Consider the following 46377-nt stretch of genomic DNA (forward strand, 5'->3'; position numbering starts at 1 on the left):
AAAACTTGTACTTGCAATACCTGATTCTTATAATTTCAAATCACTAGATGAAATGATTTTGTCTTATGCAAAGAAGAAAAAAACATTGCGAATTTCTTCAGAGTATCTAAATACAACTGCTAAATTCATCATGCAGTGTAAGAGCTACAAGAAACTTTATGGTTCAAAGCATCCAATTATTGTAACTCCATGGTTGAGTCAAGGTTCAAACAAGAATGTTCAGATCTTCCTTTCATTTGGCGCAACAGAAGCAAAACCCCCTGAGGATGTAGATGCAATTGTAGATGTAACAGAAACTGGTACTACTCTGACACAAAATCAATTGAAGATAATTGACACCGTGATGGAATCAGCGGCAGTCTTGATTGCAAATAAAACATCACTTAAAGACAAATCAAAAAGAGAAAAAATTTATGATATCGTAACTATGTTAAGAGGAGCAGTTGAAGGAAAAAAACACCTTCACCTATTCCTAAATGTGAAAGAAGAACATCTTAGCAAATTATTACACGATTTGCCATCTCTGAAACGCCCTACCATAAGTCCTTTGAGTGAAAAAGGATGGTATGGCATAAATACTGTGATTCCTAAATCTGAATTCCATAAAATGATTCCAAAATTACGAAAGATTGCTCAAGGTTTAGTAGTGCATGAACCAAAACAAATACTGGCACTTGAGGAGATAAAACGTGATGAGGAAAGTTGATGCGAATTATAGATGTTCAAGACATAGGTTCTATCATAGAATCAATTAGACCCAAAACAAATGATGACGTAAAACAAAAAGTACTATCTATCATATCCAATGTACGAAAACGAAAAGATAAAGCCCTTAAAGAATATGAAACAAAATTCAGTGGAGTAAAAATCCATTCTTTAAAAGTTACTAAACAGGAAATAAAATCTGCATACTCCAAGGTTGGAAAAGATCAAATCGAAGGCATTAAACTTGCAAAAATGAGATTAGAAAAATCTGAAAATGCTGTACGCAAAAAATTACAAAATATGACAATAGTGATTGATGGTGTTGTGATGAAAAAAACATTTTTACCGATTGATACGGTAGGTTGCTATATTCCAGGAGGAAAGGCAAGATATCCAAGTAGTGTTGTTATGTCTGTTGTTCCAGCAAAGGTTGCAGGTGTTAAGAAAATAATAGCAGTATCTCCTCCAAACGAAAAAGGGAAAATAGATCCATTAACACTTGTAGCAGCTGATATTTGTGGTGTGGATGAATTCTATAAAACAGGAGGTGCTCAGGCAATCACCGCCTTGGCATATGGCACTGAATCAATTCCACAAGTAGACAAGATAGTTGGTCCAGGAGGAGTATTTGTAACTCTTGCCAAATCTTTACTAAGTGAGGTAGTTTCAATTGATATGATTGCAGGTCCTACTGAACTTGCCATTGTTGCAGATGCTACTGCAGATGCTGAACTTGTCTCACTTGATTTAATCTCTCAGGCAGAGCATAGTCCAGATTCAATGTGCTGCCTGATTACAAACTCTTTGAAATTAAAAAACTTGGTACTACAATCATTACAACAAAAAATTAAAACAATCAAGAGAGCCTCTATTGTAGAAGAAAGCCTACGAAAAAATGGGTTCATAGCTATTTGTAGCACAGAACAACAAATGGTTGATTTTGCAAACAAACTTGCACCTGAACACCTTGAAATAATCACAAAAACTCCACAAAAATTAGCAAAGAAAATAAAATCAGCAGGATTGACATTAATTGGAAAAAACACTCCATCCTCAGCTAGTGATTATCTATTAGGTTCAAATCATATACTTCCAACTAATCGATTTGGAAGAACCAGAGGTTCACTTGGTGTATTGGATTACCTGAAGATGAATACTCAAATAGAATCCTCTAAACTTGCCTTGGGAAAAATTTCAAAATATATGAAAGCCTTGACTGATGCAGAAGGATTGCCAAATCACTATGAAGCAGTAAGGGGAAGATTATCATGAAAAAAGATTGGTTTGAAAAAGAATTAGAAAAATATTCTAAACTTGTAGGTTACAAGAAACCTGAAAAATATTCTAATGTGATAAAACTTGATTCAAACGAAAATTATGTAGTATCTCAGGAATTTCTTCAGAAAATGATAAACGAAGTGAAGGAAAACATAGATGTTAGAGAATATCCATTAGGTGGAACAGAAAGATTATCTCAATCTATTTCAAAATACATGGGAATACCAAGAGAAATGATTGGTGTTGGAAACGGATCTGATCAGATAATTGATCTTATTCTAAGTACCTTTGCTTCTAAAGGAACAAAAATTCTAACATCTGATCCAACCTTTGGATTCTTTGAAGAACGATGTAAACTATATTCTATTCGTACATTAAAAATTCCATTTGATAAAAATATGACCCTTGATCTAGAAAAATTTTTGTTAAACTCCAAGAAAGCTGATATTCTTTATCTTGATATGCCAAATAATCCAACTGGATTTCAATTTCAGAGAAAAGATCTAGAAAAATTGATTCGGGAATTCAAGGGCCTTGTAATCATAGATGAAGCATATGTGGAATTCTCTGATTATTCTATTGTAGAAATGACAAAAAAAATCAATAATCTTATTGTGTTACGAACCTTATCAAAATCGTTTGGATTAGCTGGATTGCGAGTAGGGTATTTAGTGGCTAATTCCAAAATAATTGATACATTTACGAGGGTAATCCAATATCCTTATCCGTTAAACACTCTGGCAATAGAGATTGGTATAGTGGCATTAAGACAATCCAAATATTTCACAGATATTGCAGATCTTGTCAAGAAAGAACGTTTACGAATTATCATTAATCTTAAACAGATGAAAATATTCGAGGTATTTGACTCAAAAGCAAATTTTGTTCTTTTTTCAGCTGGAGGTTCTGGTCAAAGAATTCACAAGGCACTAATCGAACAAGGTATATCAATTAAAAATCTTGGTAAAATTGGTCAACATGAAGGCTGTCTGAGAGTTACCGTAGGTTCACAAGATATGAATTCTAAATTTCTTACAGCTATACGGGATTTATTGAATTGACTTTAAACGAAATACAAAATGGAATCATGATAGATTCCACAAAAATCGAAAAGATAAAGCAACTAGACTCTATAGTGTTTGACTGTGATGGAGTTCTAATAGACGTGTCTAATTCTTATGATTTGGCTATAAAAAAGACTGTAGATTTTATTATAAAAGAAATGGCCCAAGTCAATGAATCTGGATTAGTAACAACAAGTATGATAGAAGGTTTCAAGACTAGCGGTGGTTTTAATGATGAAATTGATGTGGCGTATGCGTTAATACTTTCCGTTGTAGCTGCAAAGAAAAAAAATGAATTATTTTCTAAATTTGTTCTTAAAGTAATAGAAAATACAGATCAGACCGGCATAAAATCAGTTGAGAAATATCTAGACAGTATCAACATTAATGTTTTTGATATCAGAAAAAAACTATCGTATCCAAGTGAAAAATTCCAAAATCCTCTTTCCTCCATATTTGACGAAATGTTCTATGGTTCTGAATTATATGTACAACTTTACAAGAGAAAACCACAGTTTTTTGATGGTTTGGGATTAATTGAAAACGATGTAGTACTTTTGAATAAAGACCTTGTAAAAAGTTTACATGAAAGATTTGGCAAAAAAATTGCCATTGTGACAGGCCGAGGTCTTCTATCAGCAAAACATTCTCTTAAAGACCTATTCGATGAATTTGATTTGAATAATTCTAGATTCCTAGAGGATGAGCCACGTGAAATGGCAAAACCAAATCCTCAATCTCTTATATCTACAATAAATGGTATGAACGGAAATAACTCGCTATACGTGGGTGACTCTATGGAGGACTATATCATGGCACGTAAGGCAAATGAGTCTGGAGTTTCAACAATATTCTGTGGGGTATATGGCACTAGCAAGGACCAGGATGCAAAAAGATCTCTATTTGAGAGCAACAATGCCGACATTATAGTCAAATCTATAGATCTAATTCCGAAGACATTAAATCTAGTTAGGGCATAAATCACTTCTCTACTCAGTGATTTTAATGAAATCTAGAACAGCTCAAATCAATAGGAAGACTAAGGAAACCGAAGTATTAGTTGAGGTAAATCTGGACGGAAAGGGGAAAATTTCTATAAAAACAGGTCTGCCATTTCTCGATCACCTAATCACATCATTATCTAAACATGCAATGCTTGACCTCAAATTGAATGCAAAATCACTAGATGGAATAGATCATCACCTAATCGAAGATATCGCAATAACTCTTGGAAATGCAATGGATCAATCTCTGGGTAATAGAGCAGGAATTGTAAGATTTGGTCACTCTTCAGTACCGATGGATGAATCTCTTGCAGAAGCATCACTAGATCTAATCAAAAGACAATATCAAAGAATAGACTTGTCTATTGAAAGAAATCAGATAGAAGGAATCTCAAAGGAAGATTTGGAACACTTTTTCAGATCATTAGCACAGAATCTGAACATCTGTATACATGTATCTGTAAAATATGGTGAAAATGATCATCACAAAATTGAAGCTGCGATTAAGGCATTTGCAGTAGCATGGAGGACAGCAGCAGGTTATGATGAAAAACAAAAAGGAGTACCAAGTACAAAAGGTGCTATGTAATGGTAAAGGTTGCAATATTTGATTATGGGGCAGGAAACATATTCAGTCTTAAATCATCGTTAGAGAAAAATGAAGCAGACGTAGACATAATAACCAATCTAGAAAAAATAAAAAATTATTCTGGATTATTTTTACCTGGAGTGGGAAACTTTGATCCTGCGATAAAAAGTCTTCATACTTCAAGAATTGCATTTCAAGATTTAGTAAGAAATCAAATTCCGGTGTTAGGCATATGCTTAGGAATGGAAATGTTCTTTGAGAAAAGTGAAGAAGGAAAATTAGGAGGGCTTGGAGTTTTAGAAGGCGAAGTGATAATTCTTCCAAATAAATTCAAGATTCCCCATATGGGATGGAATGATCTTCAAATAAAACAACCAAGTGTATTGTTAGAGGGAGTAAAAGAAGGTTCATGGGTTTACTTTGTTCACTCCTATAGAGTGAAACCAAAAAATGAAGATATCATCAAGGCAGACTCTGATTATGGAATAAATGTTCCAGCTGTGATTGAAGATCAAACATTATTTGGAACTCAATTTCATCCTGAAAAGTCCGGCAAGGTTGGCTCTGTTATGATTAAAAACTTTTTACGAGTGTGTAAAAAGTGAAAATAATTCCTGCTATTGATATAATGGATAATAAAGTAGTACGCCTGGTAAAAGGAGACCCAAACAACAAAACTGTGTATAGTTCTGATCCCATTGGAATGGCAAAAAAATGGGAAAAAGTAGGTGCAGATATGCTTCATGTAGTAGATCTGGATGCTACACTTGGAACAGGTTCAAATCTTCAAACAATTAAAAAAATATCTGAATCTGTTTCTATACCTATTGAATCAGCTGGAGGACTACGCACAAAGGAAATAATAGAAAATGCATTACAATTTTCATCTCAAGTGGTTCTTGGAACTGTTGCTTTTAAAAATAAAGAAATCTTGGAAGAAATTTCAAAGAAATTTGGAAAAGATCGAATTGTCATATCTGCAGATCAAATGGAAGGTAAGATTGTGATAAGTGGATGGACAGAAAGTACAGGCATACCACTTATTGAAGGAATTGAAAGTTTTGTCAGACTTGGATATTTACAATTTCTCATAACTACGGTAGAAAGAGATGGAACTCTTCATGGTCCAGATCTTAATTCTTTACAAAAAGCGTGTAACATACAAAATGTAAATATTATTGCAAGCGGGGGAATCTCAAACTTGCAAGATATAGTAAATGTAAAAAAATGTGGTGCATATGGTGTAATTCTTGGTAAGGCATTATATGATGGAAAAATATCGGTAGAGGAGGTTAAGACGCTAGCATGACTTTAACCAAGAGAGTAATTCCTTGTCTTGACGTAGATAAAGGAAGAGTAGTCAAAGGAATGCATTTTACATCAATAAAAGATGCAGGTGATCCTGTTTTACTTGCAGAAAAATATAGTCAAGAGGGAGCAGATGAGTTAGTTTTTCTAGATATTACAGCTTCTGAACAACAACGAGAAACAATCAAGAGTCTAGTAAAAAAAGTAGCACAGGTAATTGATATTCCATTTACTGTAGGTGGTGGTGTAAAGACCTTGCAGGATGCAAGAGATATTCTTCTTAGTGGTGCAGACAAGGTTGCTATTAATACAGGTGCTGTAAAAAATCCTGAGATAATTACAAAACTAATGGAGATTTTTGGTAAACAATGCATAGTTATTGCAATGGATGTGAGGCGTAATTATGAAGTAAAGGAAGGTAGGCACATCTTTACATCTGACTCCAAAAAGTTTTGGTTTGAAGTCTATATTTATGGTGGTAAAACTCCTACAAATCTTGATGCAATAGAGTGGGCAAAGGAAGTTGAGAGACGTGGCGCAGGTGAGATTCTGCTAACTAGTATAGACATGGATGGCACAAAGGAAGGATATGATATTCAACTTATCAGAGAAATTGTGAATGCGGTAAACATACCTGTTATTGCATCAGGGGGATGTGGCAAACCCAAACATATGCTTGATGTGTTCTTGCAAACTAACGTAGATGCGGCATTGGCAGCATCAATATTCCATTACAAAACTCACTCTGTTGATAGAGTAAAAGAATATCTTAAGGAAAATGGAGTTCCTGTTAGACTATAACAGAAAAATAGGGCACAAAATAAAGGTGTTATTGTGAATAAAAAAATAAATGATATTGATTTTGCAAAAAGTGAAGGTCTTGTACCAGTAATTGTCCAAGATGTACATTCTAGAGAAGTTTTAACACTTGCATATGTAAATAAGGAATCTCTTGAACTTACTCAAAAAACTGGTAACTCGTGGTTCTGGAGCAGATCGAGAAACAAATTGTGGATGAAAGGAGAAGAATCAGGGAATATCCAAAAAGTCAAGGAAATTTTGGTAGATTGTGATTCTGATGCAATTATCTATCTGGTAGAACCAAGTGGACCTGCATGTCATACTGGAGAAAAAGTTTGTTTTCACAACATTTTAGAAAAATAATTCTTTAACACGGATCTAATCCCTTAGGTACGGTGTCCAAACCCTCAGTTTTATTTGAATATTCTGGAATATACTCGTTTATAATTTCAAATGGTATTGATTTGTAAGGAACACCATCAAATATGATGTTCCAATGACCTACAAGCGATGTGGCATTACATAGCGAAAGGTTTCTTTCCGTATTAGGTTCAAAAAACTGTTTAAAGCTAGATTTTATTGTTCCATTAAATGGTATTTTGCTATAAGTGTCTCCTTTTGGATCTACAATATCAATTTCTCCTACATCAGTCGGTTTTAAGTCGCTTACTACAATGAAAATATGTTCTCCAAGTTTGTATTGATTCTTATTAATTGAAAATGGTCCAGAGGTAATCCATACCCACGGTTGTCCTTTACTTGCCTCTTGTTGATAATAAGAGTAAACTATAGCTGCAACTATTCCCGCTAATACAATTAACATAATTATTTTTCCTAAATGTTTCTTCTTTTTTGATCTCTGTTTTATTTTCAATTTTCGAGTTACGTTCTAATGTTATCATTAATATTTCTTCTACTTGTAAAAAATTCATAAAATCTCTTAATTTACAAAATTTTCAAGTTATGGCCTCTTTCATCACTGGATCTTTTTTAAAATTATGCGTAATTTTGTATTAATTTTCACTTAATCTTGGCATTTTATAAATTAAGTGTCACTTAAACTAATATTAGGATTTTTTATGTAGTATTTTATAAAGTTAGAGTTGTCTTGGGAAAAATAAAATTTCTGCAATGCAGAGAATGTAAGAAGGAATATGCACCTACATTCAAGTATATTTGTGAGGAATGCTTTGGTCCTCTAGATGTGTGCTATGATTTTCCATCTGTGAATAAAAATACTTTTTCAAATCGCGAACATACCTACTGGAGATATCATGAACTTTTACCAATTGAATCAAAATTCAATATCATAAGTATTGGTGCTGGAATGACCCCATTAATTAAGGCAGAAAAATTGGGTAAATCACTCGGTCTGAATAATCTTTACATAAAAAATGATTCAGTAAATCCCACATTTTCATTTAAAGATAGACCTGCTGGAGTAGCAGTATCAAAAGCAAAAGAATTTGGTCTTTCTGCAGTGGGATGTGCATCTACCGGAAATCTTGCATCAGCTACAGCAGCGCATGCAGCAAAAGGTGATTTTCCTTGTTACATATTTGCACCTAGTGATATTGAGCATGCAAAGATAACCCAAGCATTAGCTTATGGTGCTAATTTCATATCTGTTGATGGAACATATGATGACGCAAATCGAATTGCTGCTCAAATAGGTGATAGCAAAGGTATAGGAATAGTAAACATAAACATGCGTTCGTATTATGTTGAAGGATCTAAGACACTAGCTTATGAAGTGGCAGAACAACTTGACTGGCAAGTACCTGATCAACTTATTGTACCAGTTGGTAGCGGAGCCATGTTAAATGCTATTTGTAAAGGCTTTGAAGAACTAGAAAATATTTCATTAATCAATCAAGTCTCTAACATGCATATGATTGCAGCTCAGCCACATGGATGTGCACCTATTGTTAATGCTTTCAAGAAAAAACTTTCAGAAGTAACTCCAGTGGAAACTCCGGATACCATCGCAAAAAGTTTAGCAATAGGTGATCCAGGTGACGGACAGTATGTATTAAGACGACTAAAACAATACAATGGTTTTGCTGAGGAATCTAATAACAAGGAGATCTTGGATGCTATACTATTGCTGGCTAGAACTGAGGGAATATTTACAGAACCTGCCGGCGGTGTCTCTGTGGCAGTATTGAAAAAAATGGTTGATGAAGGAAAAATTGACAAGAATGATTGTACCGTATGTTATGTGACTGGTAATGGATTGAAAACAACAGAAGTTATGATGGAAGTACTTCCAAAGCCTCAAGTAATGCAAGCTGATTTTGGTAAAATTTCAGCATTGGTGAGATAGATGGCAAATATCAAATTTACAATTCCTTCCGTATTGAACAAAGGTGGAGGAGAAAAGAAAGTAGACCTTACAGCTTCTACTCTTTTGGAAGCATTTGCTAAAATCTCAGAACAACTAGGAGACGAATTCAAAAGACGCGTTCTTAATCCAGATGGTTCTCCTAGATCGCTTATCAACATATACATCAACGGAAAAAACATGCGATTTTCAGGAGGTATGGAAACATCCCTAAAAGATGGGGATGAGATTTACGTATTGCCTGCAGTAGCTGGAGGATCTGAGCTATCAAGTAGAGATCTAGAAAAATATTCTAGACAAGTAATGCTAGAAGAAATTGGTTATGAGGGTCAACTCAAACTAAAAAAGGCAAAAGCATGTGTTGTTGGAGTGGGTGGACTTGGTAATCCTATAGTAACGCGACTGGTTGCTATGGGAATAGGAACGATAAGAATTGTTGATAGAGATGTGATAGAGTTATCCAATCTGCATAGGCAAACAATGTTTGATGAATCCGATATTGGTCAGGTCAAAGTTGAGGTAGCCGCAAAGAAACTAAAAAAAATGAACCCTGATGTCATAATTGAGGCATTACCTGTTTCTGTAAATGACTATACTGCACTAGATGTAGTAGAAGGATGTGATGTTGTAATTGATGCACTTGACAGTGTTAATGCAAGATATTCTCTTAACAAAGCCTGTATTAAAAAAAATATTCCATTTGTAACAGGAGCTGCAGTAGGAGTTTCAGGTCAGGTATTTACTATCTTGCCACATCAAACTGCATGTTATCATTGCATATTTCCGTCCTTGGATGAAAATTCTATGCCTACATGTAGTACGGAGGGAGTTCACCCATCAATACTTTCTATTGTTGGGGGAATTGAGGTTGCAGAAGCAGTCAAAATTATGATAGGACGAACTCCAACATTGGCAAATAAATTACTCTACATTGATCTTGATAATCTTGATTTCAATACTACTGTTTTCAATAAAGTAGATGAATGTCCCGAATGTGGTTCAGGTAAACATGAAGAATTACCAACACAGGAATTCATTGTTGAAGAACTATGTGGACGTAACAGGGGAAAACGTACTTTCTCTATTACTCCAACAAAGATGATTGAGATTGACGTTCCAAAAATAACTAGTATTGCATCAGAGAAAGGCTTCAAAGTACAAAATCAAGGTGAACTTGGATTATCAATTTCTTCTAATGATATCTATGTGAGTTTCTTGAAACGTGGATCAGCAGTAATTGTAGGTGAAAAAGATGAGGATTCAGCTATTATCCTATACAAAAAATTAGTTAACGCGTAGAAAAATATTTTCTGAAATCTATATTGTCTTTATAACTTCAACTAATTTGAAGTAAGGATCTTCCATTGAAGCCAAAATTATTTTTGCTTTTTCCCTATTTGTTTTATTGTCATTTAGTATTTTTTTAATTAGTATGGAAATCTTCTTTGGATTACTTTCCCTTTTTACTAATCCTATACGAACAAGATATTTCTCAATATAGTTTGGCGCCGCATCATATGATATGGTTGGAACTCCCATCAAGGCAGATTCTGCAGTCATAGTACCACCAGAGCCAATGAAAAGATCTGTAATGTTAAGAAGTGATTTACCATCTACAACTTTATCCATAATAATTACTTTATTGCCAAATTTCTTTTTGAGTCTATTTTTTTGTGAAATATATCTGGCCAAAACTATGATATTGTGAAGCTTGAATTCTTTACTTATTTCATGAATTATGTTATCACTTTCTGTCTTTCCTAAAATGTATGCAGCTTCTGATTCTTCAGGTCTAATTACAATTGTCTTTTTAGTTAGATCAATATTTACATTTTTAATTCTTGATTTTTCTTTTACTATTACAGCGGCATCAATGGCTTTGTAATGAATTATGTCTTTTTTTAAAATTCCGTATTTTACAAATTCATTCTTGGGAATAACCCATGGAATGAGAAGTTTCTGTACTAACGGGACTGAGAGTCTCATTACAGCCTCTGCATGAGGGGAATCTGAAAATGCAATATGCTTAATGCCTATTCCATAGGAAATTCTTGCAGCTTCTGGTGAGCAAAAACTAACGGTCAAATCAGGAGAAAATTTTACTATCAAATCTAAAAGGTGATCCATTCTTTGTATGCTTGAATGAAGTTTGCCTTCTTTGGTAGAACCACCGTGTTTTCCAATTAATCTGAGATTTACCTTCTTTATCTTGGCTAGCTCTACGACTTCGCGATAATTTCTAGAAGTACAGAGTATTTTGTGATTTTTACTCAATTTACTTACCATTGGAGCAAAGAAAAGTAACTGTTTAGGCGTCAGAATATCAAACCAAATTTTCAAACATTTTTGATATAATCTAAGGGTGGAAAAAGTTTTTCTTAGCCCGTACTCCTAGTCAGGATGAAATGGTTGCAACGAAAATTGTTGTATATGGCTTAAGTACTGAAGGATATTCGATTGCATGTCAAATGGCAATCAAAGGAGCTGATGTCTTTATAGTTGATGAATCTGCTCATATGGCAATTTCTCTCAAGTCAGAGATTGCAAAGACCTATCCTAATGTGACATCATTAAAAGAAGATGAACCACTTTTAGGTGTTGAACCAATAGATGTTGCAATATCTCACTCGGAATATCTTTTCTTTGCTCCGCGCATAAGAAAGACAGGTCAAGAAGCAAAGATGGAAATCCATTCAAAATTCAAAGATGCTACATCATCAATAAAAAAAGGCGGTTCAGTAATTTACAATCTTCCAACTGGAATAGGAGGAAATAATGAAACTATTTCTCTTCTTGAACATGTTTCAGGTCTTGAGATGGGAAAGGGAATATCTTATTTTTATTATCCACTTTCAAAAAACAATTTTCCAGAAATAATTGGTTCATTTAATGCAAAAGATGATGACAAGCTAGCCAAATTATTAGAGTCTGACAAAAAAGGGAAAAAATTTGTATCTATATCTTCGGCTGAAATATTACATGCGATTAAAATTCTTACTCAATTTGCAAGTCTATCAAGTGTTCTAGAAGTTTCTAAGTTTGCACAAGATGAACAAACAAGAAAAGATCTAGTTTTAACTGAATATAACAATCTCTTTCTTGACGATATGACTAACGGTCTATATGATTTGAGATCACTTGGAACATCTGTTGAAGGAGCTGGTACTATGATGTACCTGGTAAATGGAAGTATAAAGGGAATAGAGGGTTATGTCAAGAGGTTAATTGATGAAATCCGTTCTACTTTGAAGAAAAATGAACTAAAAGCAAGTAGAACAAAAGTAGTTTTGGTATGGACTCAAGATTCCTATGAAATGCGTGGAGATAAAGTAGATATGCTAAATTCTCTTGTTACAAAACTGCGTGATTATATTGGTGATGTTGAAATACATCAAGGACCCGAATTAGATATTTTCCATAGTGACAAAACAACGATTATTGTAGCATGCTCAAAATTTGATTACGATAAAATAACGAAAAATGGAAAAGATTCTGATGTAATAGTAATTAAAACAAATCCTCTTTGTGAGATATTATAATAAGGGTAATGTATAAAAAATAACATTAGAATTGTCTGACACAAATAATGCATCTCAAAATGAAGTAGAAGAAACTGAAGATCTTCATAATCAAAGAGATGATGAAATGGAATCAAAGCAAGAACTTGCGGATATCATGAAAATCCAATTAGAGAAAGAAAAAGAAAAAGTATCTTCATATGAAAAAAAAATACAATATTTGCTTGCTGATTTTGAAAATCTGAAGAAAAGATCAGAGGTAGATGTTCAGAACCGTGTTAATTCAATTACTGACGGAATTGTTCTTAAATTTCTTGGAATATATGATGATTTTATTCGTGCAAAAGATGCCTTGTCAAAACAGGCTATAAACACTGAAGGTCTAGATGCTATTTTAAAAAATATGGATGTATTTCTAGTAGAATTTGGAGTAAAACCAATTGAGGCAGTTGGCGAGATTTTTGATCCAAAATTACATGAGGCTATATCTGTAAAGGAAGATCTAATATTAGACGATAATACCATTACTGCAGAATTTCGTAAAGGATATGTTTTGAAGGACAGAGTTATTAGACCAAGTTTAGTGGAAATATCTAAGAGAAATATCTAGGAGATGAATGTAAATGGTTAAAATTATTGGTATTGATTTGGGAACAAGTAATTCTGCAGCAGCTGTAATGATGGGTGGAAAACCTACTCTAATTCCAGCATCTGAGGGAACTACAGTTGGAGGAAAGGCATTTCCTTCTGTTGTAGGACTTACAAAAGATGGTCAACTCATTGTTGGAGAGCCTGCCAGAAGACAGGCAGTAACAAATCCAGAGGGAACAGTTGTAGCAGCAAAAAGAAAGATGGGAACAGATCACTTTTTTAAAATTTATGATAAAGAGTACAAACCCCAGCAAATTTCTGCTTTTATTTTACAAAAAATAAAAAGAGATGCTGAGGCATTTATTGGTGAGAAGATCGAAAAAGCAGTAATCACAGTTCCAGCATATTTTAATGATAATCAAAGACAGGCAACCAAAGACGCTGGTCAGATTGCAGGTCTTGATGTTGTAAGAATCATAAATGAACCTACTGCTGCGGCACTTGCATTTGGTCTGGACAAATTAAAACAAGACATGAAAATTATGGTATTTGATTTAGGAGGAGGTACGCTTGATGTAACCATAATGGAGATGGGTGGAGGTGTCTTTGAAGTTATGAGTACTTCGGGAGATACTCAGCTTGGAGGAACTGATATGGATAAAGTTATGATTGATTATATTATTGACAGCTTTAGAAAAACATCTGGAATAGATATTTCTAAAGATGCCGCAGCTATGGTAAGAGTACGAGAAGCTGCAGAAAAAGCAAAGATTGAACTTTCTTCTATATTTGAAACCGATATCAATCTCCCGTTTATTTCATATGATCAATCTTCTGGTCCAAAAAATCTTGAATTGAAAATAACTAGAGCAAAGTTTGAAGAACTCATAAATCCAATAGTAGAAAGATGTAGACCTTCAGTTACAAAGTCCATGGAAGACGCAAAACTTTCTCCAGCTGATATTAGTAAAATTATCTTAGTTGGAGGTCCTACTAGAATTCCTCTAGTCAAAAAATTTGTGGCTACTTTAATGGGAAAAGAAGCTGAGGCAGGAATAGATCCAATGGAGGCAGTTGCATTAGGAGCAGCTGTTCAAGCAGGAATTATTGCAGGTGAAGTTACAAGTGATATTGTACTTCTAGATGTAACTCCTCTTACACTTGGTTTAGAAGTACTTGGAGGATTACGAGAACCTATAATCGACAGAAACACAACTATTCCAACCTCTAAGAGTAAAGTTTTCACAACTGCCGCAGATAATCAATCTGCAGTAACTATTCATGTAGTACAAGGGGAAAGACCAATGGCTGCAGACAATGTATCACTTGGGAGCTTTAATCTCTCAGGAATCCTTCCTGCACCACGAGGAATTCCACAAATTGAAGTCAAATTTGACATAGATGCAAACGGCATACTTAATGTTGCAGCAAAAGATCTAGCAACACAAAAAGAGGCAAAAATAACTATTTCTGCAAGTACAAAACTTGCCAAAGGAGATATAGAAAAGATGACAAAAGACGCTGAACTTTTTGCAGAGCAAGACAAAAAGAAAAAGGAAGAAGTATTAATCAAAAATGAAGCGCAACAAGCTATCTATGCTGCTGAAAGTTTGATCAGTCAGCAGAAGGACAAGATATCACAAGATCAGGGTGTTCAGGTAAGTAATGCAATAAAAGATCTAAAAGATGTTCTTGAAAAAAGTGTTGAAGAGATAAAACCAAAACTTGATGCATTAACAAAAATAATAAATGATATCAGTACAGAACTTTACAAAAATGCTACACCTCCACCTGGAGCAGCGGGACAAAGTGGACCAGAAGCAACTGCACAAAGTGGACCTGGTGAGACCGAACAGGATGCAGGCAAATCGCCAAACTGATCTTTATACAAGGGAATAATTAATTGAATTATCATGAGCGCTAAACGTGATTATTATGAGGTCCTTGGTGTTTCAAAGAATTCCACACCAGATGAGATAAAGTCACAATATAGAAAACTTGCTCTCAAATTCCATCCTGATAAAAACAAGTCTCCTGACGCAACAGAACATTTCAAAGAAATATCGGAAGCATATGCAGTATTGTCTGACTCTGAAAAACGTAAACTCTATGATACATATGGTCATGCTGGCGTTGATGGGAAATATAGTACAGATGACATCTTCCAAGGTTCACGAGCCAACTTTGAAGACGTCTTTGGGGGTACTGGCGGCTTTGACTCTATTTTTGAATCTATTTTTGGTAGAGGTGGAGGATTTAGATTTGGAGGATTTGATTTTGGAGGATCCGGAAGAGCTAGAGGCTCCGATCTAATGTATGAAACAGAATTAACACTGGAAGAAACTCTCAAGGGAAAACATGAAGAAATTGATCTGCCCAGATTGATAAATTGTGACACCTGTAATGGGTCGGGCTGTAGTCCGGGAACCTCTATGAGAACATGTTCTGTGTGTAATGGTCATGGTCAAACTAGAACATCACGTAGTAGTGGATTTTCTACGTTTGTAACTGTACAACCATGCAATACTTGCAGAGGCCAAGGTAAAATTATAGAAAGACCATGTTCAAAATGTAAGGGAGTAGGTAAACAGAAAACAACAAGGAAATTTCCATTTGAAATTCCTCCTGGGGTTGAAGATGGAGAATACCGAATCCAAGGTGAGGGAGAATCAATTCTAAATGGTGTGAGTGGTGATCTAATAGTCAAAATAAGAGTAAGACCTCATGATAAATTCAAAAGAGATGGCGCTGATATTTTTTATGATGCACATATTTCCATGATTGATGCAACATTGGGAAAAGCCATTATGGCAGAAACACTAGAAGGTGTAGAAAAATTTGATGTGGAATCAGGCAGTCAACCAAATACCATAATTAAACTCAAAGGAAAAGGACTTCCTCGTCAAAGTGGAAGAGGTAGAGGTGATGAGTATGTTAGACTTGTTATAGACATACCAACTAAGATAGACAAACACCAACGTAAGCTACTAGAAGAACTAGGAGACAGTTTTGACAGGAGTAAATGACATTGAAAATAGCCCTTGATGTAGATGGAGTTTTGGCAGATGTAATAGAATCCTGGCTGTCTTATAATAATAAAATAAGACCGACAATATGCAAATCACAGATATCTGAATGGGATTTTTGGAAAAATCATGATATTAATAAATTTGATTTTTATAATGAACTTTCAATCTGTTGGAAATCATGGGAGAATATTTCTCCTACAGAAAATAATATTGCATCTGCTACAAAACAACTATCAAACATTGGTAGTGTTGATATCGTTACTGCAAGAGACGAATCTACGCACAATGATGTAAAAAACTGGCTCAAACTTCATAATATTAATTTCAACAATTATGTTGGTGTTGCGGAAGGGGTTGAAAAATCAAAACTAGATTATGACATATTTATTGATGATTCTCCTCTTAATGCAAAAAGTATGCTGGAAAAAGGAAAATCTGTGATACTTTACTCACAACCTTGGAATGTATCTTTTGAGGATAAACGAGCAACAAGAATTCATGAACTAAAAAATGCTATACCTATAATTGATAATATGATTAATGAGAGTAAATGATTTTAAAACAAAATTAGTAATCACAAAAAAGCAAATTTAGATAGATAACATATGAAAGTTAAGAGAATTGTTATTTGTCTATAAAGAAGACACTTATTGTAGGATTTTAAATCTCACGTTATTGCGGGGGTCGCCTAGCCTGGTCAACGGCGTAAGGCTCAGAACCTTATCTCTTAGGAGTTCGTGGGTTCGAATCCCACCTCCCGCACTTCTTTTTGCTTATTTTTTATCTATCTTGATCTTTATCTTATCTTCTAAAAGTTGATTTAATTTCTGACCATCCACTTTTCCACGTAATGTTTTCATGGCAAGACCCATCAGAGGACCCATTGATCTTAACCCTTGTTCTTCAATAATCTTAAGATTAGATTTTACCAATTCATCTAATATCTGATGCAGTTTGGTATCTTCTATTGTATCTAATGAATTGGACTTGATTGCATCTGAAATTGTTTTTGATTTTGCACTCATGAGGCTTTCAAATATCATCTCAAGAGATTCTTTTGCTATTTTTCCCTCTATCACTAGACTGAACGCTTGTAAAATGTCTGTAGTCTTTAGTAATCCTGAATCCATTCCCCGTCGTTCAAGATTTGTTATAGTACCGCAAAGGATAGAGGCAACAAAATTGGGAGAGACTCTCTTATCTTTACATATTGTTTCAAATAGATCTAGATATTCTGAATCAAATACTTGAGCTGAAAGCTGTTGATTTAATTCATATTGTTTTTGTAATGCTAAAAGATTCTCCTCCCATGATTTTGGAATTTTATTTTTTGCTTCTTCTATCTCTATATTATTTACAATAATTGGTGGTATGTCAGTCTCTGGATACATTCTAGAAGATCCTGGCCTTGGTCGTAGGAATACTGTCTCACCTGTAATTGTAGCAGCTCTTGTTTCTGCAGGTATTCCATTTTTTGCATCCTCGATTCTTTTTATGAGAGATTCTATCACTGTATCCAGTTTTCTCTCACTTCCAGCTAATATGATAAAAGCATCATTGGGACTTGCATCGAGTATATTTCTCACCTCTTTGATCTCTGATTCTTCTATGCCATAATTTGGAAGTTCATCTGAATGAAAAAGTCCACCTAATCCAAAGAATCTTACTAGTTCACCTAATTGTTTTCCTAGTCTAATTCCAGGATATGGTTCCCATCCAAACATTCCTGCAAATCCTTTAACTCTCATTGCCTTCATGGTGGAACCTTCTACAAGGGACTTCTGGATGATTTTTGATTTACAGTTTCTAAAAATATCTGATACATCTTTTACATCATGAACTTTTTCTATCTTTTCTGTCTTCATAGTTCTTAATTTCTCTGCTATAATTTTCAGACCATGCTGTCTTTTTGCTTCATATTCAATGACTTTTTCTAACTGGTCAAGTTTTTGCACTCCCTTTACTTCTATCACTGCACCGCCTCCTTCTATTGATACGTTGACATCTTGTCTAATTGATCCAAGACCCCTTCCTACTCTTTTTGTTGCACGTAACATTCTGCCCAAAGTTAGGGCAATATTCTTAATTTCTTCAGGAGTGCCAGCAACTGGATCTAATGCTATTTCTATTAATGGTATGCCAAGTCTATCCAAACTGTATTCTCTTGTATCTCCAGTATCTTTGAGTAGTTTTGCGGCATCTTCCTCAAGACAGATACTTTGAACACCTATCTTCTTACCATTTACTTCTAGAATTCCACCAGAAGATACTAGCATGGTTCTCTGAAAACCTGAAGTGTTAGAACCATCAATTACAAGCTTTCTCATCACGTAAATTTCATTGAAAATATTTGATTTTAATGCAGATGATATAATCAAAACAGTTTCTTTTGCAATAGGATCAAGATCATGTGGAGGCTCATCATCTTGCTCTACCAAGCAACTACTTTCTAGATTGCCAAAATATGAGATCGTCTTTTCCTTACTTTTCTCAAAAAGAGCACTAGGATCAAACTCTCCTAATTCACTACTTGTTATTCTTAATTTGCGTGTAAAATTAATTGAATATTCATCTGATTCTACCGGTTTACACTTGCAAAATAACTTGCCACCAGTTGCAAGCTGTTGGTGTATTTCTAATCCTACGAGAAGTCCTATTTTATCAATTTGAATTTCAGACACTTGTAATTTTATTCCTGTACTTGTTTTAAAGCTTAGTCTGAAAATTCAAGAGCAATATTTTCTTTCATTATCTTTGTCATTTCATCAGAATCTTTGGAATTGGCCAATGCCCACATTGTTTTCACAAGAGCCGTCTCTGGTATCATATTTCCAAGTGGCGTAACTCCTAGATTCAATAGATCTCTTCCACTGTCATAGACAGTCATTCTTACCATTCCATCAATACACTGAGAGGTCATTCCTACAAACAATCCCTTTTTCTTTGCATTTTCTATTGCTCCATACATTGTCTTACCGACATGCCCAAGTCCAGTCCCTTCAATAATCACACCCTTGTATCCAGAATTTGTAGCATAATTCATAATCTCAGGATCAAGGCCTGGATAGTATTTTAGCAATAAAACACGATTATCAAATTTGATCTTTGGAGTGTAATCTCTTTTAGGAAGATTGAACAATTTATTTTTTTCAATATTGTTTCCTTTTACAATATATGCTGGGGATCCTCCTATGGTCTTGAATGCATCTCTTCTGCTGGTATGATTCTTTCTTACTCGTGTTGCCCAGTTGCAGGCAATTTCATCATCACTTGAATTATTGTGCATTACTACAAAAATTCCGGGAGAATGTATTTCTATCAAAAATTTAGTTGCCGCAATTAAATTCAATGCTGCATCTGAAGATGGTCTATCTGATGATCTCTGAGAACCTACTAAAGCAACTGACTTTGGAAATCCTGCCAAGGAGAATGCCAATGCTGATGCAGTATATTGCATAGTGTCCGTACCATGCGCTACTATGATTCCATCATACTCTGATCCAGAATACGAGTCCAATTTCTCTGCAATCTTTATCCAGTGCTCTGGAAGTAAATTTTCAGAATATTCTGAAAAAATCACCTCAGTATCTATATTGGCAATGGTTGCAAGTTCAGGAACACTTGCATTAAGTTCTGCTGCCGAAAGTGCAGGAGTAACAGCTCCTGTTCTATAATCTATCCTGCTTGCAATTGTTCCGCCTGTAGATAATAGGAGAATTTTTGGAAGTTTTGGGTTTGGTTGTGAATTCTGACTATTTTCTTTTTTTATTGCAGGTGCTGATTCTAACTCTATTTTTTTTATTTTATCAAGCTCTAAACCTATGTTGTATCCACTTTTTAGTTTCAAAACAATGTGGTGATCATCACTGTGTTCATATCTTGGCATTACAACTCCTGCGTAGATCGAATCTGCGTGGATTTTTACTTGACTGCCTACCTCTATCTTGTTATTTGTAAGAAATTCAAGTCCTTTTCCTTTGTATCCAAAATGTGACATTCACTAGGGAATGGAAAAGTTATTTTATTAAAATTACCTATAGTAAGGAACTGCGATCTTTTCGCCTATCTTTAGCTCTTTTTGGGTCTTTACCTTTCTTACAGCTTCTTCAAAATGTCTCATGGTAACCTTTGCCTCAGTTGCCTGTTTTTCTGCTTCCTTTTGATCAGGATACTTGTCAAGAAACTCATGTATAACAAGAGAAACTGCAGTGTTTGCTATTGCTGCCACGTCTGCACCACTCATTCCATCCGTAGCCTCTGCAATTTTATCAATATCTACGTAATCTAGATTTTTCATACCATTTGTCATAGCTTCTCTTATGACAGGAATTTCCTTTGTGTTTATCTCTAAAATTTTCTTCCTTCCTTCTTTATCTGGTAATGGAACAAGTATTATTTTATCAAATCTACCGGGTCTTAGTAATGCAGTATCTATCATGTCTGCTCTATTGGTTGCAGCAAGCACAACAACACCGTGTAAGCTTTCTATTCCGTCTAATTCAGTCAAAAGCTGACTTACTACTCTTTCTGTAACTGCTGTTTCTCCTCCTACTCCACGTATTGGGGCAATAGAGTCAATTTCATCAAAAAATATTACACAAGGTGATGCTTGTCTTGCTCGTCTAAATATTTCTCTTACTCCACGTTCTGATTCTCCTACCCATTTTGATAATAATTCTGGTCCTCTTACAGAAATGAAGTTAGCCTCACTTTCAGTGGCAACTGCCTTTGCAAGTAGAGTTTTACCTGTTCCACTAGGACCGTGTAATAATATTCCTCTTGGCATTCTGTGTCCTAACTTGGTGTAAAGAGTGGGATATTTCATTGGCCATTCTACAGCTTCTTGAAGTTCACGTTTTACAGTTTCCAGTCCACCTACTTCATCCCAACTTACATCGGGATTTTCTATGAAAACCTCACGCATTCCAGATGGAGTAACTTCTTTTATTGCATTCTGGAAATCTTCACCACTCACTATTAGTTTGTCAAGTGTCTCTGGTGGAAGTTTCTCGTCTTCCATGTTTAGTTCAGGTAGCAATCTTCTGAGGCATTTCATTGCAGCTTCTTTACATAGGTATTCTAAATCAGCTCCGACATAACCGTGACTTATTGAGGCAGTCTTATCCAAATTGACATCGTCACTGAGAGGCATATTTCTTGTATGTATCAATAAAATGTCTTTTCTGCCCTTCTTGTCAGGTACCTTGATCTCAATTTCTCTATCAAATCTTCCAGGTCTTCTAAGTGCTGGATCAATTGCGTTTGGTCTATTTGTCGCAGCTATCACAATTACTTTTCCTCTAGCTTCAAGACCGTCCATTAAAGAAAGTAACTGGGAAACTACTCTTCTTTCTACTTCTCCTGTAACCTCTTCTCTCTTTGGAGCTATTGAATCAATTTCGTCAATAAATATAATGGATGGAGATTTCTCTTTTGCTTCTTTGAAAATTTCTCTTAGCCTAGCTTCACTTTCACCATAAAATTTACTCATTATCTCTGGTCCTGATATGCTAATGAAATGTGCATTACTTTCATTTGCAACTGCTTTTGCTAACAATGTTTTTCCAGTTCCAGGAGGTCCATACAACAAAACTCCTTTTGGAGCTTCAATTCCAAGCTTTTCGAAAATCTCTGGATGTCTTAGAGGTAGCTCTATCATTTCACGAACTTTCTTTATTTCATCAGTTAGTCCTCCTATGTCCTCATAGGCTACCTGTGGTACACCACGGAGAGTCTCTCCTTTTTCTGCAATGTGAAATACTGTCTTTTGTGTGACAAGTACAGCATCAGCTACCGGTGTAACACCTATAACCTGAAAAGTTAGTCTTCCACCAAAATATGGTACCATTACATTGTCTCCTTTTATCAAAGGAACACTTTCTAATGCATCAGCAAGATATCTTTCATCAATCGGCGGAATAGCTTCTAATGGAGCAACAACAATTTTTTCAGCAGCTACTGCCTTGATCTTTTTGACTGCAACAGTATCACCAATTGCAATACCGGCATTATTTCGTACTAGACCGTCAACCCTGATAATTCCTTTACCTTCATCCGAAGGATAAAGTGGTAAACACTTGGCTACCGTCCTTCTTTTTCCCTTGATTTCAATAACATCACCTGTAGAAGCTCCAAGTGAATCCATAGAATCATAATCGATACGTGCGACTCCTCTCCCTACATCACGAGTATAAGCCTCAAGTACCTTAAGGGAGAGTGTGTTTTGGCTCACAGTTTTAGCACCCTCAAACTAATTTTTATACCTTTGTCGTCTTTGATCCGGAATAATGGATCAGAAGATTAAAATTTACACAATAAAGCAAAATTGCTACAATGGGTAAGCGACCACTAGTAAGAAGACGAGGTAGAGGTGGAATGCAGTTCCGTGCAGCTTCTACTGGTAAGTTACTTCCGGCTAAATATCCTAGATTCCCATTGGCTGAGCAACATGAGGCTAAGGTAATAGATATTGTTCATGAGACGGGAAGAGACGCTCCTCTTTCTAAAATCTTGTTCGAAAGCGGATTACAATCTTTCATTCCATCAGTTCTTGGCACTAAAATCGGTTCAAAATTATTCTTTGGTTTAAAGGCAGGTGTTTCACCCGGTAATGTAATCAGTGTTCAAAACATACCAGACGGTACTATCGTATGTAATGTTGAGAAACATTTCGGTGATGGAGGAGCTATAGTAAAATCTGCTGGAACATATGCGACAGTCTTTTCACATAGTGCTGAAGGTGTAACAATAAAACTACCATCTGGAAAATTCACTACTCTCAATCCGCAGAATCGTGCAATGATTGGAGTTCTTGCTGGAGGTGGTGTTGGTGATAGACCATTTATGAGAGCTGGTCCTGCTTGGAGAAGAAAGCGCTCAAAGGGTCACAAATATCCAATTGTTAGAGGTGTTGCTCAAGCAGTATATGTACACCCACACGGTGGTGGAAGGCATCAACACGTTGGACGAAGTTCTACAGTTTCACGAAATGCTCCTCCTGGACGTAAAGTCGGTAGCATCGCAGCTAGAAAGACTGGCCGATCCCGAATGAAAGAGAGAGCATAATTTCTTAAGACTAAATAATAGTTTTAAAAAAAGAAATACTATGAATTCAAAAAGAGTTCATCTTTTGATAATAGGTCGAGTCCAAGGTGTTTATTTTCGTCAAAGCATGATGGAAACTGCCGAAAAGAATAATGTTTTGGGTTGGGTCCAAAATCTTCCAGATAATAGAGTAGAAGCTATACTGGAAGGAAATGCTTCAAATGTATATGCAGTAATAGAATGGGCTCATTTTGGTCCTGCTGGTGCAGTTGTAGATGAACTAAAAATTACAGAAGAAAATTATATCGGTGAATTCTCAGATTTTGAGATTCATTATTAATGAATATTAGTATACGCGTCCAAAAGAAGTTTCTTAATTTCATCAAGATTGTCATTTAATTTTATTTGTATTTCTTTTTCAGGCTCTTTTCTATCTCTTTTGATTTTTAGAACTATGGAATCTCTTTGCGGTTCAATATCAGCAAAGTTTCTAAATGTCATTGATTTTGAAAATACAATTCTATGCATACGTATATCTTCTACTACATTTTTTCCAAGTGTAAAACAGTAACTACGAAGATCATCAAATAGGCTTGCTACATTGGAAGGTAAAGTTGTTCTAAATTCTTCATATGTCCTTTTCTTTCCTGAGATTAATCCTTCCATGTTTTTTCTAGTCTGATTTAAGAATATTAAGGTAGTAGATCCGCTAGTTCCAGTCTAGACAAACGGTCTCATCTCAAGTCATGCAAGATCCGCCACGTAGACGAAGCAGCGTGGATGTTCTACCTTAGGATTGCTCCCTCCCGGACCTCATCCCTTTCGGCAGTTCAAACTTGAGAGCTATCCCTTCGGACAACCTCTGTCTTATATCCACCCGCTTCGGCGTGATTTCATATCCGCAAGTCAAGCGAGTACCGTCTATCTAGAGATTTATCCAGCGGTTACTGGTCTCTGCATATAGCCGGTTTCAGAGACAGGGCACGGCTAGCGCCCCAACCCTACCTACTACCAAATTTATTGTAATTACAAGTTCTTTATGTGCATTAGGGTTAGTTCAATCGGAGATTGGTCAATGTACTGCATACAGAACATATCTCTCCCGTACACTCGTTTCCACATTTTGAGCAAATTCTCCATTCTGAATTGTTGGAATCTTTGAGGGTAGAAGAAATCTTTAAAATTGATTTATACATGTTATTTTTGATACCACTATGAGTCTTTTCTAAAGAATTAAGAAAATTACGAATTTCTGTTCGAATTCCCTCATTCATGTGTGGGCATTCTTCTGATTGAAATGGAATTTCATTTGTAAATGCATAAAAAACAATTTCATTTTCATAAATATCACAGAATGGCTTTATCTTTCGTATTTTGTTTTTAGAAGTATCTGGATCCATCCAACCAATCTTTTTTGTATCTCCTGAAATAATATTTATAATAAAAGTTTGTAGCATGTCATCCAAGTTGTGACCTGTTGCTATCACATCAACTCCAAGATCAGTGGCACCATAATCTATTGCCCTTCTTCTTAATATCCCGCATATGGAACAGGATGAAACTTTCTCATTGTCTCTAAGTTCTAAGGTTTGTTCTAAAGTTGTACCAAAAAGAGAACTATAGGGGTATACTTTGTGTTCAACATCTAACTTTTTACAAAACTCCTCTACAATTTTTAGTGCCTCATCCCTATATCCTGGAATTCCCTCATCAACTGTAATGGCTTTTAGCTTAAAGTTATGATCTAGAGAAATTTTTTTCATTACTTGCAGTAAAGAAAGAGAGTCTTTACCTCCTGATACGGCAACTCCTACTACATCACCAGACTCTATCATGTTATACTTTGAGATTGTCTTTGTTGTTTTATGTATGATTGACTTTGAAAAGCAATCTGAACAAAGATTCTCACCTGAATATTTTCTAGAGTATACCACTGTATTCTCGCAACGATCACACTTCATGGCGCAATTAACTCCATCTCAAATTTAATCATATGTTGATTACAAAAATTATTTATGTTAAATGGTAATGAAGCCTGATTTTACTGCTGATAGGGCTATATTCAAGCCAAATAAAACGAATGTGACTACATATAGTGACACCATAGCTCCTTTCAATACTTTCTCTGATACTTTCTTTTCAATTATGCTGTGAATGAATTTGCCTCCATCCAAGATTGGTAATGGTAGCATGTTGAATATTCCTATGAAAAATGATAGCATCCAAAGCCATAGTAAGAACATGAATACTTCTGGACTCCAGTGAATGTAATATGGAACTACAGGTTGGTATGATGGTAGAGCTGCTCTTAGAATTCCAAGCATACCCTTTTGTGGATCATCTTTAGAGGCTGTAACTAAAACAGGAATCTGTAATGTTTTTCCATCTCTTATTACTGAAACAGTGGCAGTATCTCCTGGTTTTAATTTAATTTTGGCAAAATCCTGAGGAAGAGAAATAGGATTTCCATTAATCGCATTTATGATGTCATCTTTTAGTAATCCTGCCTTTTCAGCTCCTGAACCTTCTGTAACTGAAACTATTGGTACTCCAAGAGGTTCATGATACATCATACTTCTAATGGGGTCTGGCATGATTAGGGCAAATGATGGATTGAATATCAAAAGTCCTGCAATGATAAACGAAAACAGAACATTTGATGTTGCCCCTGCTCCTATTACTCTGAGGCGTGAGATTTTTTTTGCCTTTGCAAAATCTTCCTCATCTGGTTCAACAAATCCTGCAAATAACGCAATAAAGATTGCAAATCCTCCAGTCTTGATTTTTATCTTTTCTAATGTGGCAACAATTCCATGAGCACCTTCATGGATTATTAGTACAATGGGTACTGAGAGAAGGAAATATGCAATATTTGCACTTGATTGAATTGTAACGCCTGGTATCAATACAGTCATCGCTGCAAATGATTCTGGCTTTACAAAAAAGTTTGATAGATTTGATACCAGATACCAAAATGCCGCTCCCATCAATACAAAACCTAAAACTACACTTGTATTGGCAAAAACTCGAGTTGCGCGCTGGGTTCTATTTAGAATTCTTGTGAGTATTAACTGGACATTTGGGTTCTTGTAAGTCAAACTGTATGGTTTTATTTCAAAGCCATGCTTGTCAAGTTTCAAGCCTTTTGCAATTACAAATACGACAACCCATGCAATCAAAACATAGATGATAGAATTGTGCGTCAAAAATTCAAAAGCCAAATTAATTGATACTCTTTTTAGTCAGGGCAAATTTATCAGTTGCTATGGGAATTGTGATAGTTTCTACATATCCTGACAAAAAATCAATTTCTACAGTAGCACATATTGTAGTAGAAAAAAAATTAGCAGCTTGTGTAAACTATACTAAAATTAACTCTGTTTATACTTGGAAAAATAAGATTCATGATACTAAGGAATTTCTAGCACTTTTTAAAACTACTAGTGGCTCAAAACAAAAACTCAAGGAGACAATAGCAAGATCTCATCCATATAAAGTCCCAGAAATAGTAGAACTCAAAATGGATGATGTTAGTTTACCATATATGAAATGGCTTGAAGACTCAACTTTGGGGGGAAAATCTAAGAAGAGAAATAACCCCTCCAAGAGATGAGACTCTAAGTCCAGCATCTGTGGTCGAGTCTACTGCAAAAACTTCAACACCTTTTGATTCTACTTGGTTGAGAAATTCAATTATTTTATCTTCATCTTGTTTCTCAAATATTCTATCTGAAAATACTAGTGATTCTACAGCACCTAGGTCATTTGCCTTTGAGGTCTCATCAAATCCCATGGTAAACTTGGTACTTTTCTTATTGGCTCGTAGCATTATCTCATCTAGTATTGCAGAAACCTTTGCAATCTTACTGGTGTCTAGAGTTTGCTTCATTATATCAGATTTAATAAAAGTGTAAATTCCATCTTCTCCAGATGAATCAATTCCATCGACTACTTGTATCTTATGTCCTTTAATGGATGGAACTTCTGCTAGAAAATTTGATAATCTTTTCTTAGTCTCTCCTGGTCCAAATATTACTATGCTATCTCCATCTCTTATCAAAGTTGAAATTGCACTCTGAACATCTTTGAAAAAATCTTGTATGTTAAATTTAGATTTGTATCTCTTTCCACTTGCTCCTGAATACATGTTTGGTAAAAGTTTGAGATGTGTACCACTTAATCTTCCTAAACCACAATCTGTAGTATCTATTGCAACAAGAAGAAAAGCTCCATGTTCCTTTTTTTCAAAGATTAATTTTTTCTCAATTTCGCTCCAACTTTTTTTAATTAGAGTAATTGCATCACCAATTTTTAATGTCAAAGAATGATGTGATCCTTTACTTACTGATGGATTATCTGATTCCATTATAGTGCCCTGTACTCTTAATCTATCTACTACCTCATCTATAGAAATTTTCTCAACATCAAGCGCTATACGGATTTTAATCCTTTCTCCTTTGTCAGGTCTTGAAAAATCCTTTTCTTGTTTGACAGCTCTTGAAGTATCTCCTACTACTCTATCTCCCTTACCTATACTACGTCTTAATGTAAAGAGATCATCTGATTCCTCTGGTATTAGAGCAACAGCATTATCATCTATTTTTTTAATAATCAATCTAATACCTCTGTGGAACTATAATAAAAAAGAAAAGTAATCTAGTTTGTTAACTCGTCAGTCTTAACTTCTTTCTTTTCTTCTGCCTTCTTTCTGAGGTAATTCTGAACCCACTCTTGTGTTATGACTCCAGATTCGGTCAAGTTAACAAGCGTATTGGTTGAGGCTTCCCCCACCACTTTGCCAGCGTTTCTCCTTATCTGTCTCCATTTTAGATTCGTATTGCCACTTTTTGACGAATAAATTATGCCTAGTACTTCTTTTGCATTTACAAAAATCATGTCTCGAATCTTTTTTAGAGTAACCTTGTCTGCAGCCTCTACGTAAATTAACCCTGGAGAGGTTTCACGCTCTGGGAACACTTCATAATCTCCCATGTAACTTTCAGGAATAAATGAGTTACAAGTACTTAGGATTACAAACTTCCTAAAGCTTTCAAGGGAACACGTTGCATCGATTGTTACCATTTGTGTAAGCAATGCCTCGCCTTTTATCAAGCTTCTTGAAAGACTCAAGTAGGAACAAACAAAATCGTTGATTGCAGGCGTTGATGACCATATCCATTTGATTTGATGAGAAGGATCTTGAGTTCTGAGCCTGCACTGGATTTTTATCATTATTTGATTCTATTAATAACATGAAATCACATACAGAATATCTCACATATAATATTCCATCAAGGAGAGGATTTGTAAATATAACACCTGAGGTAAGAAAAATAATTCAAAAAAGCGGTATCAAAGAAGGTCTGTGCTTGGTTAATACCATGCACATTACTGCAAGTGTATTTATTAATGATAACGAGAGTGGATTGCACCAAGACTATGAAGAATGGCTAGAAAAAATTGCACCGCATGAACCAATATCAAAATATGAACATAACAAAACAGGAGAAGACAATGCAGATGCTCATCTAAAAAGACAAGTCATGGGAAGAGAAGTGGTAGTAGCTATTACTAAGGGCCAACTTGATTTTGGTCCATGGGAGCAAATATTTTATGGAGAATTTGATGGCAAAAGACCAAAACGTGTTCTTGTTAAAGTAATTGGTGAATAATTAAGATAAAGAGCCACGCTTTTGAGCCCCTTCTTCTAATGGCTTTAACTTGAAACTTTCTTCATGATTTTGAGCGCCATGATTACATTTTGCACAACCTACTTTGAATCCATTACTGTCCTTAACAAAAGTCTCACAGCCACAGAAACAAGTCATTTACTTTAACATTCTGTATCTCTGATATAACTTATTTCAATTTAGTTTTTGCAACAATTTCCACGTGGAATGTCATGATCATGTGGACATTTTCTTGGATGCTTGAGCATTGTACATAGTGCATCTGTAAATTGCGCATTCATGTGATGTTCTATACCGCAAACCATTTCCTCATCGATATCTACTTTGAGTGCGCTATCCATCAAAACTTCAAGTAATCTACTATTTCGCATCATATTAGATCCAATGTCTTCACCGTTCTTAGTAAGTGAGACTCCGCTTTTATTATAATTCACAAGTTTTGATTCATTTAATTTTTTTAACATTTGGACAACACTTGGTTGTCTTACATTTAGCATCTTGGCAATTGTGCTTATTTTTACAGGATCTCCACCTTCCTTGATGTGCCATATTGCTTTAAGATACATTTCAACATGTTCTGCTTCTGCAGTTCCAACAAACAGGACTTCTTGATCTTTCATGAGATTGTATTTTACCTACTTGACTTTACGTCTTTTGATTCTTTAAGTAAATATTCAAAATATCCTCGAGCAAAGCCTGCTAAACCTGAATGATCTGCCCATATTGCAACTGCCTCTTTTGTGCCCGTAGTACCTAATTCTTCACCTAACAGCAATACGACATACCTTTTATCAGATATGATTCCTCCTCCAAAGAGACCTTTCTTTACTTTAACTTTTGCTAGTCTTGATAATGACTTGAGAGTACCATCATCAACATCTTCTGAGACTAGAATAGTAATATCCACACCCCTGTCATGTAACAGTCTAAGTTTTGGTAAAGATTCCTTTGCTAATTCCTCTGCAACTTTTGGTATGGCAATCATGACTTCATTTCTACAAGAATCCACCATCTCGAGGATCTTGGCAGCTATGTTAATAACACCAGAAATTATCCAAATGTCTGGTCTCTCACTAATTCCACTCTGTTCATAAAGCGGAATGAGTTCTTTTAGTACGATATTTTCATTGTTTCTAAATTCTGTTTCAAATTGTTGCTTTGATGTCTGTATTGCAGTAGCAGGTGATTTTGCAAAATATTGAGTAGGTCTTGAATCATCAGAGCCTATCCATCCTTTTTCCTCAAGGGTGCCAAGAACTTCATAAATTTTTGAATATGGCACACCTGATTTCTGACTTAGATCTGAAGCAGTAATAGGACCTGTTTTTAAAAGTGAAGAATATGTCTTTATTTCATAACTTGTAAGACCGATCTTTTCTAATGATTTTCTTGCCTTGTCAGAAAGACTCATTCAATATGATCGAGGGCTCTTTTGGTATATATATCTAGAATCAGAGTTTTCCATGAAGAGGATCTACCTATTCATCTGGTGTCTTGTAGGAAATTGATTAAATACTATCCCCTAAGATATGCGTATAAGGTATGGCACTAATTCAGATATCTAATCAGAAGACTCCTACTTTTGGAAAGAAATCTACTATAAGATTTACTCAGAGTATCTGTCCTGAATGTAACATGATACTTGATGCAGAAGTCTTTGAGAGGGATGGCAAGGTCTTCATGACAAAGACTTGTCCAACACACGGAGAATGTGAAGAACTCTATTTTGGATCTTATGATATGTATAAAAAATTCAGCACCTATTGGATGGATGGCAAGGGTGCACATGCTCCAAATGTAATGATAGACAAATGTTCATGTCCTAACAACTGTGGTCTATGTTCTAATCACTTGTCTCACAGTGGACTTGCAAACATGATAGTTACAAACAGATGTGACTTGACATGTTGGTACTGCTTCTTCTATGTAAAGAAAGGACTTGAAGGTGCATACATGTATGAACCATCACAAGACCAAGTAAGAGCAATGATGAAGACACTACGAGCAGAAAGACCAATTCCAGGAAACTCTATGCAGATTACTGGTGGTGAGCCAATGTTGCGAGAAGATATTGTTGATGTTATAAAAATAATGAAAGAAGAAGGTGTTGATCATATTCAGATGAATACAAACGGAATCAGATTTGCGCTAGACCCAGAAGCAATGAGAGAGGTCAGACTTGCAGGTGTCAATAATCTATATCTAAGCTTTGATGGTGTAACACCCAGAACAAATCCAAAGAATCACTGGGAAATTCCATATGCACTAGAAAGTGCTAGAAAGACAGGAACTACTGTAGTCTTTGTTCCAACTGTTATCAAATCAATTAATGACCATGAATTGGGTCCAATTATACGATATGCTCAAAAAAACATGGATGTTGTTCACGCAGTCAACTTCCAACCAGTATCACTAACAGGAAGAATGGGCAAGAAAGAGCGAGAAAAATATAGAATCACAATCCCTGACTGTATACAAAGAATTGAAGAGCAAACAAAAGGTGAGGTAACAGTAGACGACTGGTTCCCAGTTCCAAGTTGTATGCCTCTAACAAACGTAATTGAAGCATTCTCTAGCAAACCAAAGTATGAACTCTCAATCCACTTTGCATGTGGTGCAGGTACGTACATCTTTGAAGATGCAGAGACCAAGAAATTTGTACCACTAACAAGATTTGCAGACATTCAAGGAATGTTGGAACTCTTTGAAGACAAGGCAGAGGAGATCAAGTCTGGAAAGAACAAGTACTTTACCATGTTAGAAGTAGTAAGAAAACTTTCAAGCTTTATTGATAAAAAGAAACAACCAGCAGGCCTTGACTTGGCAAAGATGTTTGGAAGTATATTGATGAAGAGATCATTTGGTTCTGTAGGTTCATGGCATGTCAAAGGTTTGTTCTTAGGCATGATGCACTTCCAAGACAAATACAATGAAGACCTTGAAAGACTCCAGAGATGTGATATACACTATCTTACACCAGACTTGAGAGTTGTTCCATTCTGTGCCTTTAACGTAATTCCAGAGTGGTATAGAGACAGAATACAAAAGAAATATTCCATATCCGTAGAAGAATGGGAACAAAGAGTTGGTGTAAAACTTGAAGATGGTCTCTATAGAGGAATCATGAGAAGAGGTTCAGGTGATGAGCTTGCAGCAGGATGTGCAAAGAGTCAGATGATGCATGAAGCATCACAAGCTTTGTCGTAAAGAAAAACTAATTCTTTTATAATTTTCTATCTAAGAACTTAATACAAGTAGAGATAGATTTTCTGTATATTGAAAATATTGATTGTTTCTCCAACATATCAAGGGATCGGGGGAGTAGCAAGACATGTTCAAGGACTGGTAAATTTCTTGAAACAAAATGGACACCAAGTTGATATTATTTCATCTGAAAATACATTTACAATTCCAATTAGAAAATTAAAAAATCCTAGTTTTATGATATCTTCTTTTTTGAAGACTCGTTTTATGAAAGACTATGACATTGTACATGCTCAGAATCCACCTGCTGCTCTTGCACTAAAAGGCGCACATGCTAAAAAAATTCTTTCTTTGCATGGGGTACATCACGAACAGGTGGAATTGTTGCACGGAAATACAGTAGGTGAAGTGGCAAAAGGTTTTGAAAAATATGCATTAAGCTGGGCTGATGCAATAACAGTATCATCACATGAATTGTATGACCATTATGCAAAAATGGGATATACGGTACACTATCTTCCAAACGCTATGGATATTTCTTCTCTGCCAACTGGTATTGACAGAAGGTATGAAAAACAAATAGTCTATGCTGCCAGAATGTCAAGAGAAAAGGGCATAATGGACATACTCCAAATGGCTGAAAAACTCCCAGAAGATATTCATCTCTTACTCTTAGGTAGTGGTCCAGAAGAAGAGATTGTAAAAAAAGCATGTGATAACAAGAAAAATCTACATTTTCTTGGATATCAAGAAAAACAGAAAACAATCGAAATCATGCGTGGTTCTGACATTGTTATACAGCCTTCTATTATGGAGGGAGGACTAAGCTATACTAGATTGGAGGCAATGGCCTGCAAAGTACCTCTTATCTCAACTATTGCAGGTGGTAGTAAGGATGCTTTACGTCATATGGAAAATGCATATTTGGTAAAGCCAAACGATCCACAAGGATTACTGGAAGCAATTCTTGAATTAATGTCAGATGATAAGAAAAGAAAAGAATTGGCAGATAATGCATTCAAAACAGTTCAAAATTATGACTGGAAGGTTGTTGGCAAGATATATCTGAAATTATACTCTGATCTTTTGAAACAGTCCTGAAAAGTAATATCTTTTAATTCAAAATTTTCTAATTGTTGAATATGTTTGCAAAACTTAAAGATGGCAATACTTTGATGATGTTATGAATTTAGTTGTAACTGGCGGTGCGGGATTCATCGGTAGTCATCTTGTAGAATTCCTAGTCAAACAAAATCAAGCAGTTACAGTACTGGATAATCTTAAGAATGGAAACGTGGATAATCTTAAAAATATTAGAAAGGATATTGAATTTCATAATATAGACATTCTAAATTATACTAGTCTGCAAAAGATTTTGAGTAAATGTGATTGTGTTTTTCATCACGCAGCTCTAACCTCTGTGAGTGATTCTCTTGATAGGCCAAAAGAATATCATGAAGTAAATGTATCTGGAACTGAAAATATACTCAAACTTGCTAAAGAGTGTGGATTCAAAGTCATATTTGCAAGCAGTGCAAGTGTATATGGAAACCCAGAAAAAATTCCAATTAAAGAAGACGCTACTAGAAAACCATTGAATCCATATGGTCTTTCCAAGTTAAATGCCGAAGACTTGTGCAAAAAGTATTCTGAACTGGGGGTTTCAGTGATGGGATTACGATATTTTAATGTCTATGGGCCTAGACAAAACAAGAATTATGCTGGCGTGATAACAAAATTCATAGATAATGCACTAGATGCAAAACCTCTTTTGATAAATGGAGATGGTTCACAAGTGAGAGATTTTGTATTTGTAAACGACGTGGCAAATGCAAATTTCTTGGCTATGAAAAGCAAGACAAATCATGGTTTTATCAACATAGGTTCAGGTGTTGCGACTTCCATTAAAGAATTGGCAGAAATGATTATGGAATTGTCTGATCTACAATTTGGACCTACTTATGGAAATCTTATGGAGGGTGATATTAGATTTAGTCAAGCAAATATTGATCTAGCTAAAGAATTGCTTGATTGGAAACCTAAAACCATGTTAAAAGAATGGTTAAAAGAAAATATAAAAAATCACTAGATTGATTATTTTATTATCTCTGAATTCCACTTGTCATAATCTATTTTATAAATTCTAAGATGGTACTTGAATCCATTTTCTGATGAATCAAATGTCTTAATTAGGAAAGGATACTTGTCATCATGATAATACACATCAATTAGAAAGTCTGGTCTGTTTTTAGAGTCATCTACAACTAAATCAGTCAGTCCTTGCTGCTTGCCAAATTTGATGTAATCTTCAAGTGATGTAAATCCATATGTAGATATGATTTTTGGATAAGGTGGAATTGAATCAGAAAGTGCTGGAAAACTCTTCAACTCTGACATTTTTGCAATCTCTATGTATCCTGCTTCTGGATAATAATCATTAACTCCCATTGTTGAATTGGTTACGTATCTTGATAATTCAAGAGCCTCTCTCTCATGCTGCTGATCTGTAATTTTGAGATGAAGGAAACCACCTGATGCTATTAAAACAAAAATGATTATTAGAATCGAAAATGCAGTTTGATTTCTCTTACCATCTGTGAAATATTTTACACCCAAAAGAGACAGGATGCTAAAGAATGGATACAATGGTAATAGGTATCGTGTGTCTTGTGCTTCTGAAAGGGAAAGTGCATACTCTGCAGGTATTGCCATTATGATTATTCCTATGATGATTATCATACTATTTCTATCTCGATTTTTGAAAATAGCATAGAGGCCAATTGGCAGCAAAAATACAAAGATTGGAACAAGTGACCAACCGGTCAATTTGAAAGCTCCCGAGATATCTTTCAGCCAATGTATAGAATTGGATCCTAGATTCACTAAATTCGATGCTTCACCGGATAGACGACTACCTAGAAAGTCACTTCCCTCTGATTGCGTTCGTATCAGTGCAACTGGCAACAAGATTAGAACAAAAATTGCTACTCCTATTGCAAATCTTGATATTTTTCTTTTTTCATTTCTGTTAAAAATAAAAAACCATGCTGAAATGGTAATAAATATGAAAATACCTTCCAAGCGTACAATGGTTGCAAGGGCGGCAATTCCAAAGGACGCATAAGTGTATAATCTATTCTTTGAAAGTATGAGACAAGAAGAGATTGCCAGCAAAAAGATGTACAGCGGTTCTGTGATTCCTAATAATGAATTCTGTATGACTCGTGGTTCGAGAACAAATAGGGCAGCACCAACTATGGAAAGAGTCTTGGTTAGAAATCTTTTACATAAATAATATAGAGGAATTATTGTCAAAACTGAAATTGTTATTGTAAGCACTCGTTGCAGATTCATGTATGCTAGAAAACTATTGAAGTGAAATATTGAAAAGAAAATTGCAAGAAATGACGGCCAGCCGTTGTTTGCAAGTCCTGATTTTGGAAAATGCCCAAGAATACTTAGGTCGTTAGCATACCAAAAATATTGTAATGCATCCAAAATCAGAGGTATTGTTGTATGGAAGAAATATAGTCTAAAAATTAATCCTATTGATGCAACTATTACTAGTGCTGCAATAATATTTTTTTTAGAGAACTCAAGTTTGCCTTCAAACATGGTAAATAAAGACGATGTGAAAATGTCATTTTTCTTAATGGGAATATCTTCTTGTTCTTTAGTTTGTATAACTTTGATTTCTCTTTCTGTATTTTGTATAACTTCGATTTCTTTTTCGGGATAATTCTTTCGAGTAACCCTATCTATTGTAATCAAGTATATTGCTTCTGCAAATGATGCTAGGACATATGCTCCAGCTACTCCATTTACCCCGTAAATCTTTCCCAATGTGAAAATAGACAAGATCTGTGTAAGTAGATATATGCCAGAACCAACTAGTACGATTCTACTTCTTTCTGCCCCCAAGAATTTTGATATGTAAATTAGATTTATCGACAAGGGTATTATTGCTAAACTTATGATCCTGATGACTCCAATAGATTCTTTGAATTTGGGAAATAAATGCGGCAAAACCAAGGGGGCAAGTAATATGCCGCTTGCTGCCAGAATTACTGATACTAGTATTGTAGCCCTTTTTAGCTTCTTGTTTGACCTTCCAGTGGAATCATGAGGCAGTATATACTGGTATACTATGTTGGGTATCATGCCTAAAAGGGAAAGAAACTGTAAACCAAGTTGATAATTTCCTAACAAAGCAAAACCTAACATTGGCGCAACAATCAGTTTGTCAGTTTGACCACTAAACGTCCTTGACAGATCTAGTACATAGCTATTCATCATAAAACCAAAGTGTGGTCTTATTAGAGAAACATTAGTTTTTGATTCCTTGAATCCATGGTATATTCTTGTAAAATATGGTAAGAATGAAACTGCATAACCAAGAATTATTCCTTGAGGTCCAATTAGATAATAGAAGCCTAGTGCAAATCCTACAAAAAGTATCTTTTGGGTTATGAGATATTTTGAATAGTCTTTGTATAACTTTCGACCTAGAATATCTGCAGTAGATAAACTAAACACAAGAGATCCAATGACATACAGACTTACTCCGAAATTCTTGAAAAGAATGAAAAGTATTACTGCTGCAATTGAAGTTGATATGACTGTAATTGCAAAAAGTGTGGACAGGATTTTTTCACCTTTGGCAGTAAAGACAATCGTAGTTGTACTTGCTCCTAGAAATGATACTGTTGAGGCTATACTTGCCATTGCTATGAAGTAGCTAATTTCTCCATAATTTGCAGTCCCTAACAAAGAAGCAACATAAAACCAAAAAATACCGGAAATTGCAGTTGATAATAAATTTGCTGAACCTAATGTTGTTAAATCTTTGAATTTTGCAAGAATCCTGTTTACCTTATTCAAACTAGCTGACATTTCTTATACTATATCGGACTGGAACAATTACTTATCCACTACGTTCTCTTACCACATTAACGAGGGAGTATAGCATAATAGATGTCATTGTTAACATTGTGCCCATAATTATAGCACCAATTCCTATCAGAGAAACATTAGTCCAAACTTGTCTTGTTGCTGCAAATATTTGTAGAGTCCACACAATGAAAAATAATCCAATTCCAAGAAAAGTTATTCCTGGTAGGCCATAAAATTTCAATGGATGTTCTATTGATATGAATTTCATTGTGCTCATTATTACAGATATTCCATGTGATACAGGATGATGAGTTGATGTATCGCCTTCGTACAAAACAATGATTGGAACTTCTTTGATTTTGAATCCTTTTTTGCCTGCCTTGATTAAAATTTCTGTAGATACTCCCATTCCATATTCTGATGGTATGATTTCTTGTATGACCTTTTTACTATATGCTCTAAAACCACTTTGGGAATCAGTTAGATTCAGATCAGAAGATGTATTTGTGATATTTGTTATAGTTTTAATTCCAGCTTTTCTATATTTAGGAACATTACTGTTATTCTGGCCTAGAAATCTAGATCCTATGGATATGTCTGCCTCATTTTTAATCAGTGGCTCTAATACAGTCTGAATGTCTTCTATTCTGTGTTGGCCATCGGCATCAAATGTGACCAGTATGTCTGCGTCTAATTCTTTTGCCTTTTGAAAAATACTTCTAATTCCTGCACCATATCCTAAATTCTTTGGATGATTGATAACTATGGCACCAAGCCTTTCTGCTATTTCGCCTGTTAGATCAGAAGAGCCATCATTACAGACTATGACCTTGTCTGCAACTTTTTGTAGTCTGATGATTATCTTTGCAATGTTATTTTCTTCATTATATGCCGGGATTCCTATCGCTATCAAAATTACTTTGATGTCCATCTTTGGCAGATATAAGCATACCATAAAATTAGTATTATTTCTGGTTAGAATCTATACGAAATTGAAAAAATTGTAAAATAATCTATGCCTTATGTGTATTTTCAAACCATTCTATTGTTCGTCTCAATCCCTCTTCCATGCTGATTATGGGAGCAAAGCCCATCTCTCTTTTTGCTCTATCTATGTTAAGACAACGTCGTGGTTGTCCATTTGGTTTTTGAGTATTCCATTTAATGATGAGATTCTCAGCATTCATCAGTTTCTTTAACAATTCCACCAGTTCTTTTATTGTAATCTCTCTTCCACTACCTATGTTGATAGGATCATTTTTTTCATATTTTTCTGCAGCAAGTATAGCAGCTCTTGCTGCATCGTCAACATACAAAAAGTCACGTGAGGGACTTCCATCGCCCCATAATTCAATTTCTGACTGCTTTGAGATTTTTGCATCATGAATTTTTTGAATTAATGCGGGAATAACATGAGATGTATTAGGATCAAAATTATCTTCAGGACCATAAAGATTTGTAGGTAACAGAACAATTGATTTAAAATTATATTCTTGTCTATACGCCTCTGATTGAACCATCATCATCTTTTTTGATAAGCCATATGATGCATTTGTTTCCTCTGGATAACCATCCCAGATTTGATCTTCTAAAAATGGAATGTGTGCAAACTTTGGGTAACTGCAAACAGTTCCTATTGCAATGAATTTTTCTACTCCATTTTTTCTACTCTCTTCCATCATTAATGTGTCCATCATGATATTGTCAAAAAATACCGAAGCCGGATGTTCTTTGTTATATCCAATTCCTCCAACGTTACCAGCGGCATGAAATACAATGTTTACATCCTTTGTAATTTCTGAACAATTCTCAACTTTTCGTAAATCGCAGGTATCTGAACGTGGTACTATGATATTCTTGACTCCTTTTTCTTGTAAAAGTTTCACTATTCTTGAACCTAAAAATCCAGATCCTCCTGTAACTACAATTTTTTTGCCTTTTAATTCCATTTTACAATCATTCCATTTACTCTAATGACTGATACTCTTAGAATAACTAACTATTTCTGTGATTTCCATAGTTTTCTCTCTATGAACTGTGCTATTGCATCAACTATGTACTCTTTTTCCTGTTTTCCTATTGCGTGATGATTTCCAAAGAAAAATGAATTACGCATGGCCAATTTTGAATTCTCTAATTTACCATACTTGAGATGAGGAATGAATTCTATTGTTGGCTGTTCTATAAAATTGCCTGACATTATTGGCCTGGTCTGAATTTTCTTTTTTTGTAGGTAACTTAATAGTGATTTTCTAGTAAATGGTGATTCTTTTCTAATTGTTAGAGGATAACAAAAATCAACTGACCTAGTACGTGGATCCTCTTTAGTAAGGATAAAGTAATCTTTGTATTGTGAAAATCTTTTTGTCCAGAACCTTGTGTTTTCTTTTCTTATTTTTATGAAATTCTCTAATTTTTTTATTTGATGTATCCCAAAAGCTCCTTGAATCTCGGTTGGTCTTAGATTATATCCTGTATTTACAAACATGTATCTAGGATCAATTTCTTGATGTTTTTTTATGAACTTACTCCTAAGTTTAAGATCTCGAATCCAACCAAATGCCCTTAATGCTTTTGACAACTCATGCAACGATTCATTGTTTGTCACAATCATTCCTCCTTCAATGGTAGTAATGTGATGAGAAAGAAAGAAGCTAAAAGTTCCTATGTCTCCTATTGTTCCTACTTTTTTACCCTTGAATTCTGCACCATGGGCTTCACAACAATCCTCCATGATTAGAAGATCTTTCTTTGTGGCTACTTCTTTTACTACTGACATGTCACAAACATTGCCAAGCAAATGTACTGGTAATAACAAAGAAGTATTGGATGACACTGCCTTGTCCAAGTCATCCGTTTTCATACAAAAATTCTCTAAATTGATGTCAACAAATTTTGGTTTTAGATTGAGATTGTTTATGGGATAAACTGTTGTTGCCCATGTAACTGCAGGTGTTATTACTTCGGTATTTTTTTTTATTCTTTGTGAAAACCAAGGATTGGTTAGCGATGATAATGCTATCAGATTTGCTGAAGAACCTGAATTTACCATTGACGCAAAACCGGATTTCAAATATCTTGAAAAAAGGCCTTCGAATTTTTTTACCTTGGAACCCATTGTAACATTTGTTGTAAGCAAAGAATCTAGTGATTCTATTATCTCATCTGGACCAAAAGCCGGTTCGATTAATTTTATTGTAGTTTTTCCAGGGATGAATTGGTGCTTTGTTTCAAATTTTTTTTTTATTAATTTGATGATTGCTGGATCTACTGAAGTCATGACCTCACTTCTTCTGAGTTAGGTTCATTCTGTATATTTTTGCCCATCCTTCAAAAGGTGTAGCAAAATCTGGTGAATTGGTCTTCATCCAATCAATTGTTTTTGTTAATCCTTCTTCAATGGGTATCTCTGGCATCCAATCTAGCATCTTTTTTGCTTTTCTGTAATCACAAACAAGTTTTTGAACATCAAAGGGCCTAAAGCGTTCTTTATCGATTACTATCTTTACATTCTCTCCGATAATTTTTGCTATTTGCATGACTAGATCTTTTATTTTATAACTTGTGTTGCTTCCCACATTGATGGTTTCACCTATTGCTTTTTCTGCTGTAAGGCCTGCTATCATTCCCCTTGCTGTATCTGAAACAAATGTGAAATCTCTTGATGATTCAACATTTCCTAATTTTACAAAATTTCTGTTGTGGAAAATCTGGCTTATTATTTCAGGAATTATGTATGGCTGAGTAATTCTTGGTCCATAGCTATTGAATGGTCTTATGATGACTGCTGGTAATCCATGCTCTTTATGTAATGTAAAGACTGCTCTCTCACCTGCAAGTTTGCTTGCAGCANNAGGATCTTCTGACATTGGAACAGTTTTAGCGGTACCATACACCTCACTGGTAGAAATGTGAACAAAACCTTTGATTCGTTTTGATCTAATTGCTGCCATTGTTACATTAATTGTACCCTCTGCATTTACCTTGAAAAATTCTCCAGGATAGTAAAATGAATCTGGAATAAATGGCAGTGCTGCCAAATTTATTATGTAATCTGATTTGCTTACAACATCATTTACTTTAGATGGATTTGTAATAGAGCCTCTGACTTGGGTAACATTTGGAATTTTATCTATGTATCTTCTTCTTCCTGAGGAATAATTATCAAATACTATTATTTTTGCACCCAAACTATGGAGTTGCCTTACAACCTCGGAACCTATGAAACCTGCTCCACCAGTAACAAGCACTCGTTTATCTCTAAGCTTGCTGTTCTTGGTCAATGGAAAATCTCTTGTACAACTAATATTAGAATCATTTGTTTGTAAATCTATCTTGTAGCTTCATCAAAAATTTCTTTTAGTATAGAGTTTTTGTGTTCAATGGAAAACTCTCCACTCTTGATAGTTTGAGCAGCTTCTCTTCCTATGTTCTGACGCAAGGATGAATCTTCAATCAACATTCTCATACAGTCCTTGGTTTTTTCAATCACGGCTGATCTGAATTTCTTCATTGTATTTATGGGAGGATTGGAGTATTCATTTGGAGATCCATTCTTAGTGTATAGTAATGTAGAATCTGGCAAGTCAATCAACATTCCATTTTTCATGTGAGTGATGGCCTCTGGTATATTGTAGAGATTTGTTGCTATTACTGGAATTCCATAACTCATGGCCTCTAGAGTTGATAAATTCATGGCCTCATATCCTATGTGTGGAAATACATCTGTAGAACGGTAAAGTTCCTCCAACTGCTCGTATGATAACTGAGAATCTATTATCTTGATGTTCGGATACTTGGATACTCTTGCTCTGACCTCAGGAGTTACACTTGAACGAATTACAAGTTCAAGATCATCATACTTGTCCTGTATCTGGATGAACGCTTCTACATTTTCGTATAATCCCTTGTACCTCTCTCTCATTCTTCCACACTGGTTTATGCTGCCAAGAAAAAGCATCCGTATTCCAGATTTTTTAGGGACTCTCTCAATATTTTTTGGAGATACTGTATATCTTACAACCTTGATTTTATCTTTGAATCCAGTACAATCCATGGAATTCAGAACAGTATTTGCACCCCACTTACTCCATGGAAGAATGGCCTTGCATTCCCTTGACCTTAATTTTTTTGAAATTAGATTTTTTACCAAATTAATATTACAGTAACCTGCAAGCGCATTTACAAACTCAAGATCTACAACCCATGGCTTTTCTGTCTTGATGAGATGCTGCGCTGCAAATATTAGATCACAGTTTTTGTAATCAACTTTCTCTCCGGCAAGTTGTGTAGTAAGATATGGAAATGCACCAAACTGATACAAGAATCTTTTATACAAATTACTGTCTACTTGGAATGTAATCTTTGCAAGTTGACTTTTTTCCATATCTCCAGGTGTTGTAATTTTGTAACCAGGAGGAGGATTTTTGATCATTTCATTGTACAATCCATGTAATACTGCACCCTTGAATCGAGTTTTAAGAACTATATTTTTCAATCTTGTATTTTTTCTTGTTTACACTATATTACTCTTCAATCGGTATCTATTCTTGAAAATCCGATAAAATTCATCATATGAGATAATATTAAATCCAAACTCTGTAATGTTATAATGATTGATTATTCTAGGGTGCAGTAAATGAGAGTACTAATTACTGGTGGTACAGGATTTGTGGGAAGCCACCTATGTGATGAATTGTTAAAGGATGGACATGAGGTCACACTTTTGGCAAGAAATGACAACAAGAAACAAAACGTTATGCAAAATCTAGATAAAATACGTCTGGAATATGTTGATGTCACAAATTTTGCACAACTTGAAAAAAGTATAGAAGATAACAATCCTGAAGTTATATTTCATTTAGCTGGTGAGACATCCCACAAGAAATCATTTGATAATCCACTCTATGATGTAGAGGTAAATTCAAAATCCACTCTATGTATTCTTGAGAAGATTAGAAAAGTAAATCCAAAATGCAGGTTCATCTTGGGCAGTACGTTCATTGTAATAGGAAGACCTACTCAACTTCCAGTTACTGAAGAAAGTCCTTGTAATCCAACGACCATTTATGGAATCAATAGACTATCAAGTGAGCATTTTTCAAAAATATATCATAACGTATATGGTTTGGATACGGTATCATTTAGGATAACAAATTCTTTTGGACCGCGAGAACAGTCAGAGACTGCAATAAAAAACGCATTAAACTTCTTGATACATCAGGCATACAAGGGAGAAGAAGTCACAATTTACAACAAAGGTCAGTTCTTCAGAGATGTGATTTACATCTCTGATGTTGTCTCTGCACTTAAAACTATAATGCATAAAGGACAATCTGGAAATTTATACTGGATCTCATCTTACAAGAAAACCTGGTTTTATGAGATAGGAACTTGGTTAGAGGAACTAACAGGTGCTAAAATAAAATACATCGATCCTCCCCAATATACTGAAAAAGTCGATGTTGGAAACTTTCTAGTGGATAATACAAAACTTTGCTCTCTGGGATGGAAAGTTGACATTCCAGTAAGAAATGGAATAGAAAAAACAATCCAATTCTTCAAGAATCAAAAATAATCTTTAATTAATTTATAGAATTTTCTGAGATAAATCTCTCAAAAGAAGTAAATTTGAATTTCTTTATCAGACTATCCATTCTTGATAATGCTTTTCCAATATTGTGATATGTTATGAAACTATCCGAGAAAAGCAACTCTACCTTTGGCATTAATTCTGGTGTAAGTTCCCATGAATGGATGAAAAATGTTGCCGGAATACCTTTCTTCATGTTGTTTTTGATTGCTCGCTCGATAATCTTTGGCGGTAAAAATCTAAGATAAAACCCACCACAAGCAGGAATGGTATATCCCAATAGTTTTGTAGTCAATAAAGGAAACTCGGTTATTTTTCCAGAAGGGTCATTTTGTTCTAATGATGAACTGCTTATCTTGTATGGCTTGATGTCTGCATTTGGAATTCCATACAATTTTGTTTTTGCAGGCATCACACTACTATCGTATAGATAGTTATTCTCTGCTAGTGTATCTATGAGCCAAGAACTGGAATGATTTAGCGAAAAAGACGGTGCTCTAAAACCTCTGGACTTTTTGGAAGTTAGCTTGTCAAACAGTTTGATTTCTTCTGTAAACTTCTCTTTAAAGTTTGGAGAGTCAATTCGTGTGTGATACATGGTATGAAATGCAATCTCATGTCCACCATTGATTATTTTGTCCAATAATTCCGGTTTTGCCTCAAGCAGCTCTCCTACTACAAAAAAAGTTGCAAAAGTTTCATTCTTTCGTAGCCAATCTAGTATCTTGTCTATTCCATTTACTACTGTGGGTGTCTTGTCCAATCCAGTTATGTGTCTCTGGATTAATTCTGGATGAAACCAATCTTCGAAATCTATTCCTAGTAGATTCAATTACTATTCTTTGAGCTCCTGCCAAGTTTATATCCTTTGAGAGTTGACAAATACTCTTATTTTGCATGAATAAAAAATAGTTGTATGAAATTTTCCCAGTCTGACAAGTTGAAAGAAGATAAAGATCAAATTCTTAGATTAACAAGAAAAATTTTTGGAGATGTGGAAATTTCAAAATCTGATTTCTTTGATTGGCAATATCTGAATAATCCAGAGGGTGAGGCCATTGTAATAACTGCAAAAGATGATGATAAACAAAATACAATAGTTGGCGTGGAATCTATTTTACCAATGAATATACTTGTGAATCAAACAATTGTAAAAGCTTCATTGTCATGCAATTCGTATGTTGATCCAGATTATAGAAACAAAGGAATTTTTTCAAAATTGATTTCTATGGTACTAGAGCAATCCATGAAAAAAAATATTTCATGTATCTATGGTGTAGCAAATGACAATTCATTTAATTCGTTTGTAAGACAAGGATCTTATGAGATCTCAAACATGCCTATTTTATTTAGGCCATTAAGATTATCACACTATTTTTCATTTCCTATTAGTGCTGTGTTACGCATCTTTGATAATATTTGGAAGGCAAAAAAAAGTGTCAATCCAAATGTTGTTGAATTTAATGGCCATTTTGATGAATCTTTTGAGATACTTGCCACAAAAGCAAGTCAAAGGATTCCTGTTATAAAACAGAGAACAAAAGAATTTCTTAACTGGAGGTATAGGAATAGTCCTACTAGGCAATACAAGACCTTTGTTTTGAGGAAAAATTCTGTACTTGAGGGATATGTAATTACAAGAAAAACCGAGATAAATGGAAAATCTGTAGGAGTTATTGCTGACTTTATGGTAGATTCAGATGCAAATCCTGCAGGAATCAAAGACTTGGTACAAATTGCACTTGATGACTTTTGGAAATCTGGTGTCTCGGTAACCATTGCCATATCTGGACCTCTAACAGTAGAGTATCAACTGCTTTCTAGTGCTGGCTTTAAAATTGCTCCAAAATTCCTAAAACCCCAGTCGGCTCACTTTATACTAATTAATTCAGATCCAACCAGAAAAGACTTGGAACAATTAAAAAAATATGATAATTGGTTCTTTTCATTTGGAGATTATGACGTTTTCTAGATCTAATTACTGAAATATGTTATGATATTTTCTTTACTATCTTGCTTAGACTAGAAATTGTAGAATTAAATATTTTATTTGCAATAGAGCCTGAAAGAAAATTAGGTATTGACATTTGATCAGGAAGATTTCTTATCAGTTCCTTGTCTGTAATTATTTTTTTGGACTCTAGTTCTACATATTTTTTTGATATGTGTTTTCTATTTTTTAAAATATCCCAATATGCTCGTAATTTTGCCTTGCCAAATCCTTTTGAAAAATAAAATACCAGAACCATCAATTCAACAACTGTAAGAGCTGGCAACATTTTGTAAAATGTATTTTTTGAATAGTGTGTCAGTAAGCAGTAGTGTCGGTTTCTTTCTAACCAAAAAAACTTTTGTGCACTCCATTTTAGATTGTAACTTGCTAAATGATATATGACAGCAGAAGGAACATAGCATGATTTTATGCCTAATTGTGCTGCTCTCCATCCAAGTTCCAAGTCATCATGATACAAAAACAAGAACGGATCAAAATGACCTATCTTATCTAGAACTTTGATTGATGTAAACAGACATGCTCCTGAGGCATAGCCGATGTCTTCTGGGATATTGTATTGTCCCTTGTCTGTCTCGCCCCTTCCTTTTGGATAGCCAAAACCAAATACATGTAACATGTTTCCAGCACTCTCAAAAATGTTATTCTCAAATGCCAATATTTTTGGCTGGTACAGTGCATCTCCTTGTTTTTTGCATGCTGTTACAAGTTC

At 34.9% G+C, this 46377-nt stretch carries 46 protein-coding genes, 1 tRNA gene and 1 other RNA gene (1 of these 48 cut by a window edge); 26 read left to right on the plus strand and 22 right to left on the minus strand.

Annotated elements, in window-relative coordinates; all coding sequences use genetic code 11:
* The 9 genes in view from hisG to hisI are tightly spaced (at most 33 nt apart) and all read left to right on the plus strand, a layout consistent with a single transcriptional unit that may run on beyond the window.
* On the plus strand, positions 1-706 hold the 3' portion of the coding sequence (gene hisG, locus C0Q33_RS02540) for an ATP phosphoribosyltransferase (RefSeq protein WP_101477034.1). It extends 272 nt beyond the left edge of the window; the window shows 706 of its 978 coding nt (coding positions 273-978); its start codon lies beyond the left edge, outside the window; its stop codon occupies positions 704-706.
* Positions 706-1977: a histidinol dehydrogenase gene (gene hisD, locus C0Q33_RS02545; protein ID WP_101477035.1), complete on the plus strand. Its 1272-nt coding sequence runs from the start codon at positions 706-708 to the stop codon at positions 1975-1977. The genes hisG and hisD overlap by 1 nt, the downstream gene beginning before the upstream one ends.
* Positions 1974-3044: a histidinol-phosphate transaminase gene (gene hisC, locus C0Q33_RS02550; protein ID WP_101477036.1), complete on the plus strand. Its 1071-nt coding sequence runs from the start codon at positions 1974-1976 to the stop codon at positions 3042-3044. The genes hisD and hisC overlap by 4 nt, the downstream gene beginning before the upstream one ends.
* Positions 3041-4027: an HAD family hydrolase gene (locus C0Q33_RS02555; RefSeq protein WP_101477037.1), complete on the plus strand. Its 987-nt coding sequence runs from the start codon at positions 3041-3043 to the stop codon at positions 4025-4027. The genes hisC and C0Q33_RS02555 overlap by 4 nt, the downstream gene beginning before the upstream one ends.
* A gap of 25 nt (positions 4028-4052) precedes the next feature.
* Complete coding sequence (gene hisB / locus C0Q33_RS02560; protein WP_101477038.1) at positions 4053-4640, plus strand: imidazoleglycerol-phosphate dehydratase HisB; 588 nt, start codon at positions 4053-4055, stop codon at positions 4638-4640.
* Complete coding sequence (gene hisH / locus C0Q33_RS02565) at positions 4640-5245, plus strand: imidazole glycerol phosphate synthase subunit HisH (protein WP_101477039.1); 606 nt, start codon at positions 4640-4642, stop codon at positions 5243-5245. Before hisB ends, hisH begins: the two co-directional genes overlap by 1 nt.
* Positions 5242-5949, plus strand: a complete 708-nt coding sequence (hisA, locus tag C0Q33_RS02570) for a 1-(5-phosphoribosyl)-5-[(5-phosphoribosylamino)methylideneamino]imidazole-4-carboxamide isomerase (protein WP_101477040.1) — start codon at positions 5242-5244, stop codon at positions 5947-5949. Before hisH ends, hisA begins: the two co-directional genes overlap by 4 nt.
* Entirely contained in the window at positions 5946-6749 is an 804-nt protein-coding gene (gene hisF, locus C0Q33_RS02575; RefSeq protein ID WP_101477041.1) for an imidazole glycerol phosphate synthase subunit HisF, read from the plus strand. The genes hisA and hisF overlap by 4 nt, the downstream gene beginning before the upstream one ends.
* 33 nt (positions 6750-6782) lie before the next feature.
* Positions 6783-7112, plus strand: a complete 330-nt coding sequence (gene hisI, locus C0Q33_RS02580) for a phosphoribosyl-AMP cyclohydrolase (RefSeq protein ID WP_101477042.1) — start codon at positions 6783-6785, stop codon at positions 7110-7112.
* A gap of 4 nt (positions 7113-7116) precedes the next feature.
* On the opposite strand, the gene C0Q33_RS02585 is transcribed toward hisI, so the two are convergent.
* Positions 7117-7572, minus strand: coding sequence for a hypothetical protein (locus C0Q33_RS02585; RefSeq protein WP_133120987.1), 456 nt, complete (start codon positions 7570-7572; stop codon positions 7117-7119).
* A 285-nt stretch (positions 7573-7857) separates the two neighbouring features.
* Here C0Q33_RS02585 and C0Q33_RS02590 point away from each other — a divergent pair, with 285 nt between their 5' ends.
* Both C0Q33_RS02590 and C0Q33_RS02595 read left to right on the plus strand, forming a co-directional pair.
* Positions 7858-9075 carry a threonine synthase gene (locus tag C0Q33_RS02590; protein ID WP_177996788.1) on the plus strand — a complete coding sequence of 406 codons (1218 nt, stop codon included), beginning with the start codon at positions 7858-7860 and terminating at the stop codon, positions 9073-9075.
* A complete protein-coding gene (locus C0Q33_RS02595; protein ID WP_101477044.1) occupies positions 9076-10392 on the plus strand; it encodes a ThiF family adenylyltransferase in 1317 nt (438 codons plus the stop codon).
* An 18-nt stretch (positions 10393-10410) separates the two neighbouring features.
* Here C0Q33_RS02595 and C0Q33_RS02600 read toward each other — a convergent pair whose 3' ends face one another.
* The gene (locus tag C0Q33_RS02600) at positions 10411-11433 is read right to left on the minus strand and encodes a DUF354 domain-containing protein (protein ID WP_101477045.1); all 1023 of its coding nucleotides are present in this window, start codon (positions 11431-11433) and stop codon (positions 10411-10413) included.
* Between the two features lie 65 nt (positions 11434-11498).
* On the opposite strand from C0Q33_RS02600, the gene C0Q33_RS02605 reads away from it, so the two are divergent.
* From C0Q33_RS02605 to C0Q33_RS02630, 6 genes are all read left to right on the plus strand, one after another.
* Entirely contained in the window at positions 11499-12632 is a 1134-nt protein-coding gene (locus tag C0Q33_RS02605) for a hypothetical protein (RefSeq protein ID WP_101477046.1), read from the plus strand.
* Between the two features lie 31 nt (positions 12633-12663).
* Positions 12664-13221, plus strand: coding sequence for a nucleotide exchange factor GrpE (locus C0Q33_RS02610; protein ID WP_245867296.1), 558 nt, complete (start codon positions 12664-12666; stop codon positions 13219-13221).
* Positions 13222-13234: 13 nt separating this feature from the next.
* Complete coding sequence (dnaK, locus tag C0Q33_RS02615; RefSeq protein ID WP_101477047.1) at positions 13235-15082, plus strand: molecular chaperone DnaK; 1848 nt, start codon at positions 13235-13237, stop codon at positions 15080-15082.
* 33 nt (positions 15083-15115) lie between these two features.
* The gene (gene dnaJ, locus C0Q33_RS02620; RefSeq protein WP_101477048.1) at positions 15116-16228 is read left to right on the plus strand and encodes a molecular chaperone DnaJ; all 1113 of its coding nucleotides are present in this window, start codon (positions 15116-15118) and stop codon (positions 16226-16228) included.
* Positions 16229-16230: 2 nt separating this feature from the next.
* A complete protein-coding gene (locus tag C0Q33_RS02625; protein WP_101477082.1) occupies positions 16231-16785 on the plus strand; it encodes a 5' nucleotidase, NT5C type in 555 nt (184 codons plus the stop codon).
* 123 nt (positions 16786-16908) lie between these two features.
* A tRNA-Leu gene (locus tag C0Q33_RS02630) sits at positions 16909-16993 on the plus strand.
* Between the two features lie 11 nt (positions 16994-17004).
* Here the strand turns inward: C0Q33_RS02630 and gatE are convergent.
* The 3 genes from gatE to C0Q33_RS02645 are packed head-to-tail and all read right to left on the minus strand — an operon-like array spanning position 17005 to position 22463.
* Positions 17005-18912, minus strand: a complete 1908-nt coding sequence (gatE, locus tag C0Q33_RS02635; protein WP_101477049.1) for a Glu-tRNA(Gln) amidotransferase subunit GatE — start codon at positions 18910-18912, stop codon at positions 17005-17007.
* A 32-nt stretch (positions 18913-18944) separates the two neighbouring features.
* A complete protein-coding gene (gene gatD, locus C0Q33_RS02640; protein WP_101477050.1) occupies positions 18945-20228 on the minus strand; it encodes a Glu-tRNA(Gln) amidotransferase subunit GatD in 1284 nt (427 codons plus the stop codon).
* Positions 20229-20261: 33 nt separating this feature from the next.
* Positions 20262-22463: a CDC48 family AAA ATPase gene (locus tag C0Q33_RS02645; RefSeq protein ID WP_101477051.1), complete on the minus strand. Its 2202-nt coding sequence runs from the start codon at positions 22461-22463 to the stop codon at positions 20262-20264.
* 101 nt (positions 22464-22564) lie between these two features.
* On the opposite strand from C0Q33_RS02645, the gene C0Q33_RS02650 reads away from it, so the two are divergent.
* Positions 22565-23296: a 50S ribosomal protein L2 gene (locus tag C0Q33_RS02650; RefSeq protein ID WP_101477052.1), complete on the plus strand. Its 732-nt coding sequence runs from the start codon at positions 22565-22567 to the stop codon at positions 23294-23296.
* 40 nt (positions 23297-23336) lie between these two features.
* The gene (locus C0Q33_RS02655; protein WP_101477053.1) at positions 23337-23615 is read left to right on the plus strand and encodes an acylphosphatase; all 279 of its coding nucleotides are present in this window, start codon (positions 23337-23339) and stop codon (positions 23613-23615) included.
* Here the strand turns inward: C0Q33_RS02655 and C0Q33_RS02660 are convergent.
* From C0Q33_RS02660 to C0Q33_RS02675, 4 genes are all read right to left on the minus strand, one after another.
* A complete protein-coding gene (locus C0Q33_RS02660) occupies positions 23612-23941 on the minus strand; it encodes a hypothetical protein (RefSeq protein WP_101477083.1) in 330 nt (109 codons plus the stop codon). The two genes, C0Q33_RS02655 and C0Q33_RS02660, sit on opposite strands and share 4 nt — an antisense overlap.
* Before the next feature lie 32 nt (positions 23942-23973).
* Positions 23974-24286, minus strand: an RNA gene (ffs, locus tag C0Q33_RS02665) — signal recognition particle sRNA.
* A 41-nt stretch (positions 24287-24327) separates the two neighbouring features.
* Positions 24328-25236, minus strand: coding sequence for a TIGR00269 family protein (locus C0Q33_RS02670; protein ID WP_101477054.1), 909 nt, complete (start codon positions 25234-25236; stop codon positions 24328-24330).
* Between the two features lie 57 nt (positions 25237-25293).
* Positions 25294-26496, minus strand: a complete 1203-nt coding sequence (locus C0Q33_RS02675) for a site-2 protease family protein (RefSeq protein WP_245867297.1) — start codon at positions 26494-26496, stop codon at positions 25294-25296.
* A 44-nt stretch (positions 26497-26540) separates the two neighbouring features.
* Between C0Q33_RS02675 and cutA the strand changes: the two genes are divergently transcribed.
* Positions 26541-26888 carry a divalent-cation tolerance protein CutA gene (gene cutA, locus C0Q33_RS02680; protein ID WP_101477085.1) on the plus strand — a complete coding sequence of 116 codons (348 nt, stop codon included), beginning with the start codon at positions 26541-26543 and terminating at the stop codon, positions 26886-26888.
* Here cutA and C0Q33_RS02685 read toward each other — a convergent pair.
* On the minus strand, positions 26838-27890 hold the full coding sequence (locus C0Q33_RS02685; protein WP_101477055.1) for a pelota family protein: 1053 nt from the start codon (positions 27888-27890) through the stop codon (positions 26838-26840). The two genes, cutA and C0Q33_RS02685, sit on opposite strands and share 51 nt — an antisense overlap.
* 41 nt (positions 27891-27931) lie before the next feature.
* Positions 27932-28357, minus strand: a complete 426-nt coding sequence (locus C0Q33_RS02690) for a hypothetical protein (RefSeq protein ID WP_101477086.1) — start codon at positions 28355-28357, stop codon at positions 27932-27934.
* Between the two features lie 170 nt (positions 28358-28527).
* On the opposite strand from C0Q33_RS02690, the gene C0Q33_RS02695 reads away from it, so the two are divergent.
* Positions 28528-28947, plus strand: coding sequence for a secondary thiamine-phosphate synthase enzyme YjbQ (locus C0Q33_RS02695; protein WP_101477056.1), 420 nt, complete (start codon positions 28528-28530; stop codon positions 28945-28947).
* Here C0Q33_RS02695 and C0Q33_RS09195 read toward each other — a convergent pair whose 3' ends face one another.
* Genes C0Q33_RS09195 through C0Q33_RS02705 form a run of 3 tightly spaced genes read right to left on the minus strand, consistent with a single transcriptional unit; the run spans position 28948 to position 30376 of the window.
* Positions 28948-29103 carry a hypothetical protein gene (locus tag C0Q33_RS09195; protein WP_165776414.1) on the minus strand — a complete coding sequence of 52 codons (156 nt, stop codon included), beginning with the start codon at positions 29101-29103 and terminating at the stop codon, positions 28948-28950.
* 41 nt (positions 29104-29144) lie between these two features.
* Positions 29145-29585: a metal-dependent transcriptional regulator gene (locus C0Q33_RS02700; RefSeq protein WP_101477057.1), complete on the minus strand. Its 441-nt coding sequence runs from the start codon at positions 29583-29585 to the stop codon at positions 29145-29147.
* A gap of 11 nt (positions 29586-29596) precedes the next feature.
* The gene (locus C0Q33_RS02705) at positions 29597-30376 is read right to left on the minus strand and encodes a TrmB family transcriptional regulator (RefSeq protein WP_101477058.1); all 780 of its coding nucleotides are present in this window, start codon (positions 30374-30376) and stop codon (positions 29597-29599) included.
* 131 nt (positions 30377-30507) lie between these two features.
* Here C0Q33_RS02705 and tes point away from each other — a divergent pair, with 131 nt between their 5' ends.
* From tes to C0Q33_RS02720, 3 genes are all read left to right on the plus strand, one after another.
* Positions 30508-32172, plus strand: coding sequence for a tetraether lipid synthase Tes (tes, locus tag C0Q33_RS02710; RefSeq protein WP_177996790.1), 1665 nt, complete (start codon positions 30508-30510; stop codon positions 32170-32172).
* A gap of 69 nt (positions 32173-32241) precedes the next feature.
* Positions 32242-33270, plus strand: coding sequence for a glycosyltransferase family 4 protein (locus C0Q33_RS02715; RefSeq protein ID WP_101477059.1), 1029 nt, complete (start codon positions 32242-32244; stop codon positions 33268-33270).
* Positions 33271-33352: 82 nt separating this feature from the next.
* On the plus strand, positions 33353-34258 hold the full coding sequence (locus C0Q33_RS02720) for an NAD-dependent epimerase/dehydratase family protein (protein ID WP_101477060.1): 906 nt from the start codon (positions 33353-33355) through the stop codon (positions 34256-34258).
* Positions 34259-34263: 5 nt separating this feature from the next.
* On the opposite strand, the gene C0Q33_RS02725 is transcribed toward C0Q33_RS02720, so the two are convergent.
* The 6 genes from C0Q33_RS02725 to C0Q33_RS02750 form a co-directional block, all read right to left on the minus strand.
* Positions 34264-37062 (minus strand): hypothetical protein, encoded by a 2799-nt coding sequence (locus tag C0Q33_RS02725; RefSeq protein WP_101477061.1) that lies wholly within the window; start codon positions 37060-37062, stop codon positions 34264-34266.
* A 31-nt stretch (positions 37063-37093) separates the two neighbouring features.
* Positions 37094-37993, minus strand: a complete 900-nt coding sequence (locus C0Q33_RS02730; protein WP_177996792.1) for a glycosyltransferase family 2 protein — start codon at positions 37991-37993, stop codon at positions 37094-37096.
* A gap of 82 nt (positions 37994-38075) precedes the next feature.
* The gene (locus C0Q33_RS02735; RefSeq protein WP_101477062.1) at positions 38076-39011 is read right to left on the minus strand and encodes a GDP-L-fucose synthase family protein; all 936 of its coding nucleotides are present in this window, start codon (positions 39009-39011) and stop codon (positions 38076-38078) included.
* 50 nt (positions 39012-39061) lie between these two features.
* Entirely contained in the window at positions 39062-40342 is a 1281-nt protein-coding gene (locus tag C0Q33_RS02740; protein ID WP_101477063.1) for a DegT/DnrJ/EryC1/StrS family aminotransferase, read from the minus strand.
* Between the two features lie 4 nt (positions 40343-40346).
* Positions 40347-41312, minus strand: coding sequence for an NAD-dependent epimerase/dehydratase family protein (locus tag C0Q33_RS02745; RefSeq protein ID WP_449384863.1), 966 nt, complete (start codon positions 41310-41312; stop codon positions 40347-40349).
* A gap of 80 nt (positions 41313-41392) precedes the next feature.
* Positions 41393-42559, minus strand: a complete 1167-nt coding sequence (locus C0Q33_RS02750; RefSeq protein WP_101477065.1) for a glycosyltransferase family 4 protein — start codon at positions 42557-42559, stop codon at positions 41393-41395.
* Between the two features lie 141 nt (positions 42560-42700).
* On the opposite strand from C0Q33_RS02750, the gene C0Q33_RS02755 reads away from it, so the two are divergent.
* Positions 42701-43639 carry an NAD-dependent epimerase/dehydratase family protein gene (locus tag C0Q33_RS02755; RefSeq protein WP_101477066.1) on the plus strand — a complete coding sequence of 313 codons (939 nt, stop codon included), beginning with the start codon at positions 42701-42703 and terminating at the stop codon, positions 43637-43639.
* Between the two features lie 7 nt (positions 43640-43646).
* On the opposite strand, the gene C0Q33_RS02760 is transcribed toward C0Q33_RS02755, so the two are convergent.
* Positions 43647-44486 carry a polysaccharide deacetylase family protein gene (locus C0Q33_RS02760; protein ID WP_101477067.1) on the minus strand — a complete coding sequence of 280 codons (840 nt, stop codon included), beginning with the start codon at positions 44484-44486 and terminating at the stop codon, positions 43647-43649.
* An 84-nt stretch (positions 44487-44570) separates the two neighbouring features.
* Here C0Q33_RS02760 and C0Q33_RS02765 point away from each other — a divergent pair, with 84 nt between their 5' ends.
* Positions 44571-45626, plus strand: a complete 1056-nt coding sequence (locus tag C0Q33_RS02765) for a GNAT family N-acetyltransferase (protein WP_101477068.1) — start codon at positions 44571-44573, stop codon at positions 45624-45626.
* A gap of 19 nt (positions 45627-45645) precedes the next feature.
* Here C0Q33_RS02765 and C0Q33_RS02770 read toward each other — a convergent pair.
* Positions 45646-46377 (minus strand): glycosyltransferase family 2 protein (locus tag C0Q33_RS02770; protein ID WP_101477069.1); only part of this gene is annotated, 732 nt, incomplete at its 5' end.

Source organism: Candidatus Nitrosotalea bavarica (assembly GCF_900167955.1).
GTDB lineage: Archaea > Thermoproteota > Nitrososphaeria > Nitrososphaerales > Nitrosopumilaceae > Nitrosotalea > Nitrosotalea bavarica.

Coding starts and splice junctions, on each gene's coding strand:
- C0Q33_RS02720 (WP_101477060.1), top strand. CDS start 33,353: ATGAATTTAGTTGTAACTGGCGGTGCGGGATTCATCGGTAGTCATCTT.
- dnaK (WP_101477047.1), top strand. CDS start 13,235: ATGGTTAAAATTATTGGTATTGATTTGGGAACAAGTAATTCTGCAGCA.
- hisC (WP_101477036.1), top strand. CDS start 1,974: ATGAAAAAAGATTGGTTTGAAAAAGAATTAGAAAAATATTCTAAACTT.
- C0Q33_RS02695 (WP_101477056.1), top strand. CDS start 28,528: ATGAAATCACATACAGAATATCTCACATATAATATTCCATCAAGGAGA.
- hisD (WP_101477035.1), top strand. CDS start 706: ATGCGAATTATAGATGTTCAAGACATAGGTTCTATCATAGAATCAATT.
- hisH (WP_101477039.1), top strand. CDS start 4,640: ATGGTAAAGGTTGCAATATTTGATTATGGGGCAGGAAACATATTCAGT.
- C0Q33_RS02585 (WP_133120987.1), bottom strand. CDS start 7,572: ATGTTAATTGTATTAGCGGGAATAGTTGCAGCTATAGTTTACTCTTAT.
- dnaJ (WP_101477048.1), top strand. CDS start 15,116: ATGAGCGCTAAACGTGATTATTATGAGGTCCTTGGTGTTTCAAAGAAT.
- C0Q33_RS02730 (WP_177996792.1), bottom strand. CDS start 37,993: ATGGACATCAAAGTAATTTTGATAGCGATAGGAATCCCGGCATATAAT.
- cutA (WP_101477085.1), top strand. CDS start 26,541: ATGGGAATTGTGATAGTTTCTACATATCCTGACAAAAAATCAATTTCT.
- C0Q33_RS02660 (WP_101477083.1), bottom strand. CDS start 23,941: ATGGAAGGATTAATCTCAGGAAAGAAAAGGACATATGAAGAATTTAGA.
- C0Q33_RS02690 (WP_101477086.1), bottom strand. CDS start 28,357: ATGGTAACAATCGATGCAACGTGTTCCCTTGAAAGCTTTAGGAAGTTT.
- hisF (WP_101477041.1), top strand. CDS start 5,946: ATGACTTTAACCAAGAGAGTAATTCCTTGTCTTGACGTAGATAAAGGA.
- C0Q33_RS02725 (WP_101477061.1), bottom strand. CDS start 37,062: ATGTCAGCTAGTTTGAATAAGGTAAACAGGATTCTTGCAAAATTCAAA.
- C0Q33_RS02655 (WP_101477053.1), top strand. CDS start 23,337: ATGAATTCAAAAAGAGTTCATCTTTTGATAATAGGTCGAGTCCAAGGT.
- tes (WP_177996790.1), top strand. CDS start 30,508: ATGGCACTAATTCAGATATCTAATCAGAAGACTCCTACTTTTGGAAAG.
- hisB (WP_101477038.1), top strand. CDS start 4,053: ATGAAATCTAGAACAGCTCAAATCAATAGGAAGACTAAGGAAACCGAA.
- C0Q33_RS02735 (WP_101477062.1), bottom strand. CDS start 39,011: ATGGAATTAAAAGGCAAAAAAATTGTAGTTACAGGAGGATCTGGATTT.
- C0Q33_RS02595 (WP_101477044.1), top strand. CDS start 9,076: ATGGCAAATATCAAATTTACAATTCCTTCCGTATTGAACAAAGGTGGA.
- gatD (WP_101477050.1), bottom strand. CDS start 20,228: ATGTCACATTTTGGATACAAAGGAAAAGGACTTGAATTTCTTACAAAT.
- C0Q33_RS02755 (WP_101477066.1), top strand. CDS start 42,701: ATGAGAGTACTAATTACTGGTGGTACAGGATTTGTGGGAAGCCACCTA.
- C0Q33_RS09195 (WP_165776414.1), bottom strand. CDS start 29,103: ATGACTTGTTTCTGTGGCTGTGAGACTTTTGTTAAGGACAGTAATGGA.
- C0Q33_RS02740 (WP_101477063.1), bottom strand. CDS start 40,342: ATGACTTCAGTAGATCCAGCAATCATCAAATTAATAAAAAAAAAATTT.
- C0Q33_RS02700 (WP_101477057.1), bottom strand. CDS start 29,585: ATGAAAGATCAAGAAGTCCTGTTTGTTGGAACTGCAGAAGCAGAACAT.
- C0Q33_RS02765 (WP_101477068.1), top strand. CDS start 44,571: ATGAAATTTTCCCAGTCTGACAAGTTGAAAGAAGATAAAGATCAAATT.
- C0Q33_RS02705 (WP_101477058.1), bottom strand. CDS start 30,376: ATGAGTCTTTCTGACAAGGCAAGAAAATCATTAGAAAAGATCGGTCTT.
- C0Q33_RS02670 (WP_101477054.1), bottom strand. CDS start 25,236: ATGAAGTGTGATCGTTGCGAGAATACAGTGGTATACTCTAGAAAATAT.
- C0Q33_RS02650 (WP_101477052.1), top strand. CDS start 22,565: ATGGGTAAGCGACCACTAGTAAGAAGACGAGGTAGAGGTGGAATGCAG.
- C0Q33_RS02605 (WP_101477046.1), top strand. CDS start 11,499: ATGGTTGCAACGAAAATTGTTGTATATGGCTTAAGTACTGAAGGATAT.